Source organism: Cupriavidus sp. WGlv3 (assembly GCF_023952475.1).
In the GTDB taxonomy this organism is placed as follows: Bacteria; Pseudomonadota; Gammaproteobacteria; order Burkholderiales; family Burkholderiaceae; genus Cupriavidus; species Cupriavidus phytorum.
The window spans coordinates 1-49,818 of sequence record NZ_JALHRX010000029.1; the positions used below are offsets into that span (position 1 = coordinate 1).

Annotated in this window: 45 protein-coding genes; 23 read left to right on the forward strand and 22 right to left on the reverse strand. The window is 70.0% G+C overall.

What is annotated here, in order from left to right; genetic code table 11:
* Positions 1-133: 133 nt before the first annotated feature.
* Positions 134-1,042 (reverse strand): methylisocitrate lyase, encoded by a 909-nt coding sequence (gene prpB, locus MKD38_RS27930; RefSeq protein ID WP_252682213.1) that lies wholly within the window; start codon positions 1,040-1,042, stop codon positions 134-136.
* A 280-nt stretch (positions 1,043-1,322) separates the two neighbouring features.
* On the opposite strand from prpB, the gene prpR reads away from it, so the two are divergent.
* Positions 1,323-3,296, forward strand: coding sequence for a propionate catabolism operon regulatory protein PrpR (gene prpR / locus MKD38_RS27935; RefSeq protein ID WP_252682215.1), 1,974 nt, complete (start codon positions 1,323-1,325; stop codon positions 3,294-3,296).
* Positions 3,297-3,304: 8 nt separating this feature from the next.
* Here the strand turns inward: prpR and MKD38_RS27940 are convergent, their stop codons facing one another.
* Complete coding sequence (locus MKD38_RS27940; protein ID WP_252682217.1) at positions 3,305-4,306, reverse strand: cysteine synthase A; 1,002 nt, start codon at positions 4,304-4,306, stop codon at positions 3,305-3,307.
* A 156-nt stretch (positions 4,307-4,462) separates the two neighbouring features.
* Positions 4,463-4,756, reverse strand: a complete 294-nt coding sequence (locus tag MKD38_RS27945; RefSeq protein WP_252682219.1) for a putative quinol monooxygenase — start codon at positions 4,754-4,756, stop codon at positions 4,463-4,465.
* 224 nt (positions 4,757-4,980) lie between these two features.
* Here MKD38_RS27945 and MKD38_RS27950 point away from each other — a divergent pair, with 224 nt between their 5' ends.
* Complete coding sequence (locus MKD38_RS27950; RefSeq protein ID WP_252682221.1) at positions 4,981-6,204, forward strand: HD-GYP domain-containing protein; 1,224 nt, start codon at positions 4,981-4,983, stop codon at positions 6,202-6,204.
* A gap of 28 nt (positions 6,205-6,232) precedes the next feature.
* Here the strand turns inward: MKD38_RS27950 and MKD38_RS27955 are convergent, their stop codons facing one another.
* The gene (locus MKD38_RS27955; protein WP_252682223.1) at positions 6,233-7,141 is read right to left on the reverse strand and encodes a LysR family transcriptional regulator; all 909 of its coding nucleotides are present in this window, start codon (positions 7,139-7,141) and stop codon (positions 6,233-6,235) included.
* Positions 7,142-7,264: 123 nt separating this feature from the next.
* On the opposite strand from MKD38_RS27955, the gene MKD38_RS27960 reads away from it, so the two are divergent.
* Positions 7,265-7,582, forward strand: coding sequence for a DMT family transporter (locus tag MKD38_RS27960; RefSeq protein ID WP_025586332.1), 318 nt, complete (start codon positions 7,265-7,267; stop codon positions 7,580-7,582).
* A gap of 82 nt (positions 7,583-7,664) precedes the next feature.
* Positions 7,665-8,993 (forward strand): mechanosensitive ion channel family protein, encoded by a 1,329-nt coding sequence (locus tag MKD38_RS27965; protein WP_252682225.1) that lies wholly within the window; start codon positions 7,665-7,667, stop codon positions 8,991-8,993.
* Between the two features lie 36 nt (positions 8,994-9,029).
* Here MKD38_RS27965 and purT read toward each other — a convergent pair whose 3' ends face one another.
* The 7 genes from purT to MKD38_RS28000 form a co-directional block, all read right to left on the reverse strand.
* Positions 9,030-10,235, reverse strand: coding sequence for a formate-dependent phosphoribosylglycinamide formyltransferase (purT, locus tag MKD38_RS27970; RefSeq protein WP_252682227.1), 1,206 nt, complete (start codon positions 10,233-10,235; stop codon positions 9,030-9,032).
* Between the two features lie 71 nt (positions 10,236-10,306).
* Positions 10,307-10,786 (reverse strand): hypothetical protein, encoded by a 480-nt coding sequence (locus tag MKD38_RS27975; protein WP_252682229.1) that lies wholly within the window; start codon positions 10,784-10,786, stop codon positions 10,307-10,309.
* A gap of 156 nt (positions 10,787-10,942) precedes the next feature.
* Positions 10,943-12,187: an MFS transporter gene (locus MKD38_RS27980; RefSeq protein WP_252682231.1), complete on the reverse strand. Its 1,245-nt coding sequence runs from the start codon at positions 12,185-12,187 to the stop codon at positions 10,943-10,945.
* A 201-nt stretch (positions 12,188-12,388) separates the two neighbouring features.
* The gene (locus MKD38_RS27985; protein ID WP_252682233.1) at positions 12,389-13,414 is read right to left on the reverse strand and encodes a Bug family tripartite tricarboxylate transporter substrate binding protein; all 1,026 of its coding nucleotides are present in this window, start codon (positions 13,412-13,414) and stop codon (positions 12,389-12,391) included.
* A gap of 89 nt (positions 13,415-13,503) precedes the next feature.
* Positions 13,504-14,268 carry a crotonase/enoyl-CoA hydratase family protein gene (locus tag MKD38_RS27990; RefSeq protein ID WP_252682235.1) on the reverse strand — a complete coding sequence of 255 codons (765 nt, stop codon included), beginning with the start codon at positions 14,266-14,268 and terminating at the stop codon, positions 13,504-13,506.
* Between the two features lie 27 nt (positions 14,269-14,295).
* A complete protein-coding gene (locus MKD38_RS27995) occupies positions 14,296-15,060 on the reverse strand; it encodes an SDR family NAD(P)-dependent oxidoreductase (RefSeq protein WP_252682237.1) in 765 nt (254 codons plus the stop codon).
* Between the two features lie 51 nt (positions 15,061-15,111).
* Positions 15,112-16,290, reverse strand: a complete 1,179-nt coding sequence (locus MKD38_RS28000) for a thiolase family protein (protein ID WP_252682239.1) — start codon at positions 16,288-16,290, stop codon at positions 15,112-15,114.
* A 216-nt stretch (positions 16,291-16,506) separates the two neighbouring features.
* On the opposite strand from MKD38_RS28000, the gene MKD38_RS28005 reads away from it, so the two are divergent.
* Positions 16,507-17,322 carry an IclR family transcriptional regulator gene (locus MKD38_RS28005; protein ID WP_252682241.1) on the forward strand — a complete coding sequence of 272 codons (816 nt, stop codon included), beginning with the start codon at positions 16,507-16,509 and terminating at the stop codon, positions 17,320-17,322.
* A gap of 30 nt (positions 17,323-17,352) precedes the next feature.
* On the opposite strand, the gene MKD38_RS28010 is transcribed toward MKD38_RS28005, so the two are convergent.
* The 3 genes from MKD38_RS28010 to MKD38_RS28020 form a co-directional block, all read right to left on the reverse strand.
* Positions 17,353-18,150, reverse strand: coding sequence for a crotonase/enoyl-CoA hydratase family protein (locus tag MKD38_RS28010; protein ID WP_252682243.1), 798 nt, complete (start codon positions 18,148-18,150; stop codon positions 17,353-17,355).
* A gap of 220 nt (positions 18,151-18,370) precedes the next feature.
* Entirely contained in the window at positions 18,371-19,363 is a 993-nt protein-coding gene (locus tag MKD38_RS28015; RefSeq protein WP_252682245.1) for a Bug family tripartite tricarboxylate transporter substrate binding protein, read from the reverse strand.
* A 37-nt stretch (positions 19,364-19,400) separates the two neighbouring features.
* Positions 19,401-20,828, reverse strand: a complete 1,428-nt coding sequence (locus MKD38_RS28020; RefSeq protein WP_252682247.1) for an amidase — start codon at positions 20,826-20,828, stop codon at positions 19,401-19,403.
* Positions 20,829-21,202: 374 nt separating this feature from the next.
* Between MKD38_RS28020 and MKD38_RS28025 the strand changes: the two genes are divergently transcribed.
* The 6 genes from MKD38_RS28025 to MKD38_RS28050 are packed head-to-tail and all read left to right on the forward strand — an operon-like array spanning position 21,203 to position 27,033.
* Positions 21,203-24,007, forward strand: coding sequence for a monovalent cation/H+ antiporter subunit A (locus tag MKD38_RS28025; RefSeq protein WP_252682248.1), 2,805 nt, complete (start codon positions 21,203-21,205; stop codon positions 24,005-24,007).
* Positions 24,007-24,375, forward strand: a complete 369-nt coding sequence (locus MKD38_RS28030) for a Na+/H+ antiporter subunit C (RefSeq protein ID WP_252682249.1) — start codon at positions 24,007-24,009, stop codon at positions 24,373-24,375. Before MKD38_RS28025 ends, MKD38_RS28030 begins: the two co-directional genes overlap by 1 nt.
* Positions 24,372-25,913, forward strand: coding sequence for a monovalent cation/H+ antiporter subunit D (locus MKD38_RS28035; RefSeq protein ID WP_252682250.1), 1,542 nt, complete (start codon positions 24,372-24,374; stop codon positions 25,911-25,913). The genes MKD38_RS28030 and MKD38_RS28035 overlap by 4 nt, the downstream gene beginning before the upstream one ends.
* Before the next feature lie 3 nt (positions 25,914-25,916).
* Positions 25,917-26,420 (forward strand): Na+/H+ antiporter subunit E, encoded by a 504-nt coding sequence (locus MKD38_RS28040; RefSeq protein WP_252682251.1) that lies wholly within the window; start codon positions 25,917-25,919, stop codon positions 26,418-26,420.
* Positions 26,405-26,677 carry a K+/H+ antiporter subunit F gene (locus tag MKD38_RS28045; protein WP_025586311.1) on the forward strand — a complete coding sequence of 91 codons (273 nt, stop codon included), beginning with the start codon at positions 26,405-26,407 and terminating at the stop codon, positions 26,675-26,677. Before MKD38_RS28040 ends, MKD38_RS28045 begins: the two co-directional genes overlap by 16 nt.
* A gap of 11 nt (positions 26,678-26,688) precedes the next feature.
* The gene (locus MKD38_RS28050) at positions 26,689-27,033 is read left to right on the forward strand and encodes a Na+/H+ antiporter subunit G (RefSeq protein ID WP_252682252.1); all 345 of its coding nucleotides are present in this window, start codon (positions 26,689-26,691) and stop codon (positions 27,031-27,033) included.
* A 31-nt stretch (positions 27,034-27,064) separates the two neighbouring features.
* On the opposite strand, the gene MKD38_RS28055 is transcribed toward MKD38_RS28050, so the two are convergent.
* Complete coding sequence (locus tag MKD38_RS28055; protein ID WP_252682253.1) at positions 27,065-27,934, reverse strand: DUF72 domain-containing protein; 870 nt, start codon at positions 27,932-27,934, stop codon at positions 27,065-27,067.
* A 331-nt stretch (positions 27,935-28,265) separates the two neighbouring features.
* Here MKD38_RS28055 and MKD38_RS28060 point away from each other — a divergent pair, with 331 nt between their 5' ends.
* From MKD38_RS28060 to MKD38_RS28070, 3 genes are all read left to right on the forward strand, one after another.
* A complete protein-coding gene (locus MKD38_RS28060) occupies positions 28,266-29,087 on the forward strand; it encodes a class I SAM-dependent methyltransferase (RefSeq protein WP_252682254.1) in 822 nt (273 codons plus the stop codon).
* Positions 29,088-29,207: 120 nt separating this feature from the next.
* Positions 29,208-30,455 (forward strand): MgtC/SapB family protein, encoded by a 1,248-nt coding sequence (locus MKD38_RS28065; RefSeq protein WP_252682255.1) that lies wholly within the window; start codon positions 29,208-29,210, stop codon positions 30,453-30,455.
* Positions 30,456-30,532: 77 nt separating this feature from the next.
* A complete protein-coding gene (locus MKD38_RS28070; protein ID WP_252682256.1) occupies positions 30,533-32,200 on the forward strand; it encodes a c-type cytochrome in 1,668 nt (555 codons plus the stop codon).
* A gap of 6 nt (positions 32,201-32,206) precedes the next feature.
* Here the strand turns inward: MKD38_RS28070 and MKD38_RS28075 are convergent, their stop codons facing one another.
* Genes MKD38_RS28075 through MKD38_RS28095 form a run of 5 tightly spaced genes read right to left on the reverse strand, consistent with a single transcriptional unit; the run spans position 32,207 to position 37,406 of the window.
* Complete coding sequence (locus MKD38_RS28075) at positions 32,207-33,211, reverse strand: nitroreductase family protein (protein ID WP_252682257.1); 1,005 nt, start codon at positions 33,209-33,211, stop codon at positions 32,207-32,209.
* Between the two features lie 4 nt (positions 33,212-33,215).
* Positions 33,216-34,325: a GNAT family N-acetyltransferase gene (locus MKD38_RS28080; protein ID WP_252682258.1), complete on the reverse strand. Its 1,110-nt coding sequence runs from the start codon at positions 34,323-34,325 to the stop codon at positions 33,216-33,218.
* Positions 34,322-35,569, reverse strand: a complete 1,248-nt coding sequence (locus MKD38_RS28085) for a hypothetical protein (RefSeq protein ID WP_252682259.1) — start codon at positions 35,567-35,569, stop codon at positions 34,322-34,324. The genes MKD38_RS28080 and MKD38_RS28085 overlap by 4 nt, the downstream gene beginning before the upstream one ends.
* A 2-nt stretch (positions 35,570-35,571) precedes the next feature.
* Positions 35,572-36,456, reverse strand: coding sequence for a HesA/MoeB/ThiF family protein (locus tag MKD38_RS28090; RefSeq protein ID WP_252682260.1), 885 nt, complete (start codon positions 36,454-36,456; stop codon positions 35,572-35,574).
* Positions 36,453-37,406 carry a hypothetical protein gene (locus MKD38_RS28095; protein ID WP_252682261.1) on the reverse strand — a complete coding sequence of 318 codons (954 nt, stop codon included), beginning with the start codon at positions 37,404-37,406 and terminating at the stop codon, positions 36,453-36,455. Before MKD38_RS28095 ends, MKD38_RS28090 begins: the two co-directional genes overlap by 4 nt.
* Before the next feature lie 330 nt (positions 37,407-37,736).
* On the opposite strand from MKD38_RS28095, the gene MKD38_RS28100 reads away from it, so the two are divergent.
* A complete protein-coding gene (locus tag MKD38_RS28100) occupies positions 37,737-37,964 on the forward strand; it encodes a hypothetical protein (RefSeq protein ID WP_252682262.1) in 228 nt (75 codons plus the stop codon).
* Between the two features lie 9 nt (positions 37,965-37,973).
* Here MKD38_RS28100 and MKD38_RS28105 read toward each other — a convergent pair whose 3' ends face one another.
* Entirely contained in the window at positions 37,974-39,026 is a 1,053-nt protein-coding gene (locus tag MKD38_RS28105; protein ID WP_252682263.1) for a glycosyltransferase family 4 protein, read from the reverse strand.
* Positions 39,027-39,424: 398 nt separating this feature from the next.
* Between MKD38_RS28105 and MKD38_RS28110 the strand changes: the two genes are divergently transcribed.
* Positions 39,425-40,075, forward strand: coding sequence for a response regulator (locus MKD38_RS28110; RefSeq protein ID WP_252682264.1), 651 nt, complete (start codon positions 39,425-39,427; stop codon positions 40,073-40,075).
* Positions 40,072-43,035 carry a hybrid sensor histidine kinase/response regulator gene (locus MKD38_RS28115; protein ID WP_252682265.1) on the forward strand — a complete coding sequence of 988 codons (2,964 nt, stop codon included), beginning with the start codon at positions 40,072-40,074 and terminating at the stop codon, positions 43,033-43,035. The genes MKD38_RS28110 and MKD38_RS28115 overlap by 4 nt, the downstream gene beginning before the upstream one ends.
* A gap of 21 nt (positions 43,036-43,056) precedes the next feature.
* Here MKD38_RS28115 and MKD38_RS28120 read toward each other — a convergent pair whose 3' ends face one another.
* Positions 43,057-43,527, reverse strand: coding sequence for a hypothetical protein (locus MKD38_RS28120; protein WP_252682266.1), 471 nt, complete (start codon positions 43,525-43,527; stop codon positions 43,057-43,059).
* Positions 43,528-43,803: 276 nt separating this feature from the next.
* On the opposite strand from MKD38_RS28120, the gene MKD38_RS28125 reads away from it, so the two are divergent.
* From MKD38_RS28125 to MKD38_RS28150, 6 genes are all read left to right on the forward strand, one after another.
* On the forward strand, positions 43,804-44,142 hold the full coding sequence (locus tag MKD38_RS28125; protein WP_252682268.1) for a hypothetical protein: 339 nt from the start codon (positions 43,804-43,806) through the stop codon (positions 44,140-44,142).
* A gap of 52 nt (positions 44,143-44,194) precedes the next feature.
* A complete protein-coding gene (locus MKD38_RS28130) occupies positions 44,195-44,689 on the forward strand; it encodes a DUF3302 domain-containing protein (protein ID WP_252682270.1) in 495 nt (164 codons plus the stop codon).
* Positions 44,690-45,868 carry an HlyD family secretion protein gene (locus tag MKD38_RS28135; RefSeq protein ID WP_252682273.1) on the forward strand — a complete coding sequence of 393 codons (1,179 nt, stop codon included), beginning with the start codon at positions 44,690-44,692 and terminating at the stop codon, positions 45,866-45,868.
* Between the two features lie 10 nt (positions 45,869-45,878).
* Positions 45,879-47,267 carry an efflux transporter outer membrane subunit gene (locus tag MKD38_RS28140; protein WP_252682275.1) on the forward strand — a complete coding sequence of 463 codons (1,389 nt, stop codon included), beginning with the start codon at positions 45,879-45,881 and terminating at the stop codon, positions 47,265-47,267.
* A gap of 226 nt (positions 47,268-47,493) precedes the next feature.
* Positions 47,494-48,630, forward strand: a complete 1,137-nt coding sequence (gene gcvT, locus MKD38_RS28145; RefSeq protein ID WP_252682279.1) for a glycine cleavage system aminomethyltransferase GcvT — start codon at positions 47,494-47,496, stop codon at positions 48,628-48,630.
* A gap of 125 nt (positions 48,631-48,755) precedes the next feature.
* A complete protein-coding gene (locus tag MKD38_RS28150; RefSeq protein WP_252682277.1) occupies positions 48,756-49,760 on the forward strand; it encodes a GlxA family transcriptional regulator in 1,005 nt (334 codons plus the stop codon).
* The last annotated feature ends 58 nt before the right edge of the window (positions 49,761-49,818 follow it).

Here is a 49,818-nt window from a genome sequence, read left to right on the forward strand (position 1 = left end):
GCTTGGGAGTGACGAGCGGTTGCGCTTCGGACATCTGGGTCTCCTTGGTGTGATGCCTGGTGTTGCCTGTCTTTGGTCGTGCAAGCGGCCGGGAAGGGATAGCCCCGCCCCGGCCGCGCCTGCGTCTGGTCGCTTACTTGCCCTTGCCTTGTGCGAACAGGGCGTCGAGCTTCTGCTCGAAGTCATGGTAGCCGATGCTCTCGTAGAGCTCGGCGCGGGTCTGCATGGTATCGACCACGTTCTTCTGCGTGCCGTCGCGGCGGATCGCCGCGTACACGTTTTCCGCAGCCTTGTTCATGGCGCGGAAGGCCGACAGCGGGTACAGCACCATCGACACGCCGGCGCCGCCCAGTTCCTCGGTGGTGAACAGCGGCGTGGCGCCGAATTCGGTGATGTTGGCCAGCACCGGCACCTTCACCGCGTCGACGAACTTGCGGTACATGCCAAGGTCGGTCATGGCTTCCGGGAAGATCGCGTCGGCGCCGGCTTCCACGCACGCCACCGCGCGCTCGATCGCCTTGTCCAGGCCTTCGACGGCGAGCGCGTCGGTGCGGGCCATGATGACGAAGTTGTCGTCGGTGCGGGCGTCGACGGCGGCCTTGATGCGGTCGACCATTTCGCCCTGGGTGACGATTTCCTTGTTGGGACGGTGGCCGCAGCGCTTGGCGCCGACCTGGTCCTCGATATGCATGGCCGCGGCGCCGAACTTGATCAGCGATTTGGTGGTGCGGGCCACGTTGAAGGCCGAGGCGCCGAAGCCGGTGTCGACGTCGACCAGCAGCGGCGTGTCGCACACGTCGGTAATGCGGCGGATGTCGGTCAGCACGTCGTCCAGGTTCGAGATGCCCAGGTCCGGCAGGCCCAGCGAGCCGGCCGCGACGCCGCCGCCCGACAGGTAGATGGCGCGGTAGCCGGCGCGCTTGGCCAGCAGCGCATGGTTGGCGTTGATGGCGCCGACCACCTGCAGCGGGTGTTCGTCGGCCAGCGCCTGGCGGAAGCGGGCGCCAGCGGAGCGCGCGAGGTCGGAAGCGGAGTAGGTCATGGCGTATGCGTTGGTGGACAGGACAAGCCAGATACTGCAAGGGCTGTGCCAGGCCTTGCGAATGCGGCCGGAAAGCCCGGAATCCCTTGCCATCGTTAGGCTGGCGGGCAGGGCGGCGGGTTTCGTCGTGGTCTCCATGCCAGGATTTCCGCACTTTTGAAATCCAAACCCTGAGTTTTGGAATTCAAAGTTGAAATCCCGGGCCGCGTAGCGGACAATGTGACAGCACTGTACGCCCGTTCCTCCTGCTTTTCATCCGACTTTCCTTCCGCACCGCATCATGGCTCCGCCCGTTTCCACGCAAGGCCGCCCGCGCATCTGGGCAATCGGCATCAGCCGCCTCGCGCGTGCCTTTGCCGACCTGATTCCTGCCTATGCCGACCGCGCCGAATTCCGCATCGTCGGCAAGGGTTTCGAGGCCGCCGCCAGCGCGGTGTCGCGCGAGGCGCGCGAGGGCCGGCTCGACGTGGTCGTCGCCGGCGGCTCCAACGGCGCCTACCTGCGCCAGCATGTCGACGTGCCGGTGGTGCTGGTCAAGGTCACGGGCTTCGACGTGATGAGCGCGCTGGCCACGGCGCGGCGGATCTCGCCGCGCGTGGCGCTGGTCACGCACGCGGCGACCTATGCCGAGGTCGACGAATTCGTCCGCGCGTTCTCGCTGTCGGTGCCGGCCTACACCTACCTGACCGAGGACGACGCCGTGGCGCGCGTGAAGGCGCTCAAGCAAGAGGGCATCCAGGTGGTGGTGGGCCCCGGCCTGGTGACTGACCTGGCCGACCGCTATGGCCTGACCGGCGTGTTCCTGTACTCCGGCAACTCGGTGCGCATGGCGCTGGAAGACGCGATCGAGGCCGCGCGCCTGCGCCGCATCGAGGCCACCCGGCGCGACTACGTCAACACCATCCTGGCGCACCTGAACGAGGGCGTGGCGGCGGTCGATGCGCAGGGGCGGATCCAGTCGTTCAACCCGGCCATGGAGCGCTTCCTCGGCACCTCCGCCGCCGCCGCGGTGGGGCGCAAGCTGCAGACGCTGGCGCCCAGCCTGGCGCTGGAAGGCGTGATGCAGACCGGCGACAAGGAGCTCGAGGCGATCCACAAGCTGGGCGACAAGATGGTGGTGGTCAACCGCATCCCGATCCTGGGCGAGGCCGGCACCACCGGCGCGGTGCTGACCATCCAGGACGCCAGCGCGATCCAGCGCGTCGACCGCAACCTGCGCTCGCGCAGCCGTGCGCGGCCGGCGGCGGTGCGCTACAGCCTCGACGACCTGGCCGGTACCTCGACGGTGATGACGGCGCTGCGCGAACTGGCGCGGCGCTACGCCGTGGTGGACTCGACCGTGCTGATCGGCGGCGAGAGCGGCACCGGCAAGGAGGTGCTGGCGCAAGGCATGCACGACGCCAGCCCGCGCCGCGCGTTCCCGTTCGTCGCGGTCAACTGCGCCGCCTTCCCCGAGGCGCTGCTGGAAAGCGAGCTGTTCGGCTATGAAGAGGGCGCCTTCACCGGCGCGCGCCGCGGCGGCAAGGCTGGCCTGTTCGAGTCGGCCCACAACGGCACGCTGTTTCTGGACGAGGTCGGCGACATGCCGTCCGCGCTGCAGACGCGCCTGCTGCGCGTGCTGCAGGAAAAGCAGGTGCTGCCGATCGGCGGGCTCGACGCGGTGCCGGTGAACGTGCGCGTGATCGCCGCCACCCATCGCGACCTGGCCGCGATGGTGCGCGACGGCAGCTTCCGCCAGGACTTGTATTACCGCCTCAACATCCTGCGCATCGCCATGCCGCCGCTGCGCGAGCGCGCCGAAGACCTGCCGGAGCTGGCCGAGCTGCTGTACCGCCGCGCGCAGGACCGGCTCGGGCTGGAACGGCCGCAGCGCCTGCCCGCGGCGGCGCGCGCGCGGCTGGCGCGCTACCGCTGGCCCGGCAATATCCGCGAGCTGGAAAACGTGACCGAGCGCATCGCGGTGCTGGTCGCCGGCCGCCGGCTCGACGGCGAGGCCCTGCAGCGCGAACTGCAGGCCGCCGCGCCCGAGCTGTTCGGCGAGGCCGCACTTGCCACTGCGCCCGCGCCCGGAGCCGAAGCCGCACCGGCGGTGCCGGCCGCGCGGGCGCGCCGCTCGCTGGCACGCGTCAAGCAATCCAGCGAGGTCGACCATATCCGGCGCGTGCTGGAAGAGTGCGGCGGCGACCGGACCGCCGCCTGCCATATCCTCGGCATCAGCCCGACCACGCTCTGGCGGCGGCTGAAGGCGGCCTAGCCTGGACGTTACCCTGCGGGGCTGGCCCGGCGGAACGGAATCGGCTGCAGCCCCTTGCCCTGCAGCCACGCTTCATTGAACAGCCGCCCCATATACAGGTCGCCACGGTCGCACAGCAGCGTGACGATGGTGTGCCCCGGCCCCATCTCGCGCGCCAGCGCCACCGCGGCGCCGACGTTGATGCCGGACGAGCCGCCCACGAACAGCCCTTCCTCGCGCAGCAGCCGGTAGACCATGTCGACGCAGGTCTGGTCGTCGATGCGCACGGCATCGTCGATCGGCGTGTCCTGCAGGTTGGCGGTGACGCGGCTGGAACCGATGCCTTCGGTGATCGAGCTGCCTTCGGCCTTGACCTCGCGGTGCTTGACGAAGTGATACAGGCCGCTGCCGTGCGGGTCGGCCAGCACGATGCGCACGCCCGGCTGGTGTTCCTTCAGGCAGCGCGCGATGCCCGCCAGCGAGCCGCCGGTGCCGGTGGCGCAGGTGAAGGCGTCGATATGGCCGGCGGTGGCCTGCCAGATCTCGGGGCCGGTGGTCTCGTAGTGGGCCTGGCGGTTGGCGAGGTTGTCGAACTGGTTGGCCCAGATCGCGTTATCGGTTTCGTCGGCGAGCCGGCCGGCAATCTTCTGGTAGTTGTCGGGATCGGCATACGGCTTGGCCGGTACCGCGCGCACCTCGGCGCCCAGCATGCGCAGCCGCTCCATCTTTTCCGGGGATTGCGTGTCGGGAATCACCACGATGCAGCGGTAGCCGCGCGCCGCGCACAGGTGCGCCAGGCCGATGCCGGTATTGCCGGCGGTGCCTTCGATCACCGTGCCGCCCGGCTTCAGCAGCCCGCGCCGCTCGGCGTCGCGGATGATGTAGAGCGCCGCGCGGTCCTTGACCGAGCCGCCGGGATTGAGAAATTCCGCCTTGCCGTAGATGTCGCAGCCGGTGTCGGCGCTCAGGCCGGCCAGCCGGATCAGCGGCGTGTGGCCGATGGTGCCGGCAAATCCATCCCTGACTTCCATGGTGCACTCCTGCCGCGCCCTTGGCGGGCGTCACCTTGATTGATAGGTCGGTGCGGCGGGAATGACAAGCGGGCGGAGCGCGGCGGCAGGCGCGCTGGAACAGCAGAAAGTGACCGGGATAGCGCCTTGCGCAAAGGCGGCACCGAGCCAGCGGGCTCAGGCGGCGTTGAGCCAGCGGAAGCTGAAATCGCCCTCGACGAAGTCGGAGCGCGCGGCGTGGAAATCGCGCATATACGGGCGGTTCAGGTGCGATTCGAGCGCGCGCTTGGAGTCCCAGACCATGTAGATGACGAACACCCGCGCGTCCTCGGCATCCTGCCCGACGTGGTAGTCCAGGCAGCCGGGCTCGGTCAGCCCGCGCGAGCGCAGCGCGGTGAGCTGGGAGACCAGCGCGTCGCGGCGGTGGGTCTTGGCACGGGCGATGCCGACTAGCGTGTACGTTCCGGACATGGGTGAACGGGGGCGACTGGCTGGGCGTCTGTGAGCACTGGGCCAGCCATTGTAGCGGCGGCCATGGCCGCGCCGGCAATGCCCGACGGCGCCGTCCGGGCATTCGGGCGGCGCTTGACAAGGGTGCGCGGCGCGGTTCCTGCCGTGGCCGGCGCTCAAGTTATGCCCGCCAGTGCCGATAGCCGGAACGACAACAAGAAAACCATCATCCGAGGGGTTGGCGCATGCTGAGACGCATTGGGTCGGAGCAATTGCAGGTCGGGATGTTCGTCGCCAGGCTGGGCGGGCCCTGGATCAACCATCCGTTCTGGCGCGCGCGCTTCCTGGTCGCCAGCGAGGAGCAGGTACGGCAGATCCAGTCGGCGGGCGTGCGCGAAATCTGGATCGATATCCTGAAGGGCCGCAATCTGCCGGCGCCGGAAGAGGCGGTCGACGCAGCCTCGGCCATTGCCACGGCCCAGCCTGCGCCCAGTGCCGGTGGCCCGGCTGACGCGCCGCCAGCCACCACGCTCGAAGCCGAGATCGTGCATGCGCGCGAACTGCTGCAATCCGGCAAGGCCGTGATCGGCTCGATGTTTGCCGACGTGCGCATGGGGCGGGCGCTGGAGGTCAGCGGCGCGCTGCTGCTGGTCGACGCGGCCTCGCGCTCGCTGTCGCGCCATGGGCAGGCGCTGCTGGCGCTGGCGCGGCTCAAGGCGCGCGGCGACGACAACTACCTGCATGCGTTCGCGGTCTGCGCGCTGATGATCGCGGTCGGCCGCACCCTGGGCCTGCCCGACGACGAGGTGCGCGAGCTGGGCCTGGCCGGCCTGGTGCATGACATCGGCAAGCTGACCGTGCCCGGCGCCGCCAACCTCCGCGCCGGCGAGCGCACCCCCGAGCAGGAGGAGGCCTACCGCCGCCATCCCTCGGCGGGCTACCGCATCCTCAACGAAGCGCGGCTTTATTCCAACATCCCGCTCGATGTCTGCGTCCACCACCATGAGCGCGTCGACGGGCGCGGCTTCCCGTTTGGCCTGGTCGGGCGCGAACTGAGCGTGCACGCCCGGATCGGCGCGATCTGCGATACCTATGACGCGCTCACCGCCAGCCACCCCGGGCACCAGCCATGGTCGCCGGCCCGCGCCATGGAATACATGGCGGTGCGCGTCGACACGCTGTTCGACCGGCGCGTGTTCAAGGCCTTCTCACGCACCGTCGGCATCTATCCGCTCGGCACCGTGCTGCGGCTGCGCTCCAACCGGCTGGCAGTGGTGTGCGCGCAGCATGACGCCGATCCGCTGCGGCCCAAGGTGATGGCGTTCTACTCGGTATCGCAGTCGCGGCCGGTGCCGACCGAACTGATCGACCTGCGCCATGGCGACGAGACCGTGGTGGCGTTCGAGAACGCGGCGGAGTGGGGCTTTACGGATGAGCAGTTGCTGGGGATGTATGCGCCGGCGGCGTGAGGCGGTCCCCGCCATTGCGCGGGGAGTGTCATCCCGCCAGCCACCGCCCTTGCCTGAGCCGCTCATGCAGGAAATCCCCCAGCACCCGCACGCGCGCGCTGTGCCGCAGGTCGGGGTGGGTCAGCACCCACAGATCGGTGTCCATGGCGGCATCGGGCGGCGCCAGCCGCACCAGCGCCGGATCGTCGTCGGCCAGCAGGCACAGCAGCATGCCGGCGCCCATGCCATGCCGGACCGCATCCGCCATCGCCACCAGGCTGTCGGCGCTGACCACGCGGCGCGGCTCCGGCACGTGCTCGCGGATCCAGCGTGCCTGTGCCAGGTGCGACAGGGCTTCGTCCGGCACGACCCAGTCATAGGCCGGCCAGTCCGCCAGCGCGGGGCTGTTCGCCGCGGCCGGCAGGCCGAGCTGCCGCAGGTAGCTGCCCGCCGCGTACGGCGCTGTCTGGAGCCGGCCGATGCGGCGGCCCACGAGATATTCCGGCGGCGTGTTGGCCGGGCGGATCGCCACGTCGGCCTCGCGCCGGCTCAGGCTGAGGAAGCTGTTGTTGACGACCAGTTGCAGCTGGATGCGCGGATGCTGCGCGCGGAATTCGGCAAACAGCGGCATCAGCAGAGCGCCCAGCAGCGTGTCGGTGGTGGTGACGCGCAACGGGCCGCTCAACTGGCGGTCGAGGCCGGACAGCTGGCGCTGCGCCGCATCGATCTGTTCGCCGACCCCGGCCAGCCGTTGCGCCAGCGCCTCGCCGGCCGCGGTCATGGCGTAGCCCGTGGCATGGCGCTCGAACAGCAGCGTGCCGAGGGTGTCTTCCAGCCGCGCCAGCCGGCGCAGCACGGTGGAATGGTTGACATGCAGGGCGCGCGCGGCACCGGCCAGCGAGCCGGACTGGCCCACGGCGAGAAAGTATTTCAGGTCGTCCCAGTCTGCTTCCTGCATGTTTGCATAATCCTTTTGCAAGATTGGCCAGTTCTCGTGCGGATCCGCACAGCCTACAGTGGCTTGGCGTGGCCGGCAATGGATGCCGGCGCGCGCGAAGCTCAGGGAGGAAAAAACATGGCGATGGCGTGGACGCTGCTGGTGCTGGCGGGGCTGATCGAGATCGTGATGGCGCTGGCGCTTAAACATACCGATGGCTGGACCCGCCTGGGCCCGACGGCGCTGGGCATCGGCGCCGCGCTGGCCAGCATCTACCTGCTCAGCGCGGCCCTGCGGCACCTGCCGGTGGGGACGGCCTATGCGATCTGGACGGGGATCGGCGCGATCGGCGTGACACTGATCGGCATCCTGTTCCTGGGCGAGAGCGCGTCGCCGCTGCGGCTGGTGCTGATCGGGCTGATCTTCGTCGGCATCGGCGGGCTCAAGCTGCTGCCGGCCTAGCCCGCTTCCGCACGGCATGCGAGGGGGGCAGGGCGCGTTCGGTACACTATCTGGCCTAGTCAAAGGCCCGAGTCGCCCCGCCATGAATTTCGATGCCCTGCTGGAGCTGTTCCAGCAACGTATTCCCACCCACCCGTGGGCGCAGATCGCGCTGTACCTGCTCGCGCTATGCCTGATTGCCGCGCTGGCGCAATGGCTGTTCGGCCATGTGATGTCGCGCATCGCCCACCGGCTGCTGAAGGTGTGGGGCAAGACCCCGTGGAGCACGGCGCTGACGCGCCATCGGGCCTACCGGCGCTTCGGGTATGCGGTGGGCTTTGCCGTGATCACCGTCGGCATCGGCGAAGTGCCGCACATGGGCCGCTATGCGCTGGCGATCGAGCGCCTCGCGCATGCCAGCCTGTGGGTGTGCTTCTTCCTGATGCTGGGCGGCGTGCTGGGGGCCTGGCAGGACGTGTACGCCAGCAGCCGCCGGGCGCAGACGCGTTCGATCAAGGGCTATATCCAGGTGGGCCGGCTGGGGCTGGGACTGGTGTGCGCGGTGCTGGTGCTGTCGATCCTGATCAACCGCTCGCCGCTGTGGATGCTGTCCGGCCTGGGCGCGCTGTCGGCGGTGCTGCTGCTGGTGTTCAAGGACACGCTGCTGTCGCTGGTCGCGAGCACGCAGCTGACCTCCAACGACATGCTGCGCATCGGCGACTGGATCGAAATGCCCCAGTGCAACGCCGACGGCTACGTCAAGGACATCGCGCTGCATACGGTCAAGGTGCAGAACTGGGACAACACCGTGACCACGGTGCCGACCTACAAGCTGTTCTCGGAGAGCTATCGCAACTACCGGCAGATGTTCGAGTCGGGCGCGCGCCGGATCAAGCGCACCTTGCGATTGGATGCCGGCAGCGTGCGCTTCCTGGAGGACCGCGAGGTGCAGGCGCTGATGCGCTTCCGCCTGCTGCATGACTACCTCGAAGAAAAGCAGCGCGAGGTCGACGAGGCCAACCGGTTGCTGATCGCCGCCGGCAACGACCCGGTCAACCGGCGCCGGCTGACCAATATCGGCACCTTCCGCGCCTATGGCATCGCCTACCTGAAGGCGCACCCCGAGATCCACCATGACCTGCTGCTGAACGTGCGCATGATGGAGCCCGATTCGCAGGGCATCCCGGTCGAGATCTACTGCTTCACCGCGCTCACCGCGTGGATGGACTACGAGCGCATCCAGGGCGACGTGTTCGACCACCTGCTGGCAATCCTGCCGGAACTGGGCCTGCGGCTGTACCAGGCGCCGTCGGGCGCCGACCTGAACGGCGTGCGCATCGCGCCGGTGCTTGCGGCCGCGCAGGTGGCGGCGGCGCAGGCGGTCCAGCATGCCCCGGCCAACGGCGCTGCCGCGGGCAGCCATCCGCTGTAGCGGGGCGCGCTTCGGCGCTGCCAGCGTTGCGGCGGCTCAGCCGACCGCGCGCGGGCGCACGCGGCTGGCGGCTTCCTTCGCGCGCGTGCGCGCGGTGTCGACGTCGTCGGCGTAGGCCAGCGCCACGCCCATGCGGCGGCGGGCGAAGCTCTCCGGCTTGCCGAACAGCCGCAGCTCGGTCTGCGGCACCCGCAGGGCCTGGTCGACGCCGTCGAAGACCACCCCCTGGGCCTCGACGCCGCCGTAGATCACGGCGCTGGCGCCGGGGCTGCGCAGCGTGGTGTCGACCGGCAGGCCGAGGATGGCGCGCGCATGCAGCTCGAATTCGTTCTGCCACTGCGTGGCCATGGTGACCATGCCGGTGTCGTGCGGGCGCGGGCTGACCTCGCTGAACCAGACCTGCTCGCCCTTGACGAACAGCTCGACGCCGAACAGGCCCATGCCGCCCAGGTCGGCGGTAACCGCCTGCGCGATGCGCTGGGCGCTGGCGAGCGCAGCCGGATGCATCGGCTGCGGCTGCCAGCTCTCGACATAGTCGCCGCTGACCTGCACGTGGCCGATCGGCGCGCAGAACTGCGTTTCCACCTGGCCGCTGGCACCCACCGCGCGCACCGTCAGCAGCGTGATCTCGTAGTCGAAATCGATAAAGCCCTCGACGATCACGCGGCCGTGGCTGACGCGGCCGCCGGCCATGGCGTAGTCCCACGCCGCCTGCACGCCCTCGGGGCCGTCGATCTTGCTCTGGCCCTTGCCGGAGCTGCTCATCACCGGCTTGACCACGCACGGGTAGCCGATGCCGCCGTCGATCGCGGCCTGCAGCTCCGCGAGCGAATCGCAGAACTGGTAGGGGCTGGTGGGCAGGCCGAGCGACTCGGCGGCGAGCCGGCGGATGCCTTCGCGGTCCATGGTCAGGCGCGCGGCGCGGGCGGTCGGAATTACGCGCACGGTGCCGGCGGCTTCCAGCGTTTCCAGCATCGGTGTGGCGATGGCCTCGATCTCGGGCACCACCAGGTGCGGCTTCTCGGCTTCGATCAGCGCCTTGAGCTGTTCCGGGTCGCTCATGGCGATGGTGCGCGCGTGGTGCGCGACCTGCTGGCCCGGTGCGTGGTCATAGCGGTCGACGGCGATGGTCTCGACGCCGAGGCGCTGCAGCGCGATCAGCACCTCCTTGCCGAGCTCGCCGGAGCCGAGCAGCATCACTTTGGTGGCGGAGGGGGAAAGGGGCGTTCCGAGGGTGGTCATGGCGGCGGGGCGGCGAAGCGCAGGGAAAACCGCGATTGTACGTGCTGCCGAGCGCGCCGGCGCCGCCGGGCCTAGTCTTCGGCGTCGCGCGAGCCGGTGGGGCGTCGCGCCGCCTGGTCCTTGCGGTCGGCCGCCTCGGCCTCGGCCGGGCTCGAGGCGACGCCGTACATGCCGTGGCGCGGCGTGCCCGGGGGCAGGTTGCCGAGATCGGTGGGCTGGTAGGGGTGCGGCCCCGGCGGCGGCTGCGAGGTGTCGCTGGACGGATGCGCGCGGCCGCTCAGCTTCTCGTCGCGGGTCACGCTGTGGCCGCCGTAGTGGTAGTCGGTCAGCGAGCCTTCATGCGCGGGCGCCGAAGGGGCCGGCGCGCCGGAGATATCGGCCACGCGTACCGGGATCGACGGATAGACCTGCTGGGCGCCCGCGATCGCCATCTCGGGCGAGTCGAACTCGCCGTCGAGCCGCTCCGGCGCGCCCTTGCCGGTGCGCATTTCCAGGTGCCAGCGGCCGTCTTCCGGGCCGCACACCAGGATTTCCTGTTCGGTCGAGGTCATGGGGGCCTCCTTGGGTCTGAGCGTTGCGTCTCTGCGCAGACAGGCACGAACCGTTCCAGCGGCACCCCCGCGCCGTAGCGGCCTGTGCGGTTGCCGCGTGACGCCAGATTTACAACCTGCGCCGATTCTTACCGCTGGCGCGGGGCACCGGACGGCTCAGGGCGTCGCCATCAACGGCGGCCGCGGCCGCGTCACCACCGCGAAAGCGATCTGCGCGAGCCCCGCCGCCAGCCCCAGCGCCACCCCGGCCTGCCAGGCCACGGTATAGGAGCCGAGCGCGTCATAGACCAGCCCGCCGCCGAAGGCGCCGACAAAGCTGCCGATCTGGTGGCTGAAGAAGGCCACGCCGCCCAGCATCGCCTGCCAGCGCAGGCCGAAGGTCTCGGCGATCCAGCCCGACACCAGCGGCGCCACCCCCAGCCACAAAAAGCCCATCACCGCGGCGAACACCAGCGTGCTTTGCGGCGTCGGTGCCGACGAGAAATACCAGGTCAGCGCCAGCGAACGCAGCGTATAGATGCCGCCCAGCAGCATCAGCTTGTTGTAGCGGCCGCCGGCCCAGCCGAAGAAGATGCTGCCCAGCACGTTGAAGCCGCCGATCACGCCCAGCGCCTCGGCGCTCAGCATCGGGTCCATGCCGCACACGTCCAGATACGACGGCAGGTGCGTGGTCAGGAACACCAGCTGCATGCCGCAGACAAAGTACGCCAGCGCCATCACCACGAACGGCGCGTGGCGCAGCGCGGTGCCCAGCGCCTGGCGCGCGTTGTCCTGGCCAATCCCCGCCGGTGTCGCCAGCGGCAGCCGGTCGACGCGCCCGGCCGACCACGCCGCCGGCAGCATCACCAGCGCCAGCAGCACGAACGCGGCCAGCCCGGTGCGCCAGCCATACGCCTGCGTCACCATCTGCCCGATCGGCGCCGCCAGCAGCGCGCCCAGCGAACCGGCGCCCGACACCAGCCCCAGCACCGTGCTGCGCAGCGCCGCCGGCACCGGCCGCGCCGCCACCGCCATTGCCAGCGCGCTGCCGGTGCAGGCCATCGACGCGCCGATGGCCACGCCCGCGCCGAGCGTGACGCCGACCAGGCTGTGCGCGGTCGCCAGCAGCACCAGCCCGATCACGTACAGCAGCGAGCCCGCCATCATCAGCGGACGGAAGCCGATGCGCGTGGCCCAGGCGCCGGCGAGCGGCTGCAGCAGGCCCCACGCCAGGTTCTGCACGGCGATGGCGACGGTGAAATCCGACACCGAGATGCCGATGTCGCGCGTCAGCGGCGGCATGAAGATGCCCAGGCTCTGGCGCAGGCCCATGGCCAGGCTGAGCATCACGGACGCGCCGAGCAGGATCGGCAGCGCCGGGCGCAGGCCTGCATAGCGGGAAGGGGCGGGGGAGAGGGGCACGGTTGGTCTCGTCGCGGGGTTATCGTTATCGTTGTGGGCCCCGGGCGCCTTCCATGTCTGCAATGTCTGTGATTTAAGCGGGCACTGAATATACCGCAGGGTAGGGCGAGGGTATGCCGCGGCGCCCCGCCGTGTCAATTTGGCTTTGGGCCGGGCGGCCTTCCGTTTTCGTAAAGGCGGCCCGGCCAGGCCCCGGCGGGATCAATCCAGGCTGACCTTCGACGCGCGGATGGTCTCGCCCCAGCGCTGGATTTCGCCGCGCACCAGCGCGGCGAACTTCGGCTGCGGTTCGCCGCCGGCAACGCCGCCCATGTCGCGCAAGCGCGCGACCACCTCGGGATCGCGCATGGCCCTGCCCAGCGCCTCCTGCAGCGCCGTGGCCACCGCCGGCGGGGTCTTGGCCGGGGCGAAGAAGCCCAGCCAGCCCATCACCACGAAGTCCTTGACGCCGGCTTGCGCCATGGTGGGCACGTCGGGCAGCGCGGGCAGGCGCTCGGCGCTGGTCACCGCCAGCGCGCGCAGCTTGCCGGCGCGGATCTGCGGCAGCGCTTGCGTCAGGTTGTCGAACATGAAGGTGGTTTCGCCCGCCAGCACCGAAGTGGTCGCCGGCGTCGAGCCCTTGTACGGCACGTGGATGACCTCGGTGCCGGTGCGCAGCCGGAACAGTTCCGCGGTCAGGTGGGTGGTCTGGCCGATGCCGGCCGAGGCATAGGAATACTTGCCCGGCGACTGCTTGAGCTGCGCCACCAGCTCGGCCACACTGCGCACTGGCGCCTGCGCGCCGACCACCAGCACGTTGGCGAACGAGATCAGGTCGGTCAGCGGCAGGAAATCCTGCGGCTGGTAGGACAGCTGCTTGTAGGCGCTGTAGTTGATGGCATGCGAGCCGGTATTGCCGACCAGCAGCGTGTAGCCGTCCGGCGCCGCGCGCATGAGGGCCTGCGTGCCGATGATGCCGCCGCTGCCGGGCTTGTTGTCGACCACCACCGGCTGGCCGAGGATCGCCGACAGCTTCTGCGCCACCAGCCGCGTCGGGATATCGGTGGTGCCGCCGGGCGCGCCGGGCACGATGATGGTGATGGGCCGCTCGGGCCAGGCGGCGGCATGCGCGGCCGCGGGGACCATGCAGGGCAGCGCCGCGGCAGTGGCCAGCAGCAGTGCTGCGCTGCGATGGGCCAGCGCTGGGGCCAGCGATGGGAACAACGATGCGGGCAGCTTGGGTGTCATGGGTCTCCTCCACGTATGTTTATGGGCTGCTTGGCAAGGCAAGAACGGCCGGCTTGCGGCCGGCCGTTCTCAGTTCAGGTGCGGGCGTTTCACTTGCCCGTCCACACCGGCTTGCGCTTCTCGGCGAAGGCGGCGGCGCCCTCGCGCGCGTCGGCCGAGGTAAAGACCGGGTCGATCAGCGGCTTCTGCTTCACGAACATTTCCTCGCGGGTCCAGTCGCCGGACTGCGCCACCACCTGCTTGCTGGCGGCGATGGCCAGCGGCCCGTTGGCGCCGACCGCGTCGGCCAGCTGCAGCGCGGCGTCGAGCGCGCCGCCGGCATCGGTCAGGCGGTTGACCAGGCCCAGCTCGTAGGCGCGCTCGGCCGGCAGCATGTCGCCGGTCAGCGCGTATTCCATCGCCACGTGGTAGGGCACGCGGCGCGGCAGGCGGATCAGGCCTCCGGCGGCGGCGGCCAGGCCGCGCTTGACCTCGGGCAGGCCGAACTTGGCCGCGCGCGAGGCCACCACCAGGTCGCACGCCAGCACGAGTTCGAAGCCGCCGGCGAGCGCATAGCCCTCGACCGCGGCAATCAGCACCTTGCGCGGCGGCTGCTCGGTCACGCCGCCGAAGCCGCGGCCGGGAATGCTCGGGCGCTTGCCGGCCAGAAAGCCCTTCAGGTCCATGCCGGAGCAGAAGGTGCCGCCGGCACCGGTCAGCACCGCCAGGCTCAGGTCAGCGCGCGCGTCGAGTTCATCCAGCGCGGCGGCAATCGCGGTGGCGGTCTCGAAGTCCATCGCATTGCGGGCCTCGGGACGGTTGATGGTCAGCACCATCACGTTGCCGCGGATTTCCTTCAGCAGGGTATCGCTCATCAGTTCTCTCCTGTCTGGTCGGCCGGTTCAGCGCGGTGCCATGCGGATGGCGCCGTCCAGGCGGATGGTTTCGCCGTTGAGCATCGGGTTCTCGAGGATATGCAGCGCGGTCGAGGCGTATTCGTCGGGCGCGCCCAGGCGCGCCGGGTGCGGCACCATGGCGCCGAGCGAGGCGCGCACGTTCTCCGGCAGCTTGGCCAGCAGCGGGGTGTCGAACAGCCCCGGGGCGATGGTGCAGACGCGGATCGCGCGTTGCGCCAGGTCGCGCGCGGCCACCAGCGTCATGCCGACGATGCCGGCCTTGGCCGAGGCATAGGGAATCTGGCCGATCTGGCCTTCGTAGGCCGCCACCGACGCGGTCAGCACGCAGGCGCCGCGTTCGCCGTCGACCAGCTCGTTCTTCGCCATGCGCGCGGCACCGAGTCGCAGCGCGTTGAAGGTGCCGATCAGGTTGATGCGCACGATCGACTCGTACTTTTCCAGCGAGCCCGGCGAGCCGTCTTTCTCGACCACGCGCACCGGGCCGCCCAGGCCGGCGCAATGGATCAGCGCGCGCAGCGGGGCGATGGCCTCGGCGGCGTCGTAGACCGCGTTCATCTGGTCGGTGTCGGTCACGTCGGCCTTGACGAAGCGGACCTTGCCGCCGAACTCGTCGACCACGGCGTTGCCGCGCTCTTCCGACAGGTCGGCGATGACCACGTCGACGCCGCGTTCCACCAGGCGCCGCACGCAGGCCAGGCCCAGGCCGGAAGCGCCGCCGGTGACGACGGCGGACATATTGGTCAGTTTCATGGGTGTCTCCTTGATTGGGGATCGGGATGGCGGAATGGGGCAGGGCGCCGCTTACAGGCGCTCGATGATGGTGGCGTTGGCCATGCCGCCGGCTTCGCACATCGACTGCAGGCCATAGCGCTGGCCGCTGTCTTCCAGCGCATGCAGCATGGTGGTCATCAGCCGCACGCCCGAGGCGCCCAGCGGATGGCCCAGCGCGATCGCGCCGCCGCGCGGGTTCAGGCGCGCCGGGTCGGCGCCGAGCGCGCGCTGCCAGGCCAGCGGCACGCAGGCAAAGGCTTCGTTGATTTCGTAGTGGTCGATCTGCTCCAGCTTCAGGCCGCTCTTCTTGATGGCACGCTGGCTGGCGGGAATGGGAGCGGTCAGCATCGCGATCGGGTCGTCGCCGCAGACGTCGAACGCGACGAAGCGCGCGCGCGGCTTCAAACCCAGGCGCTGCGCCATCGCTTCGCTCATCAGCAGCATCGCGGCGGCGCCGTCGCTGATCTGCGAAGCATTGCCCGCGGTCACGTTCCAGCCGATCTGCGGGAAGCGCGCGCTCAGCTCGTCGTTGCGGAACGACGCCTGCAGCGTGCCCAGCTTCTCCACCGAGGTGCCGGGGCGGATGGTCTCGTCGTGCTCGACCACGCCGTTGGGGGTGCTGATGCCGACGATCTCGCGGCGGAACGCGCCGCTTTCGCGCGCGGCGGCGGCCAGTTCGTGCGAGCGGGCCGAGTAGCCGTCCATCTGCTCGCGCGACAGCTCATACTTTGCCGCGACCAGCTCGGCCGCGACGCCCTGCGACACCAGGCCCGGTGCGTAGCGCGCCTCCATCGACGGGCCATACGGGTTCTGGCCGATGCGCGCCGAGCCCATCGGCACCCGGCTCATCGACTCGATGCCGCAGGCGATGACGATGTCATAGGCGCCGGCCATGATGCCCTGCGCGGCAAAGTGCACCGCCTGCTGGCTCGAGCCGCACTTGCGGTCGATGGTGGTAGCCGGCACGTGCTCGGGGAACCCCGCCGCCAGCCACGCCACCCGGCCGGGGCCGGCGGATTGCTCGCCCGCCTGCGTCACGCAGCCGGTGATGACGTCGTCGACCAGGCCCGGGTCCAGCCGGTTGCGCTCGACCAGGGCCTTGAGCACCTGCGCCAGCAGTTCGGTGGCATGGAGTTCGGTAAAGGCCGAGCCCGGCTTGGAGCGGCCCATCGGGCTGCGGATGGCGTCGACGATGACGGCTTGTTGCATGCGAAGTCTCCTGAGAAAGCTGAGCGTTGCGAGTCGTGCGAGGGATATTGAGACGTCTGTATCGAAAAGTGATCGTCCGATACGATGAATTGGGATTCTGGCGTCGGAAAAACGCCATGTAAACGTAAAAAGCGTGGTTTGACTTTCGAAAAGGCGAAGGGCAACATCCGGGTTTTGAGACCCGAGTATCAAAAAACTCCATATCCAGGTCCTGCGATGACTAATGCTCCACATGCCTCCGTGGCCCCACCGTCCGCCGATGCCGAGGGCGAGGCGCGCCTTGTCAGCGCGCTGGCGCGCGGCGTCTCGATCCTCAACTGCTTCTCGCCAACGGTGCAGGAACTGAGCAGCCGGGAACTGATGGAGCGCACCGGCCTGGCCAAACCGACCCTGTTCCGGCTGCTCGACACGCTGTGCGGGCTGGGCCTGCTGCATTACTCGGAACGGCTGTCGCGCTATGTGCCCGGCGTCGGCCTGATCAACCTGGCGGCGCCGGCGCTGGCGCGCATGACCATCCGCCAGCTGGCGCGTCCGGCGATGCAGGACCTGGCCGACCATATTGCCGGGCAGGTCGAGCTGATCGTCGGCAGCGGCCATGCGCTGACCTATGTCGAGATCGCGCAGGGCGTCGGCAGCCATGTGTTCCGGCCCGAGGTCGGCACGCGCGTATCGGCCTCGCGCACCGGCTCGGGGCGTGCCTACCTGCTGCGGCTGGACCAGCCCGAGCGCGAGGCCTACCTGGCCCAGCTGCGCGCCACCGATCCCGCGCGCGCCGACTGGCTGCAGGCGCGCCTGGACGATGCCGCGCGCGACCTGCAGGAGCACGGCTTCTGCCGCGGCCATCGCGACCTGCACCGCGAGGTGGAATCGGTGGCCGTGCCGCTGCGCACGCGCCGCGACGGCGAGGCGTGGATCTTCGCCGCGTCGGTGCCGGTGTTCAGCCAGCAGAGCAAGCAGCTGGAGGAAGATATCGGCCCGCGCCTGGTCAGCCTGGTGCGCAATGTCGAAGGCGCGCTGGGCGTGGCGGGATAGGGCCACGCCGGCGAGATTGCGGCGGCCGCTTCAGTTGCCGGTAAAGACCGGCGTGCGCTTGTCCAGGAAGGCCTGCACCGCTTCGCGGTGGTCGGCGGTCTGGTGCGACAGCGCCTGGAAGCCGGCCGACAGTTCCAGCAGCGTATCCAGCCGGGTATGCATGGCTTCGCGCATCAGGCGCTTGGCCAGCCGCACCGCGTGCGGCGGATTGGCGGCGATGCGGCCGGCCAGTTCATAGGCGGTGGGCAGCAGCGCGTCGGGTGCCACCACGCGCGACACCAGGTTCCATTCGAGAGCCAGCCTGGCGTCGATCGGCTGGCCGGTAAAGGTCATCTCGGCCGCCCGTGACAGGCCGATCACGCGCGGCAGCAGCCATGCGCCGCCATCGCCGGGAATGATGCCCAGCTTGACGAAGGACTCGGCAAACTGCGCGCGTTCCGAGGCAATGCGGATGTCGCACATGCAGGCCAGGTCCAGCCCCGCGCCCATGGCCGCGCCGTTGACCGCGGCGATTACCGGCACCTCGAGGTTGAACAGTGCCAGCGGCAGCCGCTGGATGCCGCGGCGGTAGTCCTGGCGGATCTCCATGCCGGGCACCGTGCCGGACGCCTGGCGCTCCATGTCCTTGATATTGCCGCCCGACGAGAACGCCGTGCCGGCGCCGGTGATCACCACCGCGCGCACGCTGCCGTCGCCGTGGATGCGGTCGATCGCGTCCAGGAATTCCGCCACCGCGGTATTGCCGGTAAGCGGGTTGCGCCGCTCGGGCTCGTTCATGGTCAGGGTGACGATGTGGTCCTGCTGTTCGTAGAGAAGGAACTGGCTCATGTGGGGGGCTCCGGGTAGCAATGCGGGGGTCTGTCCTGGCGCCAAGGCTAAGCGACGGTGGCCGGCAGCGTCCAATATTCATTTGTTGCAGGGTGATATCCGCTGGATATTGGGGGCGTGGCCCGGCCGCCGCTCGTCGAGAAGATCAAAGCCTTTATCCAGGGCACCGCGGACGCGGTGCGGCCCAAGCCCTGAGCACGGGCAAGGGCCGCGCCGGGGCTCAGTCCTCGGCCTGGAAGCCGGTCGCCTCGACGATCGGCTTCCACGCGGCGCGCTCGACCTGGATGCGGCGGCGGGCCTCCTGCCCGGGGCGCGCCACCACTTCCAGCCCCAGCGCCTCCAGCTTCGCCGCGGTGGCGGGGTTGGCCGACGCGGCCAGGAACATCTTCTCCACCTGCGCCAGCACGTCCGGCTGGGTGCCGGCGGGCACGAACACGCCGTACCAGCTGGTGGCGTGTTCATACTGGCTGAAGCCCTGTTCCTTCATGGTGGGCACCTCGGGCAGCGCCTTGGCGCGGCGCGCGCCGCTGACGCCGAGGAAGCGCAGCTTGCCGCCCTTGTACAGCGGCATCATGCTGGCCACCGCGTCCCAGCCGATCGACACATTGCCGCTGACCACGTCGACCAGCATCGGCGATGCCCCGCGATACGCCGCCGGCGTGATGGCGATGCCTTCGGCCTTGCCCAGCGCCACCGTGCCCAGGTGGCCGGCGCTGCCGATGGTGGCCAGGCCCAGGCTGGCGTTGCCCGGGTTGCGCCTGGCCCAGCCGACGTACTCCTTCATGTTCTGGTACGGCTGCTGCACGCCGGTCACGACCGCGGTCGGCACGTCGGTCAGCACCGCCGCGGGCACCAGGTCCTTGTCGGCGTCGTACGACAGCTTCTTGTAGGTCAGCGGGAAGATGGTGAACAGCGGCGATGGGCCGATGAACACGGTCTTGCCGTCCGGCCTGGCGCGCTTCACGTAGTCGAGCGCGAGCCGCGCCGACGCGCCCGGGCGGTTCTCGACCACCACGGTGCCGTGGCCGTCCTGGCGCAGCTGCTCGGCATACAGGCGCGCCAGGCTGTCGGCGGCGCCGCCAGGAGCATAGCCGACGATGATATGCATCGGCTCGGGGTCGGCCGCGCTGGCTGGCGCGGCAAGGGCAAGGGCGGTGGCAGCGGCAGCGGCCAGCGCCAGCACGCGGCGCTTCGGTCGGAAGGATTGGGTCATGGCAGTCGGCAGGTCATGGGGTAAGGCGGTCAGGTTCTCAGGGCAGGGCGGGCCACTGGCCGGTGAAGTCGTGCACGGATTCGAACAGGGCCGCGGCGCGCAGCAGCGCGGCATCGCCGCGGATCCGTCCCACCAGCTGCAGGCCGACCGGCAGGCCGTCCTGGCCAAAGCCGCACGGCAGGCTGATGGCGGGATGCCCGGTCAGGTTGAACGGCATGGTCCACGGGAACCAGCTTGCGCGCACATCGGGGCAGGCCTGCCCGTCGATCTCGATCTGGCCGAACAGGTCCTGCTCCAGCGGCAGCGCGGTGCGCGTGAGCGTGGGCATGGCGAGCCAGTCGGCATCCGCCAGCAGCGCCTGCACCCGCAGAAACAGCTGCGAACGCGCGAACATGGCCTGCTGGTATTCCACCGCGGTGAACGCGGCGGCGGACTCGACCTGGCGCACGAAGGTCGGGCTCAGCGCGTCGCGGTGCTGCGCCACGATCGGCGCAAAGCGCGTGCGCCACACCGTATGGTTGATGGTGCGCCAGACCGGCTCGATGTCGAAGCCATCGCCGCTGAACGGCTCCAGTTCCGCGCCGAGCCCGCGCAGCTGCGCCAGGCTGGCTTCGAACGCGCGCGCCACATCGGCGGCCACCGGCCGCCCCGGCGGCGCCAGGCAATAGCGGATGCGGCGGCCGCGCAAGTCGCCGTGCGGGCGTGCGGCGTCGACATAGTCGGGCACCGGCACGCCGATCGACCACGGATCGCACGCGTGCTCGCCGGCCATGGCCTGCAGCATCAGGCCGGTGTCCGCCACCGTGCGCGTGGTGGGGGTCACGTAGGTCTGGTTGCCGAACAGGTCCTGGGCCTGGCTGTGCGGCACCACGCCCTGGCTTTGCTTGATCCCGACCACGCCATTGCACGCGGCCGGGATGCGGGTCGAGCCGCCGCCGTCGGTCGCTACCGCCAGCGGGGCGATGCCGCTCGCCACCGCCACCGCGGCGCCGCCGCTGGAGCCGCCGCTGGTGCGCCCGGCATGCCAGGCATTGCGGGTGCGGCCGAACAGCGGCGCATCGGTCAGGCACTTGGAGCCGAACTCCGGCGTGGTGGTCTTGCCCACCAGGATCGCGCCCTGCGCGCGCAGCCGTGCTACCGCCACGGCGTCTTCGGCGGGCACGTGGTCGCGCATCGGCACCGCGCCAAAGGTGGTGCGCACGCCCGCGGTGTTGACGATGTCCTTCACCGTGAAGGGAATGCCGTGCAGCGCGCCCAGCGGCGCGCCGGACATCAGCTGCGCTTCGGCCGCGCGCGCCGCGGCCATGGCCTCGTCCGCGCACAGCGTGATCAGGCAGTTCAGCGCGGGCTGCAGCCGGGCCGCGCGCTCCAGCACGGCCGCGGTCAGCTCGACCGGCGAAATCTCCTTGCGCCGGATGCGCTGCTGCAGTTCGGCTGCGCTGGCAAGGCAAAGCGCGTCGCTCATGGGTGGTGGCTCCGGAAGGTTGGGGGCGTGGGGCGCGGTGGTTCCGCCATCTTACAACTTGCTGTGCGGGGCTTCCCGCATGGCAGCCCGGATGACCTGGCGCGGGTGCGGCCTGCCCATCGCGACACGCCTTCGGTTCCCTGCGCGATACGATGATTTTTTTTGCAAATCGCGCCAATTGACTGGCACAGCCGGCGCAATGCCGGCAGAATCCGGACAGTAGCGGCCGCAATCGCCCACCGAGATCTGCCACACCATGACCACCGCCCCGACACTCCGACTCCGACACTGCGCCCCATCTGCAACCCGGCTGACCCTGCGCCGCAAGGCCGGCTGGCATCTGCCGGCCCCGGGCAACGACTGAAGGGGCGGGCATGGCGCTGCCGCTGCTGCTTGCGCTGCCGCTGCTGGCCGCGGCACTGACGTGGTTGATCGGCACGCGTGTCCCGCGGCTGCTGGCGCCGGTCATCATCGGCCTGCCGCTGGCCGCGCTGATGCTGCTGCTGAGCCTGCGCGGCGAGGTCTTCGCGCAGCCGGGGCACGCACTGGGCTGGCGCGTGGCGTGGCTGCCCGCGCTCGGGCTGGACCTGTCGCTGCGCCTCGACGGGCTGGCGTTCCTGTTCGCGCTGCTGGTGCTGGGCGTGGGCCTGCTGGTGATCCTGTATGCGCGCTACTACCTGGCGCGCAATGAATCGGCGGTGCGCTTCTTCTGCCTGCTGCTGCTGTTCATGGCGGCGATGCTGGGCGTGGTGCTGGCGGGCAACCTGCTGTTGCTGGTGGTGTTCTGGGAGCTGACCAGCATCCTGTCGTTCCTGCTGATCGGCTTCTGGTCGTGGCGCGCCGATGCGCGCCAGGGCGCGCGCATGGCGTTGGCGGTGACCGGCGGCGGCGGGCTGGCGCTGTTGGCGGGGGTGCTGCTGCTGGGCCATATCTGCGGCAGTTTCGAGCTGTCAGTGGTGCTGGCGCAGGCCGGCAAGGTCCAGCACCACCCGCTGTACCTGCCGATGCTGGTGCTGGTGCTGCTGGCGGTGTTCACCAAGTCGGCGCAGTTTCCGTTCAGCTTCTGGCTGCCGCACGCGATGGCCGCGCCCACGCCGGTCTCGGCCTACCTGCACTCGGCCACCATGGTCAAGGCCGGCGTGTTCCTGCTGGCGCGGCTCTATCCGGTGCTGGACGGCACCAACAGCTGGTTCTACCTGGTCAGCATGACGGGGCTGGCCACGCTGATCGTCGGCGCCGGGCTGGCGCTGCTGCAGCGCGACCTGAAGGGCCTGCTGGCGTATTCCACCATCAGCCACCTGGGGCTGATCACGCTGCTGTTCGGCCTCGACACCCAGCTCAGCACGGTGGCGGCGATCTTCCACATCATCAACCACGCGGTGTTCAAGGCGTCATTGTTCATGGCCGCCGGCATCATCGACCATGAAACCGGCACGCGCGACCTGGACCGCCTGCGCGGCCTGGCCCGCTATATGCCCCATACCGCGGTGCTGGCGATCGTGGCGTCGCTGTCGATGGCGGGGGTGCCGCTGTTCAACGGCTTCCTCAGCAAGGAAATGTTCTTCGGCGAGACCCTGGCGCAGGGGCTGCTGGGCGAGTTCAACTGGGTGATCCCGGCCGCGGCGACCATGGCCGGCGCGCTGACCATGGCGTACTCGCTGCGCTTCATCTACGGCGTGTTCTTCGGCGGGGGCCGGCCCGACCTGCCCAACTATCCGCCGCACGAGCCGCCGCGCTTCATGAAGGTGCCGGTGGAATTCCTGGTGGTGATCTGCCTGGTGGTCGGGCTGGTGCCGGCCTACACCGTCGGCGACCTGCTCGCGGCCGCGTCGCTGGCGACGCTGCGCGCGCCGCTGCCCGAATACAGCCTGAACCTGTGGCACGGGGTCAACCTGCCGCTGGTGATGAGCCTGGTGTCGATGGCCGGCGGCGCGACCCTGTTCTTCCTGCGCCGCGACGCGCTGCGGCGCTGGCAACAGGCGATCGAGCACCTGAGCGCGCGGCGCTCGTTCGAACACGGCATGCGCGCGCTGGAACGCTTTGCCGCGGCGGTCACGCGCTGGCTCGAAGACGGCTCGCTGCCGACCTATATCGCCTGGATGCTGCTGCCGATGCTGGCGCTGCCGGCGTATTTCCTGGCCGACCTGGCAGCGCTGTCCGGCAGCGTGCCGGCCGGCGCCATCGATCCGATCGGCGCGGCCACGCTGGTCTTGCTGGCGCTGTGCGCGATCGCCGTGGTGGCGACGCACCGGCAGCGGCTGCTGGCGCTGGTGCTGCTGAGCGGCTGCGGGCTGATGGTGTCGCTGGCGTTCCTGCGCTTCTCGGCGCCGGACCTGGCGCTGACCCAGATCTCGGTCGAGGTGGTGACCATCCTGCTGCTGGTGCTGGCGCTGTTCTACCTGCCGCGCGAAACTCACGACCGCCCGCGCGCCGGCCGCCGCATGCGCGACGCCGTGCTGGCGCTGGGCGGCGGCACGCTGCTGGCGGTGGCCGCCTACGCGGTGATGACGCGGCCGTATGACCCGGTGTCGACGTTCTACCTCGAGCAGGCGGTGCCGGGGGGCGGCGGGCACAACGTGGTCAACGTGCTGCTGGTCGACTTCCGCGGCTTCGACACGCTCGGCGAGATCTGCGTGCTGCTGGTCGCCGGGTTGGCGGTGCAGGCCCTGCTCAAGGGCATGCGCCTGCCGACGCCGTCGGCGGCGCCGGACGGCCTGCCGTGGACCAGCCAGGCGCATCCGCTGCTGCTGGCGATGCTGGCGCGGCTGATGCTGCCGCTGACGCTGCTGGTGGCGGCCTTTATCCTGCTGCGCGGGCACAACCAGCCGGGCGGGGGCTTTATCGCGGCGCTGATCACCTCGGTGGCGCTGCTGCTGCAATACGTCGCCAACGGCGTGCGCTGGACCGAAGCACGCATCGCGCCGGACTACCGCGCCATCGCCGGCGCCGGCATCCTGCTGGCGGGGCTGACCGGCCTCGGCAGCCTGGCCTTCGGCTATCCGTTCCTGACCACCGCCTTCGGCCACTTCCACCTGCCGGGCATCGGCGAGGTGGAGCTGGCCACGGCGATGATCTTCGACCTGGGAGTGTTCTGCACCGTGACCGGAACCACGCTGGTGATCGTGTCTCATCTGGGCGTCCGCAACCTGCCGCCGGCACAGGCCACGGAGGACGACTGATGGCCGCGCTCTACGCCATCGCCATTGGCATCCTGACCGCCGCCGGCATCTACCTGCTGCTGCGCGAGCGCGTGTTCACGGTGGTGCTGGGGCTGACGCTGCTGTCGTATGCGGTCAGCCTGTTCCTGCTGGGCATGGGGCGACTGTCGATCGGCCGGCCGCCGGTGATCGCGCCGGGAGCCAGCTATGCCGATCCGCTGCCGCAGGCGCTGGTGCTGACCGCCATCGTCATTGCCTTCGGCATGACCGCGTTCGCGGTGGTGCTGGCGCTGCGCTCGCTCGGGCTGACCGGCAGCGACCATGTCGACGCCGCCGGCCAGCCGGGGGCGCACGACGGCCATGCTGCCGACAAGGAGGCGCGGCCATGAACCATGCCGTGCTGCTGCCCATCCTGATCCCGATGTTCGCCGGCGCGCTGCTGACGGCGATGCCGGCCCAGCGGCTGCACGCGCAGCGCGTGGCCAGCGCGGTGGCGACGCTGCTGCTGGTGCCGGTGGCGGTGCTGCTGCTGCGCCATGCCGCCGGCGGCGATATCGCGGTCTATGCCATGGGCAACTGGAGCGCGCCGTTCGGCATCGTGCTGCAGCTTGACCGCACCGGCGCGCTGATGCTGGCGCTGACCGCGCTGCTGGCGGTGGCCGCGCTGGCCGCGGCGGGCGAGGGCACGGCGCGCCAGGGGCGGCACTTCCACGCGCTGTTCCAGTTCCAGCTGATGGGCCTGAACGGTGCGTTCCTGGCGGGCGACCTGTTCAACCTGTTCGTCTTCTTCGAGATCCTGCTGATCGCTTCCTATGCGCTGCTGGTGCATGGAGCGGGGCGCGCGCGCATCGGCGCCGGCCTGCACTACGTGATCCTGAACCTGGTGGCGTCGTCGTTCTTCCTGGTGGCGATCGGCGTGCTGTACGGGCTCTCGGGCACGCTCAACATGGCGCACCTGGGGCTGCGCCTGGCCGGGCTGCCGGGCCAGGACCTGCCGCTGGCGGTGGCCGCGGGCGCGATGCTGATGCTGGTGTTCGCGCTCAAGGCGGCGCTGTTCCCGCTGTACTTCTGGCTGCCGCGCGCCTATGGCAGCGCAACCGGGCCGGTGGCGGCGCTGTTCGCCATCATGACCAAGGTCGGCATCTATGCCATGCTGCGTTGCGACGCGCTGATCTTCGGCGGCGCGCAGGGGCTGCTGGGACCGTTCCTGCACGACTGGGTGTTCGCGCTGGCGCTGGCCACGCTGGCGGTCGGCGCGCTGGGCGCGCTGGCCGCGACGGCGCTGCGCGCCACGACCAGCTACCTGGTGGTGGCATCGGTCGGGCTGCTGGCGGCGTGCGTGTCGATGCAAAGCCAGGCCGGCTGGGCCGCGGCGCTGTACTACCTGCTCAGCACCACGCTGTGCACGGCCGCGCTGTTCCTGCTGGCCGATGCGCTCGAGCCCGAAGCCGCGCGCACCGACGGCGCGCCGGTCATTGCCTCGCGCCTGGCGGGGCTGCTGTACCTGGTGGGCATGGTCGCGGCGGTGGGCCTGCCGCCGCTGTCGGGCTTCCTCGGCAAGGCCATGATCCTGCGCGCCACGCCGGCGCCGTGGATACCGGTGCTGTGGCCGGCGGTGCTTGGCTCGAGCCTGCTGCTGCTGATCGCCGTGTCGCGCACCGGCACGCGGCTGCTGTGGCGCCTGCCGCATGAGGCGCAGCGCGTCGCCGAAGGCGCCGAATACCTGGATGAAGACCATCCCGGCGCGGCGCGCCTGCGGGTGCGGCCGGACGCGCGCAAGCTGGCCTGCTGCATGCTGCTGCTGGCCGGCAACCTGGCGCTGACGGTGGGCGCGCGTCCGGTCAGCGATTACGTGGCGGATGCCGCCGCGCAACTGCTGGACCGCGCCGCCTACCTGCGGGCGGTACTGCCCGGCGAGCGGGGGTAGGCCATGTTGCGTCGTCTGCTGCCCCATCCCTGGCTGAGCCTGATCCTGATGCTGATGTGGCTGATGCTGGCGCAGAGCATGGCGCCGGGCCACTGGCTGCTGGGCGCGGCGCTGGGCTGGGCCATCGGCCGGCTGGCCGACCGCTGGCTGGTGCTGGGCGCGTTCCGCCTGTCGCGCCCGGACCTGATCCTGCGCCTGAGCTGCCATGTGCTGATCGATATCGTCAAGGCCAACCTGGAAGTGGCGGTGATGGTGCTGGGACGCACCGCGCGGCTGCGCCCGGCATTTATCGTAGTGCCGCTCGATGTCGAGCATGAACTCGCCACCACCGCGCTGATCAGCATCGTCTCGCTCAGCCCCGGCACGCTGTGCGCCGAACTGAGCGACGACCGCCGCGCCTTGCTGGTCCATGTGCTGGACCTGGAGGAAGAAGCCGCGCTGGTCGCGCTGATCAAGTCGCGCTATGAAACCCCGCTCAAGGAGATCTTCCAATGCTTGCCATCGTGATTCCGGTCTGCCTGGCGATCCTGGGCCTGGCCTTCCTGCTGACGCTGGGCCGGCTGCTGCGCGGGCCCAGCCTGCCCGACCGCATCGTCGCGCTCGACACGCTCAACATCAACGCCATCGCGCTGATCGTGGTGCTGGGCATCAGCCTGGACTCGGCGGTGTTCTTCGAGGCCGCGCTGCTGATCGCGGTGATGGGCTTCGTTGCCACCGTGGCGCTGTCGAAGTACCTGCAGCGCGGCGATATCATCGAATACTAGGAGGCCGGCCCATGCTGCATCCCGTTGCCGAATTCATGGTCTGCGCGCTGCTGCTGGTGGGCAGCGTATTCATGCTGGTGGGGGCCATCGGCCTGTTCCGGCTGCCGGATTTCTTCATGCGCCTGCATGGGCCGACCAAGTCGACCACGCTGGGGGTGGGCGGCGTGGTACTGGCCTCGGTGGCGTATTTCAGCTTCCGCGGCGACGCCACCCTGCATGAGCTGCTGGTGACCGCGTTCCTGTTCCTGACCGCGCCGATCAGCGCCCATATGCTGGCCAAGGCCGCGCTGCAGCGGCAACTGCCGGTAGACCCGCGCACGCGCGGCAGCGGCTGGATGCCGCGCATCCGGGATTGAGCGGCGCCCGGCGGCAGCGCGGTATTGCAGCCTATTTCTCCTCGATGCGCGCACGCAGCCGTTGCGCATCGAACGGGGCCTTGACCTTCTTGTCGTTATCGAAATAGCAGTAGATATCCCGATGCGCGGCGGCGCGGGGGCGTTTCGGCGAGATCCGCTGCGCATCGGTCGGCTCGCCGCCATTGGCCCACTTGACCAGCCGCGCGGCCCAGCGGTCCAGCGCCGCGTCGGAATAGGCGCCGCCATACAGCGTCTCGGTGCCATGCAGGCGCAGGTACAGGAAATTGCTGGTGACGTCCTCGGCATAGGGCCAGTCTGCGACGGCATCCGAGATGACCAGCGCAACCCGGTGCCGGCGCAGCAGGGCCGGGAACTCGGGCGTGCAGAAGCTGGCGTGGCGGATTTCCACCGCATGCCGGATCGGGCGCCGACGCCGGGTCTCGCACCACGGCTCTTTGACGTTGCGGTTGTGCTGCCGCGCCAGTTCGCGCGCGCTGTGCGTGTCGTGCGGGATCAGGGACAGGAAGCGTTCCATGCGCTCGGGATCGAAGCCGAAGTTGGGCGGAAACTGCCACAGCACCGGCCCCAGCTTTTCCTCCAGCGCCAGCACGCCGGAGGCAAAGAAGTTGGCCATCGCCGGCCGCGCCGAGTCGTCGCGAAAGCGCAGCATGTGGGTCAGGTAGCGCGGGCCCTTGACGCTGAACACAAACCCCAGCGGCGTGGCCTCATGCCAGGCGCGATAGCTTTTCGGCGTCTGCAGCGCATAGTGCGAGCCGTTGATCTCGATGGTCTCGACCGCGCGCGACGCGTATTCGAGCTCGCGCCGCTGCGCCAGCCCCTCGGGATAGAACACGCCGCGCCAGCCGGCATAGCGCCAGCCTGAGATGCCGATCCGGATCATCGTGATGCCCTGGTCTGTACTTTTTGCAAGCGACGGCGCCACGGTTCATGCCGTTGACCCCGAAGTTCCGTCGCGGGAGCCTGCCGAAGCCATTGTCGCAAGATTCGCGCCTTGCGCAGACATGCGCATTTACCGCATTTCAATACGGTCACGGCGTCTCTTGACGCCGTTTTTATGTCGAAGTCCCTATCGTGGCGAGGCGTTCCGATGCGGACGCGCTCCTCAAACCGCCACCTTCGCGGGCCCGGTTTACATTCGCCGCGATGTGTCCTACACCCAGTCAGGCGAACCGGGCGACTTTGCGCCGGGCAGGCAAGGGGAGGACGGCGCCATGGGCATGCAGCAGCAGGACAAGGTCTTTGCCGGGGCGATTGCCGAGGTCTACGAGGCCCTGATGGTGCCGATGATCTTTGCGCCCTATGCCGCCGACCTGGGGCGGCGCATCGCCGCGCTGCGGCCGCGCCGGGTGCTGGAGCTGGCCGCCGGCACCGGGGCGCTGACGCGGGAGCTGGCCGAGCGCCTGCCGGCGGACACCCTGGTGGTCGCCACCGACCTCAATGCACCGATGCTGGCGCGCGCGCAGGCCGCGGGCACCGCGCGCCCGGTGCAATGGCGCGAGGCCGACGCGATGCGGCTGCCGTTCGACGACGCCAGCTTCGACCTGGTCGCGTGCCAGTTCGGCGCGATGTTCTTCCCCGACAAGGGCAGGGCCTTCGCCGAGGCCCGCCGCGTGCTGGTGCCGGGCGGCACGCTGGTATTCAACGTGTGGGACCGGATCGCATTCAACGCCTTTGCCCGCGATATCACCGCGGCGCTTGCCACGCTGTTCCCCGAGGCGCCGCCCGATTTCATGGTGCGCATCCCGCACGGTTACCACAGCCAGGCCGCCATCGAGCAGGACCTGCGCAGCGGCGGGTTCACGGCCGGCGCGGTGTTCGAGACCGTCACCGAAACCAGCCACGCGGCCGCCGCGCGCATCCCCGCCACGGCGTTCTGCCAGGGCACGCCGCTGCGCACCGAGCTGGAAGCGCGCGGGCCGGACGCCCTCGCGCGCGCGACCGGACACTGCGAGCGGGCGCTGGCCCGGGCCTACGGCAACGGGCCGCTGGCCGGCCCGATGCAGGCGCACGTGGTCATGGTCGCCGCGCCCTGAAGCCACGTCCGGGCCCTTCACGGCGGCCCACCCGGGGGTGCGCAAATCGCCGCCTGCACCGATACTGTCGTCACAGGCATCCGCCAGGCTTCACGGCGACCGCAACCTCGGGCACATGGCATGGACCCCTTGATCATTTCCGCATCGGTGGCATTGGGCATCGGACTGGCGATCGGGCTGGAGCGCGAGCGCAGCCAGGCGGCCGACGGCGGCAGCGAAGCGCCGGCCGGGCTGCGCACCTTCGCGCTGGCCAGCCTGGCGGGCATGGCCAGCGCGGTGCTGTCGGCGGCGCTGGTGCTGCCGGTGATGCTGCTGGGCGCGGCGCTGCTGACGGCGGTGAGCTACCACCGCTCGGCCGGCCGCGACAGCGGCCTGACCACGGAATTCGCGCTGCTGCTGACCTTGCTGCTGGGCGCGCTGGCGGCGAGCCATCCGGCGCTGGCGGCGGCGCTGGCCACGGTGGTGGTGCTGTTGCTGCACGGCAAGTCCTTCCTGCACCACCTTGCCCGGCGCGAGGTTACGCGCGAGGAAATGAGCCAGGCGCTGATCCTGGCCACCGCCGCGCTGATCGTCTGGCCGCTGCTGCCGGACCGCTACATGGGCCCGCTCGACGCCTGGAACCCGCACGCGATCTGGCTGGTGGTGCTGCTGGTGCTGCTGGCCGGCGCGGTCGGGCACATCTGCGCGCGCGTGTTCGGCGAGCGCCTGGGCCTGCCGATCTCGGGCCTGTTCGGCGGCTTCGTTTCCAGCACCGCCACCATTGCCGCGATGGCGGTGCTGTCGCGCCAGAGCGAGGCGCGCGTGCACGGTCCGGTGGCGGCGGCCTTGCTGTCGAGTGTCGCCACCTACGTGCAGATGCTGGTGCTGCTGGGCGCCACCAGCCTGTCCGCGCTGGCGGCGCTGGCGCTGCCGCTGGCCGCGGGGCTGGCGGTGATCGCGGTGTTTGGCGGCATCTGGCTGTGGCGCTCGTGGCACGAGGCCCGCGGCGGCACCGGCGGCGTGCCCGGCGGCGGCATCTTCGACTGGCGCGGCGCGGCGGTGTTCGCGCTGCTGTTCGCGGTGCTGCAACTGGTGGGTGCGGCCACGCAGGCATGGGCCGGCAACGAAGGGTTGCTGGCGCTTTCCGTGGGCGCCGGCTTTGCCGACGCGCATGCCGCGGCCACCTCGATCGGGGCCATGGTCGGCGCCGGCAAGCTCGAGCCGCCGGCCGCGGTATGGCCGGTGCTGGGCGCGTTGACGGCCAATACCGTCAGCAAGATCGTCGCGTCGACGGCGGGCGGCGCGCGCTTTGCCGTGCCGGTCGCGCTCGGGCTGGTGCTGTCGACCGGCGCGGCCTGGGCGGCGGCGTGGCTGCTGCGGCTGGCTTGAAGCCGGGGCGCATGGTCCGCTACCATCTGCGGGGGTCGCCGGGAGGTCCCGGCGCGCAGGGTCGGACCAACAGGATCATGCTGCTTGCACGCTTGCTTTCCCTGGGCCCGCTGCTGGGCCTGCTGCTGTGCCTGGTGTCGGGATGCGATTTCCTGCGCGGCTATGCGGAAGGTGAATCCGCCGCGATGCGGGACTTCCGCGCCGGCAGCGCCCATGCCGATGCCGATGCCGCCATCGGCGCGATGCGCTTCGTCTTCGACGACTTCGGCGGTCTCAGCACCGACACGCTGGAAACCAATGCGCTGCCGTGGAAGCTGGCCACCGCGGCGCTGCTGGTCGCGGGCAACCCCGATGCACCGGTCACGCCGGAGCGCCTGCGCCGGGCGCTGCGCGAATTCGGCTTTGTCTATCCCGACGCGGTCCTCAACTGGCCTGGGGCACAGCAACCCCGCTTCGACAAGCCGCTGGGCGTGGTCAGCGGCATGATCGGCCGCGAGGTGCCCACGATCCGGCTGGAGGTGTCCAACCTGGGCTGTGCCGCCTGCCATGCCGGCGTCACCTACGGCGCCGACGGGCATCCCGAGCGCAACGTCTGGCTCGGGCTGCCGAATACCTCGCTCAACCTCGATGCCTTCGTCGTCGCGGTCTATCAGGCGGTCAAGCGCGTCCGCGCCGATCCGCAGGCGCTGCTGGCGGCCGTCACGCAGCTCTATCCCGACACCAGCGCGCAGGAGCTGCATACGCTGCGCAAGTTCGTCTGGCCGCGGCTGGTCAGGCGCGTGGCCGAACTGGAGGCGAACGGCGATGCGCCGCTGCCGTTCAGCAACGGGGCGCCCGGCAGCACCAATGGCGTCGCCGCGCTCAAGTTCCAGTTCCACCTGCTGGCCGCGGGCACGGCCGCCAGCGGCGCCACCTCGATCCCGGAACTGGGCCAGCGCAACCTGCGCACCTCGCTGCTGTATGACGGCGTCTATGCCGGCAAGGGCACGGCGCGCTTCGGCCCGGCCTCGCCCGAGGCGGCCGGCGATGCCGCGCGCCTCGCGCCGATCGTCGCCTTCTTTACCGTGCCAACCATGGGCATGCCGCCCGAGCGCGCCGGCCGCGCGATTGCGCCGGTGGCGGACGTCATGCGCTTCCTGGCGGGCTACACGCCGCCGCCGTTCCCGGGGCCGATCGACCTGGTCCGCGCAGCGCGCGGCCGTGCCCTCTATGCCGCAACCTGCGCGCAATGCCACGGCCGCTACAGCGGCGATGCGCAACGCCCGCGCCTGCTGAGCTTCCCCAACCGGCTGGTTGCGCAGGCCGACCTCGGCACCGACCCGACGCGCTGGCAAGCCGTCGATGCGGACCTGTTAAGTGCGATCGCGCGTTCCGAGCTGGGCAGGCATATCGACGCCGCCAACACCGGCGGCTATGTCGCGCCGATCCTGTCCGGCCTGTGGGCGACGGCGCCCTACCTGCATAACGGCTCGGTGCCGACGCTGTGGCACCTGATGCATCCGCAGGCGCGGCCCGCGCGCTTCTGGGTGGGCGGGCATGCGCTCGACTACCGCAAGCTGGGCATTGCCGGGCAGCCCGATGCGCAAGGTGACTGGGCCTATCCCGCGGGCTACCAGCCGTGGTCCGCGCCGATGCGCTACGACACCGCGACGCCCGGGCGCAGCCACCGCGGCCATGAGCGGGAGTTTTCGACACTGGCGGAAGACGACAAGGACGCGCTGCTGGAATTCCTGAAACTGCTCTAGGCCGCGTCAGTCATCCACCAGCAGTTCGTGCGCGGGCAGCCGCGCGCTCTGCGCCACGCCCGCCGGCGCGGGCCCGCAGCGCATCACGTTGACCAGCCGGTTGCCGCGCGGCAACCGCTGGCTTTCCGCCAGCACCGCCGCGTGGCCGGGCGAATCCGCCAGCGCCGACATCGGCACGCCGGCCAGGCCGTGCGCAGTCATGGCCAGCCAGAACCGGTACCAGTGCCGGCCGATGTCGAAGTTCGACACCTCGGGGCCGGCATGGATCAGCACGATCCCGGCCGCGCTGCGGATCTTGGCGCTCTCGGCGGCCAGCATGCCGGTCAGCGACAGCGCGGACAGCCATCGCACCACGCCGGGCCGCAGCACAATCGACGCGCCCCAGGCCTCCCAGCGCGACAACCCCATGCACGGCGCCGACAGCCCATCGCGCGGCCACTGCGGATGGTCCGGCGACAAGCGCAGCCAGCGGTAGAGCTCTGCGGCGAAGCCCGGCATCTCGAATGCCGCCGCCGCGGCCTCGTCGTACCATCGCGCGATCTCGGCGCTGCTGTGCGCGCTGGCGGGCATGACGTGGACGGCGTGCGCGGCAACGCATTGCGCCAGCGCGATGCGCTGCGACGAACTCGCGCCACGGAATTTGCCCCGATAGGCACGGCGCTGCTCGACCTGCACGGCAAGCGCGTCGGCCTGCGCAGCGGTCGTCATGGTCGCCGTGGCCGCGATGCGCAAGGCTGGCGTCGTGCAGGGATAGGGCAGGGCGCGCACCTCGGGCCGCGCCAGGCCCAAACCGATGGCCGACAGCGCCAGCGCCATGCCTTCCCACGCCATCCCCAGCGCGATCTGGTTGTCGCGTCCGGTGGGATCGCCCACCGCCAGCCAGCGGGCGGGATCCTCCAGCAGTTCCACCCGGTCGCCCGCAAAGCGCCAGCGTGCCGGCTGGATATTGTGCGCGCTGGGTGCGCGGCCGGCCTGTGCCACCAGGATGAGTTGCTGGGCGCGGGTAAGCATGTCGCTAGATCGCCTTCCTGAACAGGTTCAGCCGATGCAGCGGGCTGGCGCCGATTTTTTCCATCTGCCTGAGGCTGGCGCCGTTCGCGTCCGAGATCCAGCTGACCCCCAGATGCGTGTAGCCGGCCGCGCGCATCGCGGCCAGCAGGTGATGCAGCATCACGCCATTGACGCCAAGCCCGTGGAAATCCCGCCGCACCGAGAAAAAGATGATGGCCGCGCGCTTGCGGCCGGCGCGGAAGCGGAGCAGGTGCCACAGCGTCGCCAGCTTCAGCCGGAAGCCGGTGGCGCGCAGGAACGGGTTCAGGTCCGGCACGCACAACAGCACCCCGGCGGGCTCGCCGTTGCAGCTGGCGACATACGACAGCCGCTGGTCGATGATCCACATCATGCCGGCGCAGGGATACAGGAATTCCTCTTCGGTCAGCGGCACGAACATCGGGTTGTCGGCAAAGCCGTCGTTCAGCACCGCGCAGGCCTGGCGCAGGCGTTGCTCGAAGCCGCGCCGGCGGATCGGGGTGAACTGCCAGGCCGGGTCGCTCAGCAGCGCGCGCTGCTTGTCACCGATCAGTTGCCCCGGATCGCAGCCGCGCACGTCGAGCTCGAAGGTGCGCATCGGAAAGAACGGCTCGAAGCCGCATGCGGCGAGCAGCCTGGCGATATGCGGCGGCGTGTATTCCTGGTAGGTGTAGGGTGCATGCTCGAAGCCATCGGTGACGATGCCGATCATCTGCGTGATGGTCAGGTTGAAGCTGCCGGCCAGTTCGTCGCAGCCCTGCCGCCGGGCCCAGCCCGCTGCCGCATCCAGCAGGGCCTGCGCCACCGCCACGTCGTCGATGCAGTCGAACAGGCCGAAATAGCCGCGTTGCTGCCCGCAGCGCTGGTTGGCGGCATCGTGGACATGCGCCAGGATCCGGCCCACGATGCGCCCGTCGCGATGCGCGGTGAACCAGGTGCGCCGTGCAAATTGCCGGAACAGCGGGTTCTTCGCCGCATCCAGCGCGCGCGCCAGGTCTCCCTTCATCGGCGTGACGAAATGTGTCGCGTGGCCATAGCAGGCAAACGGCGCCTCGAAGAACGCATCGAAATCGCCTTCGCGCAGGGTCAGCGTCATGCGGCCTCCCGCTGGCCGAGATGGCGCGCCAGCCGCAGGATCACCGCGGCGCGCAGCTCGCCGATGGCCGCGTTGGCGCCCTGCGGCAGGTTCAGCAGCACCACCTGCGCGGGCTGGCGCGTGACCAGCAGCGCATGCGTCATCTCGTGGCGCGCGAGCAGGTCTGCCAGCTGCTCCGCGGCCTCGATCCGATGGCCGGTTTCGTTTGCGGCCGGATCGTCGGCGCCGATCGCGGCCCATGCTCTCGCTTCGCCGATCGACACCGGCTCGCGCCGCCTGCCGGCGATCTCGAACAGCGCGTCCAGCGCATAGCCGGTCAGCTCGGCTTCACCCAGCACCACGTGGTCGGCGGTCTGCGGCAGGCGCCTGAGCGAATGCAGGAAGCCCTCCGGCGTATCGAGCCGGGCGTGCAGCAGCCAGCGCAGGAAGGCACTGCCTTCGCCCGCCAGCGACACCGCGCGGATGCGCACGAAGATCGAGGTCAGCAGTACCCAGGCCATGGCCACCGGCATGCCACGCAGGCCGGCCTCGGCAAAGCCCGGCCCGGCGCCGTGCGTGGCCAGCGCCATCACGCCGGCCAGCACCGCCGCGAACACCAGCGCGGTGGCCATACGCGCCAGCAGCCCGCGCACGACCCGCTGCGATTCCGACAGGTGCAGGAACACATAGACGAATGCCAGCGCCCCCAGCGCGCCAAGGCGCACCGGCACCTGGCCCAGCTCTTCGCGGAAATCGGTGGCGGCAAGCGGCAGCGCCAGCACCACCACCACGACCACGGCGCGCGCCAGGCGCGCCTCGTTGGCCGACAGGTCGGCGTCGCGCAGCCACAGCAGCAACCAGCCATTGCTGGCCGTGACCACGGCCAGGCAGGCCAGGAAGGTCAGCAGCAGCGGGGTATTGCCGGCCAGGTCCGTGAACAGGTTGAGGGTGAAGAACAGCGCCGACACGCCCAGCGCCAGCCCCTTCAGCCACAGCGGATGGTGCCGCCGCAACAGCTGCTCGGCGAAAAGCGTCATCGCCATCGGCAGCAGCGTGGCCGCGGCGAACACCAGCTGCGCCAGCCACGTGCCTCCGAACAGCCAGGCAAAGCCCCGCACCGCCAGCAGCGCGGTCAGTATGCCGAACAGGAACAGGCCCGTGCCGGCGCCGGCGTCGCGCCGGGTCCACAGGAAATGCAGGTAGAGCCCGCAGCCGGCCGCGCCGAGCCAGGTCACGGCTACATCGCTTGCCAGCGCGTCAATCAACGTCAGCCCCCATCTTGCATCAGCCTCGCCATGAAGCGCCGCACCAGCGCGCGCATGGCCCATGCCGACAGCGGGTTGCGCGGCCGCTCGATGCGCATGCTCCAGGGATTGAAGAAATAGCCGCGGCAGTCGGCCAGCCGCGGCCGCCCCAGCACCAGCTTGATCGCTTCGAACGCCATCAGGTTGCCGGTGGTGATCACCATCGGCGCGAACGACATGCGCTTGCGCTTGCCGCTCAGCAGGTCCCGGGCGAGGTCCAGCCGGACATGGCGCACCGAGCTGGAATGGACCATCACGTATTCCAGCTCCTTGCCCAGGCAGGCTTGCCGGAGTTCCGGCGTGAGCGCCTGCCAGTCCATGCCGGATGTGGCATAGCCCAGCCGTTCCTCTGGCCGGGGATCGTGCGGGCGTACCACCGTGACCGAGGGCAGCGGAGAGGTATAGGCGTCGATCACGGTGGCGCCGTGCTCGCGGGCCTTGCGGTAGAGCGCAAGGCCCGCGGCGATGTCGTCCATGCCGTTGACCACGACCTTGTAGCGACGCAGCAGGTCATCGAGGTTGTCGGTCCACTCGGCGCCGAAGGTCTCGATGGCAAGCTCCGGGTTGATGCGGCGGATCTGCGCCACGGTGGCCTCGACCTTGTCCACGCCGACCGTGTCCAGGCTGGCGAAGACCTGCCGGTTCAGGTTCGACACGTCGAAGGCGTCGAAGTCCGCCAGCGCAAAGCGGCCGATGCCGACGCGTGCCAGCGCCTGCAGGCAGGCCCCGCCCATGCCGCCGACACCGCAGACCAGCACCTGCGCCTGGCGCAGCTGCTGCTGCTCCGCCTCCGTGACGAAGCCGAGATTGCGGGTGGTGAACTCCTCGTACGAGAACAGCGCCGTCATGGGCGCTTCCTCGCGCGCAGGTCGCCCATCGGCTCGCGCGGGTTCAGCCAGTGGAACAGCGGCAGGACGATGCGGCCCACCGCGAGAAAGGCCACCTGGTACAGGATGGCGGGCAGGGAGTCGCGCGGCACCTCGCGCAGCAGGTACTTGCGCGCGCTGGCCAGGTCCAGGCAGGCAATCTGCAGGAAGTCGTCGCCGCGCCGGTAGTCGAGTTCACGCCGGCACAGTTCGTTGGCGCGCGCGTCGCGATGCTTTGGCGCTGCGTCGAAGGTCTTCTTCAGGTTGTCCGAGCCGCCGGTATAGGCATCGGTGATGACGAAGCGGGCCTCGTCGAAGCCCGCCGCCCGGTCGACGCCGAACACATGGCGGTGCGAGCGCATGATCTCGCGCGCCACGCTCAGGTGCTCGAAACTGCGGCGCGACGGCGCGAAGGGATTGGGGTAGGCGGAGACAAAGACCTCGGCCACCTTGCCGATGATCGCCGGCACCTGGGTCACGTTGCTGATCCAGACCGGGCGCAGGCCGCGGCGGAAGAACAGCAGGATGCAGGTGAGCCCGTACAGCACCCAGGACAGTCCCTGCGCGCGATACCCCGGATCGACCATCACCAGCCCGAGGTGGATCGCCTCCACCGGCCGGCCCCGCAGCTCGATCGGCATCACCGAGAGCGCATTGAAAGCGATGGCACGGCCGCTGGCGCGGTCATACAGCAGGGTGATCACGGCCCGCCGCAGCCGTTCCGGATCCCCGGAGAGCACGCCGTAATCCAGGTCCTTGCCAATGCCACGCTGCACGATGCCGCGCATCTCGGCCAGCATGGCGTCGAGCCGGGCGGGCTCCATCCACATGCCGGGCCGCTCGACCACCCGGATCCGCACCGTGCGGCCGGCGTTCAGGCTCAGGTCGAGGTAGCGCAGCCGTGGTTGGATACGCCCGAGGAGTTTGAGCATGCAGGTTTGGCGCGGTGCCTTGTTCTTGTATGGCCGGACGGCGGAGAGCGTGATGTGGAGGATATAACACCGCGTCGCTGGTGTCACGGCGGGGAGGCAACGGGGAGGCGGGGGGTGTCGGCCTGCAAATTCTGCAACGCTGCCCCGCGGCTTGCTTGATACGACTGCAGTACAGGCCATCATCGGCGCGGGCGCGCGGCCCTGCTCGTGGAACGAAAGTTGCGTGGTTCTGGCTTCCCGCTGCCGGCGGCCCGCTGCTGAAATCAGGGTCGGCTCGCACGGGGAAGCAAGTCCTCAGACCGACCGACGTGTCACGACAAGGAGTTGGCAATGAAATCAGGTTCGAGCGGGAAGACCGCAGGCAAGACCTCAGGCAAGACCGCTGGCAAGGCCGGCGCCGACAGGAAGAACCCGGGCGCGCGCATGGACCGCGAGCCCAGCGAGATCAAGAGCCGCAGCGCCGATCCGGGACAAAGCAGCTATGGCGGCTTTCGCAACGAGGATCCGCGCCGGCAGCACCAGGCCGAAACCGGCAAGCCGAAAAAGCCCGCGCGCTAGTGCAGCGCGCTAATGCCGCATGAAGCCGGAGATGGCTTCGGCATAGCGGCGCACCACGGTCTGGCGCTGGTGGTCGGCCAGGAACAGGCGCAGGCCTGGCTCGCTGCGGCGCGACTCGCCGGCGCAAACGGCCAGCATGGTTTCGCATAACGTATCCACGCCGGGATCCACCACCCAGCCGAAGCCGTCGACCGCCTCCGGCAGCCCGCCGCGGCGCGTGACGATGACCTCGCAGCCGGCCGCCAGGCCTTCCAGGGCGACGATGCCGAAGGGCTCGTAGCCGGTCGACGGCACCACCAGGCAGGCATGCTGCGCCAGCATCGTCGCCACCACCGCGGGCCGCTGCGCGCCGGCAAAGGTCACGGCCTCCGCGCACTCCAGCGTTGCCGCCAGGGCCACCAGCACCGCGTACTGCGGCCCGTCGCCGATCACCGTCAGGCGGACCTCGGGCCGCATGGCGCGCAACCTGGCGAAGCTGCGCAGCAACAGGTCAACCCCTTTCTCCGTCACCAGCCGCCCGACAAAGGCGAAGCTGCCCGCCGGGCGCGGCGCGGCAGCGGGCTTGAACACGTCCTCGCGATAGCCGTTGTGAATCACCAGCGGCTGGCCTGGCAGCCATCCGGCCAGGTACCGGCTGACGCAGATGTTGTGGTAGAAGCGCGACATCCAGCGCTTGACGTTGCCCGCCGTGAAACGCCGCGTCTCGCCATAGTGGCTGTACGGGCCATGATGCGTCAGCACGATGCGGCGCCGCAGCACGGTGGCCAGCAGCACGTCGTAGAACGTCAGGCCGACGAACACCACCAGCGGGTGCCGCAGCATGGCGCGCGCCAGTTCTGCCATGCCCGCCACGCGCGTGACCGGATAGGGAAACGCCGGCGCGTCGCCCGCGGCCGCCGGCGTGCGCGTCGCCAGCTCGATCCGATAGCCCAGCTCGGTCAGTCCCAGCGCCAGGTCTTCGGCAAAGCGCTCCATGCCGCCCACCGAGGGATGGAACGGGGCGCTGAATATCAGCAGATCGGGCAGCGGCGGCGCGATGTCCGGGGGCTCGGGCTGGCTCATCCTCGTTGCGCTCCATGGCTTGCACAGCACAGGCCCCCGCAGAGGGGACGGCGACGCTCAAGCATGCCGTCAGGCGATGCGGCGTTCGGTGCGCTGGCGCACGGAGGGCGGGTCAGGCGGGGAGGAGATCGGTATCGGCAACGACGGTGGCTTGTGGCCGGCAGACAGGAGGCGCAGCGCGAGACCTCTGCCATGCCGGGCGCCGCCGCGGGCGGTGGGACGATCCGTCAACTGCCCGTCCCTTATTGCTAAATGGGCTGGCTGGCAAGTTGGTAGAATCCCTGATCCCATGCAGCCGGACAGCGCCGTATCGCGACGCTGCGCCCCGGGGGCGGCCCCGTGATTCGCACGGAAGTGTCCTCTGCGGATTGCCCCGGCCGTATCGAGACATAACGCGCATGCCCCCACGTACCTTCTCTGTCGTGATCGCCGACGATCACCCGGTCATCCAGCTCGCCGTCAAGAGCACCCTGAGCACGGTCCCGGACCTGCACGTCTGCGCGACGTGCTCGTCGGGCAAGGAACTGTTCGCCGCGCTGGCCACGCATCGCCCCGACCTGGTCGTCACCGACTTCACCATGGGCCGTTCCGAGGGCAATGACGATGGGCTGCGCCTGATGCAGCGGCTCAGGCAGTCCAGCCCCGCCACGCCGGTCGTGGTCTTTACGATGCTGACCAATGGCGGCCTGCTCACCCGCATCAGGGAGGCGGGCGTCGCCGCGATCGTCGGCAAGAACGAGGATCCGGCCGTGCTGCGGCAGATCTGCCTCGACGCGCTGGCCGGCCACCGCCAGCGCCTGTCGCCGGCGATCGCCGGCCTGATGGCGAGCGCCGGCGCGCGCGCCGATGGCGCTGCGAGCCCGCTGTCTCCCAGGGAGATCGAGGTGGTGCGCATGTTCGCGGCGGGCAGCACCGTCACGGCCATCGCTGCCTACCTGCATCGGTCGCTGGCAACCGTCGCGACGCAGAAGCGCTCGGCCATGCGCAAGCTGAATATCACCAGCAATGCCGACCTGGTTGCCTACGCGCGCGACCACGGCCTGGCATGACGCCCGGCCCGTTCGAGCCGCCCGCGCCGGCGCCACCGCCGGCTGACCTGCACGCCATCGAACGCAACCTGCAGCGCGAACGTCGGGTCTTTACGATGGTGGTGCTGCTGCTGGCGCTGGTCGTGGTGGCCAGCGCCGCGGCAACCGTGCTGGTCCGGCTGAACGGCTCGTTGCGCGCGCAGGAGCAGGTGGCCAGGCTGTATGAGCAAGGCGTGGTCGATGCATTGCTGGCACGCCGCAGCACGCTGGCCGCGACCAACCTGATCCTGGAACTGCACGCCAGCGGCACCTTTCCGGCCGCGCCGGGGCGGCCGGCCGGCCATCTGTGCCGGCGGGTCTCGCCGCCGTTGCCCGCGGACGAGGTGCTGCAGCGCAGTTGCGACCAGGCGGTCCGCACGCTAACGGCCGCCAGCCAGAAGCCGTCGATCGAGATGATCTCGCTGGCCAGCGGCGCCATGTATCGCTACGAGGCGGCGGACCCGGCGCCAGCGGCCACGCGCGCGGCGCCGCCGCGGATGCCGCCCCCGGCGATCATCGCCGCGGTACTGGAGAGCTTTCGCGGCCGCGACCTTGACCTGCTGCAGGCGGCCAGGGAGAAGCGCGTGATCTGGAAGGGCATCGCGGCCGGCGCGGACGGGCATGAGCCGGAGATCCTCGGCGCATCGCTGGTCGCGCGGGGCGATGCGCTCTACGCCATCGTGCTGACGCGCATGCCGCTGCGCGCGCTGCTGCGGCCGGCAGGGCCCAACCTGCCGATCCCCGAACCTATCGTCTTCGACAGTGCGGGCATGCCGCTGGTGGCGGCGCCTGCCCGCGCCGGCATGCAGCGCCTGGACCTGCGGCTGGCGCAGCAGCCGGACGGGTTGTTCCACTGGGTCCCGGACTATGGCTGGGCCTTGCGCCGCCCGCCGCTGGTGGCCGACTTCGGGCATCTGATCTTTGCGCTGCCGATCGGCCACCAGCTTGGGGAAATGGCGGGTGAGCTGGGCGTGATCGGCCTGATCGCCGCCGCGCTGATCGGCTTGCTGTTTGCGATGTACCGCTACTGGAACTATCGCTTCCTTACCGGCACCTATGCCGAATCGGCGCGCGCGCAGCGGCTGCTGCACGAGGCGAAACTCGCCAGCGATGCGGCCGCCAGGGCCAGGGTGGCGTTCTTTGCGTCGATCAGCCATGAGATACGCACGCCGCTTGCCTCGCTGCTGGGCAATCTGGAGCTGGTCACGATGGGTGCGCTGGAACCGGCGCAGCGGGCACGCGTCAGTGCCATGCAGGTGTCGGCCGAGGGCCTGCTGCAGATCGTCAACGACGTGCTCGACTTTTCCCGTATCGATGTCGGTGCCTTCAGCCTTGCCGAGGAACCGGTATCCGTTACGGCGTTTTTCAGCCGGATCGCGCTCGCGCACGCACCGCTGGCGGGGCAGTGCAAGCTCGGCTTCCTGGCGGTGTACGGCAGCGAGCTGCCCGCAAGCGTCGAACTCGACCCGGTGCGCGTGACCCAGATCGTCGGCAACCTGCTCGGCAATGCGTTCAAGTTCACGCCAGCGGGCAAGGTCGTGTTGCGCGCGCGGTGGGTCGACGGGCACCTGGAGATCGTCGTTTCCGACACCGGTATCGGCATACCCGAGGCGTGCCAGGGGCGGCTGTTCCAGCCGTTCTCCCAGGTCGGCGACAACCGCCTCGGCCAGGCGCGCGGAACCGGGCTTGGCCTGTCGGTCTGCCTGCGGCTGGTGGAGCGGATGCAGGGCCATATCGCGCTGGACAGCATCGTGGGCGTCGGCACGCGGGTGACGGTGCGCCTGCCGCTGCGGGTGGTCGATGCGGCGCCGTCGCCGCGGCTGCGGCTGCCGCGCAACCGGACGCTGGTGCTGGCGCGCGAGGCCGAATGCCTCGAAGGCCTGCTGAACCATTTCGACTGGGGCGCATGCCAGCCATCGGCGCGCACGGACACCGATGCGCCGGTGGACGCCGACAGCCATGACTGCCTGCTGGTGGCCGATGGCTTCGATCCCGTCGAAGTCATGGCCTGGTGGCGCAGGCCTGCCGCGATCGTCTGGCTGAAGCAGTCGGGGCCGCCCGTCGCCACCACGCGGCCAGACGGCGGCAGCGAGGTGTCCGCCTATAGCCTGACCGGCATCCATGCCGCCGTCGTGGCGGTGGTGACCAGGGTGGAGGCGTTGCCGCAACCGGCCGCCAGCCAGTCCGGCTTCGATGGAGCGGCGCGCGTGCCGGCGCCTCTGGCCGGACGCGGGGTGCTGGTCGCCGAAGACAATCTGCTCAACCGCAACCTGCTGCGCGACCAGCTGCTCGCCCTCGGCGCCAGCGTGATCGCGGCGGGCAATGGCAACGAGGCCATGGCCATGCTGCGACAACATGGCGATGGCGTGGACGCGGTCCTGACCGACATCGACATGCCGGTGATGAATGGCTTCGACCTGCTCGGCGAAATCAGGCGTGCCGGCATGCGGATCCCGGTGTACGCCGTGAGCGCCAGCGCGCAGCCGGACGATGTGGCGCGCGGGATGGCGGGCGGGTTCAGCGGCTACCTGACCAAGCCGGTGTCTCTCGCCGCGCTCGTCTCGGTCCTCGTCCGCATCGACGATACGGCCGGGGCGATGCAACGGGAAGCCGCACAGTCTGACACGCTGGCGGATGAGGCGCTGCCCGAACTGCCGGCGGTGCCCGGCGAATACGCCGAAGCCTTCCTTGCGCAGACCGGCGCGGACCTGGCGCAATACGATGCCGTCCGGGCCGCGCGCGACGTGCATCGGCTGGAACGGCTGCTGCATCGGATCTCGGGCACCCTGGCCGTGCTCGGCGGCTCGCAGCTGGCCGAGCTGTGCGCAGACCTGCGCGACTATGCAGTGGACAAAGGGGACTGGGACGACGAGATCGAATGCCAGTCCGGCTACATCGCGCAGCGCCTGCGGCAGATGTGCGAGGCGCTGGTGACCGGTTAGGCGCAGTCCGCGTAGACGCTGCTAGAGGACGGCGCACGCTTCGGCGCTGCCGGCCAGCGTCAGGCTGACCGGCGCGTCGCTGCGCAACAGCACGCACAGGTAGGCGCCGGTGAGGTCCTGCGGGCGCGGGTCTTCCTGCCACAGCGGTGGCGGCGGCACCGTGGCGGCGTGTCGCTTGCCCTCGGCGGACGCGGCGCCGGGCGCGCCGGCGGCGGCATCGGTCCAGCTGATCTCGATCGCCTTGTCGGGCCGCCCGCCAGGGAAGCAGAACGACGGCGACGACTGCGAGTGGCGCGACACCGGCCCGGTTTCGCAACGGCCGGCGCGCACGCCGGTCACGTCATGGCCGGTACGGTTGACGGCGACGATCCGCGTCCATGGCCACGGTTCCTGGAACGGGTTCAGGGTCTCGGCAGTGGGGATCGCGCATCCGCTCAGGGTGCTAGCGGCGGCGGCAATGACGCCGGCGCACGTCAGGGAAACAGCATTCATGGTGGCAACGGGTTCACGCGGACCCGGACGACACCCGGGTGTGTGCAAAGGCCGTCAGCGTATGCGCGGCCCGGGCGCGCGGGCTATCACAGGACTTCGAATCCGCGCGCCAGGGCCGGGCTGGGGCGAACCTGTCGAGCGTGCCCGTGCCGACTTTCTAATTCCTTTGATAGCCGCAGACGAGGCGCTGCCATAAGGTGTGCGCTCTGCCGGGATGCGGCCGGCGCGCCGGTGCGCATCGACGGCCGCGCAAGGACTTCGGAGGAAACTGCAAACATGATCGAAAACTGCCGATCGGCCGCCACGGCGACAGCCATTGCACTGCTGGTGATGGCGGCCGTGCCGGCGCACGCCCAGCACCCGCCCACGCCCGCGCGGCCAGCGGCCCTGGACCCGCCCGCGTGCACGGGCGCCGGGCTTGCCGCGACGGCGGCGGCATGCCGCGCTGCGGACGATCCCGGCCGCAGCAAGTACAACCTGCTGTACGCCGACGATGCGCCGGAAGCCGTGGACACGGTGCCGCCGGCAGAATTCGCTCAATCGGACCAGCCGGCGCGACGCACGTCGCAGGACGCGCCCCGCGCCGGGTTGCGCGGCGCAGCAGCGGGTTCCTGAGCGCATGCACGCGGCAGCGCCGCGCCCCCGTGTTCCATCCCATCGTTACGCCATGAAACTGCGACCACACCTGCTGGCGGGCATCGCCCTGCTGGCGTCGACTGAACCCGCCTTCGCCTCGCTGCTCAGCGGCAAGGCACTCGAGACCGCCGCCAATGCCATCTCCTGGGTGGTGCTGGTATTCGTGCCGGCAGGCGCGATCTACCTGTTCTGGATGCTCCATATCTGGCCGGAGCGGATCGCGCAGCGCAAGCGCCATCCGCAGCAGGAGGCGATCCACGCGCTGTGCCTGCTCTCGCTGTTCTTCGGCGGGCTGCTGTGGCCGCTGGCCTGGCTCTGGGCGCATACCAAGCCGGTGTTCTACCGGGCCGCGTATGGCACCGACAAGGCACCGGAAGACAATGAAGCCACCGCGCAGGGCAGCGTGGCATCCGCTTCCTGCAAGAGCCAGGACCGCGCACGCGGCCCGGGCCGTGCCGCCAACGCGCCGGCGGCCGCGGCGCAGCCGGTCGCCAGCGCCATGCGCGAGCGCAAGGAGCCGATCTGAATGGACGCTCTGCTGCTTGCAGCCTACGCGCTGGTTGTATGGCTGATCTTCTTCAAGTTCAGATGGCTGCCGTGGAACGCGACCGCGATGGTGACCGTGCTCACGATCCCGGTGGTCGCGCTGACGCTGATGGTCCTGACGCTCAACGTGGTCGCGCCGTCTACCCATGACGTGCGCGTCGTCGGCAAGGTCCTGCAGGTGGTGCCACAGGTGCGCGGCCGCATCGTCGAGCTCCCGGCCGAGGGCAACCGGCGCTACAGGAAGGGCGATGTGCTGCTGCGCATCGATCCGACTCCGTATCAGGCCTCGGTCCGTCAGCTCGAGCGCCGCTTGATGGCCGACGACGCCGCGCTGGCCGAGGCGCAGGCGGCGGCGCGCCAGCTCGGCGAATCCGTGCGTGGCGCGGCCGGCAGGGTGAGCACGGTGAAGGCCAGGCTGACACTGGCGCGCCAGCGGCTCATGGAACAGGATGCGCTGCTCGCGGCCGGCGCGGGCGCGAAGTTCGATCGCGATGAGGCGCTGTCGCGCCAGCGCGAACTGGAAGGCGAACTGGCCAGCGCGCAGGCCGCCGAGGACGAGGCCACGCAGAAGCTCTCCGCCAGGAGCCAGGGCGAGTTCGCGGCCATTGCCACGGCGCGCGCCCGGCGCGCGGAAACCGAAGTCCTGCTGGAGCAGGCCAGGTGGGAGCTGGACCAGACGGTGTACCGCGCCCCCGCCGATGGCAAGGTCGTGAACCTGCAGGTGCGCGTCGGCACCATGCTGGTCCCGTTCCCGTTTGCGCCGGCCTTCAGCTTTGTCGAGGACCAGCAGGAGGTGCTCGCCTTCTACCGGCAGAACGAGCTCTACCAGGTCAAGGAAGGCGATCTCGCGGAGATCTTTCTTCCCACGCATCCGGGCCAGATCATCAAGGCACGGGTCGACTCGATCGTCTGGGCGCAATCGCAGGGGCAGGTGGCACAGGGCGGCATGATCCCGAGCACGGGCACCACCGACGCCGTGCCCAACCGGTTCGCGGTCAAGCTCGCGCTGCGTGAGGAGTCAACGCAACAGATGCTCCCGGTGGGCGCCGTCGGCGCCGGCGCGATCTATACCGAACACCTGAAGATGTTCCATATCGTCCGGATGGTGTTCCTGCGCGTCAGCTCCAAGCTCAACTACCTGGTACTCAAACTTCACTAGAGGGATGCCTGTGTCGTCATACGCCAAGAAGAGGGTTCCGGCCGCGCTGTCGATGGCGGTCGCCATGCTCGGCGGCTGCGCCCTGCAGGCGCCGCCCGAAGGCGCCGACCTGATGCGAGAGGCCGTGCCGGTGCTCGAAGGCAAGCCCGCCTGGGTCAACCATGCCGAGGCGGGCACCCCTGCCGACGGCTGGCTTGCCAGCTTCGACGATGCCGAACTGCAGCGGCTGGTGCGCGAGGCCATCGCGCACAACGGCGACCTCCGGCTCGCCGAGGAACGGGTCCGGCAGGCGCAGGCGCTGGTCGCCATCGAGCGCAGCGGCCTGCTGCCGGATGCGGCCGTCAAGGGCAGGGCGGGTAATTCCGAGACCCAGATCCTTTCCATCGGCGCAAGCTGGGAGATCGACCTGTGGGGACGCATCCGCGCGCAGGCGCGGGCCGGGCAAGCCCGCTACGCCGCCGCCCGGGACGACCAGCTGTGGGCACGGCGCGTGGTCGCCGCGGCCACGGCCCGGGCGTGGTTCACGCTGATCCAGCACGCGCAACGCGAAGCGCGGCTGCGGCAAGGCGTCACCATCCACGACCAGCTGCTGCGCATCGCCGGCCAGCGGGTTGCCATCGGCGCAGCGCCGGACACCGAGCTGGTGCAGGCGCGCAATGCGCGCCGGTTGCAGGTCGATGCGCTGGAATCGGCAAGGCTGGCCAGCGGCCAGGCCGCACAGGCGCTGGAATTGCTGCTGGGACGCTATCCGGCCGGCGAGATCGGCAGCATGGCGTCCGGGCGCGAGCTGCCGCCCGTGCCCCCGGCGCCGCAAGCCGGGTTGCCGGCGGACCTGCTCGACCGCCGCCCAGACCTGAGCGCGGCCGCACACCAGGTTGCCGCGGCCTTCGACATGCGGCAGTCGGCGCAAGCGGCGCGTCTGCCGCGCATTGCCATCAGCGCGGCCATTACCGATATCCGCAGCGACGTATTCCTGCTCAACCAGGCCGGCAGCCCGGTCAAGGGACTGAACGGCTCGTTGTTCGCGCCGATCTTTGCCGGCGGCGAACTCAAGGCCCGGGCCGACTACTACACCGCCGAACAAAAGGCCGCCCTGATCGCCTACGGCAACCAGGCGCTGGGCGCGCTGGGCGAGGTTGAAGCGGGACTGCAGGCCGAATCCAGCCATGCCGAACGCACCCGGCAACTGCAGGACCGGGTAGCCGAAAGCCGCGAACTGGTCCGGCGCGAGCAAGCCCGTGCCGGGATAGGCGCGTCCGACAGGCGCGGCGTGCTGAAGCAGCGCCAGTCATTGCTGGCGGCCGAGATCGACTGCATCGACGCGCACGGCCGGCATCTCCAGCAGCGGATTGCGCTGTTGCTGGCGCTGGGCGGGGACTGGAGCGCGGCGGCGGGCTGACTTGCCGTTTTTGCGGCCGGTCGCCGCCTGAGCGCCGCTGAGCGCCTGGCGCAGGCGTCCCATGCGCATGCCGCCTTTGTTCTATCCGCTGGCCGGGCGATCTGATGTACTGGCACGCAACGTCGCCGCTGCCGCAAGCCGGTGCGCGCAACCGGCCAGCGTGGTGCGACGGACCAGGCCGATGGCCGCGCTCCCGATTGTCCGATTGCCCACCGAGCCCAACGCGATGACGAAAAGTCCCCCGGCGTGGCCGTCCACGCCACTGTATGCGCAGCACCTGCTGCTGCGCGCCCGCATGGGCGACGTCGATGGCTGGAAGCTGCCGGTTGCCTATGGATCCCAGATCGAAGAGCACCATGCCGTGCGCAGGGACGCTGGCATGTTCGACCTGTCGCATCTGTGCGTGGCGGACCTGCAGGGCCCGGATGCGCGAATGCTGCTTGGCAGGCTCCTGTCGAATGATGTCGGCAAGCTCAAGACGCCGGGCAAGGCGCTGTATAGCTGCATGCTCGACACTTCAGGTGGAGTGATCGACGACCTGGTGGTCTACTACCTCGGGCCGCAGCATTACCGCGCCGTCCTGAACGCGCGCACGGCCGTTGGCGACATCGCCTGGATCCGTGCAAGGATCCATGAGGCCAGGGCCGACGTGACCGTGGTGCCGAGGCGAGCGGATTGCGTCCCGGCAGGAGTCGAGCCGCTGGCGGTGATCTCCGTGCAGGGCCCGAGGGCCCGCGAAAAAGTCATCCGGGCAATGCCGGCGGCCCGCCACGCAGAAACGCTGAAGCCGTTCAATTCCACCCTCGTGCATGAGCCGGAAGCCGGCGAGCTGATGGTGGCGAGGACCGGGAAGACCGGCGAGGATGGTTTCGAACTGATGGTGCCGGCAAGGCATGCCGGCACCATCTGGGACCGGTTGCGCCCGGCCGGCATCGTTGCCGCGGGCCAGGATGCCTGGGATACGCTGCGGCTCGAGGCGGGCGTGCATCGGTACGGGCAGGACATGGACATCGATACCTCGCCGCTCGATGCCGGCCTGGGCTGGAGCGTGGATCTCGATTCCGGCCGGGATTTCGTCGGCAGGGCGGCCGTACGCGCGCGTGGGCAGACGCGGCAGTTCGTCGGACTCGCGCTGGAAGGCAGCGGCGCGGTCCCGCCGGCGCACAGCACCGTGACCAGCGAGGAGGGCGAGGTGATCGGCAAGGTCACCAGCGCCACCTATAGTCCGACGCTGCGCTTCGCCATCGCGCTGGCGCGCGTGGCGCCCGGGGTCAGGATCGGCGCGCACGTGAAGGTGGAGGTCTACCGGAACCGGATCGCGGCGACAGTCGTACGCACGCCGTTCGTGCGGGGCGCAAGCTGATGATGCAACCTGGCGGCTAGCAGCATTGCGCGCCAGGCCGGACGAGGTTCGCGGATTGGATAGAATCGGCGTTCGACCCACGCCGCAAGGCGCTTCTGCTGCCCCTTGCCGCGACGCCGCGCGCCATGAATATCAAGACTACCGTAGACATCGTCATCTATCCCGGATTCAAGGCCGTCGAAGCGGTCGGCGCCATCAATGTCTTCGATTACGCCAACACCCGCCTGCGGCAGCTCGGCTGCGAGCCGAAATATGACCTCCGCCTGGTCGGGCCGCAGACTGGCGCGATCCGCTCCGACACGCTGGTATCGCTCGAAGCCACGCACGCGCTTGCTGGCCTGGCGCCCGCCGACGTGGTGGTGGTCGTCGGCGCGCGCGACATCGTCAACGTGCTGGGCGCCTGCGGCGACATCGTCAGCTGGTGCAGGACCCAGGCCACCCGGCTGCGGACCATCGTGGGCCTGTGCTCGGGCAGCTTCTTCCTTGCCGAGGCGGGCCTGCTTGCCGGCCGGCGCGCGGCCACGCACTGGAGCGTGGCCGAGCTGATGCGGCAGCGATATCCCGGGATCCGGGTCGAGGCCGATGCCATCTTCGTGCGCGATGCGCACATCTGGACTTCTGCCGGCGTGACCGCGGTGTTCGACCTGGTGCTGGCCATGGTCGAGGAGGACCTCGGGCGCGACATTGCGCTGTCGGTGGCGCGGGATCTGGTGGTCTACCTGAAGCGGCCGGGCGGCCAATCGCAGTTCAGTGAACACCTGCTCAGCCAGATGACGGGGCATCCGCGTGTGCGCGATATCCAGGACTATATCCACCGCACGCCCAAGGCGGACCTCTCGGTGCAGGGGCTGGCGCAGCGCTTTGCGATGAGCGAGCGCAATTTTTCCCGGGTATTCCTGAAGGAAACGGGGCATACGCCGTCGGCCTATGTGGAGCAGACCCGGCTCGATGCGGCGCGGCGGCTGCTCGAAGACAGCGCGCAGCCGCTGAAGTGGATCGCCCTCGAGAGCGGCTTTGGCTCGGAGGCCAAGCTCAGGCAGGCGTTCCAGCGCCGGCTCCATGTCACGCCGGGCGCCTATCGCGAGCGTTTTGCCAGCACCGGCGTCGATGACGCCGCCGGCGCAGGCTGAGACGCAGCGTCGCAACCCAGCGTTGCCGTCAGGCCGGGCTCAGTACAACACCACCGAG

Coding starts and splice junctions, on each gene's coding strand:
- MKD38_RS28095 (WP_252682261.1), bottom strand. CDS start 37,406: ATGCTCAAACTCCTCGGGCGTATCCAACCACGGCTGCGCTACCTCGAC.
- MKD38_RS27940 (WP_252682217.1), bottom strand. CDS start 4,306: ATGGAAGTCAGGGATGGATTTGCCGGCACCATCGGCCACACGCCGCTG.
- MKD38_RS28060 (WP_252682254.1), top strand. CDS start 28,266: ATGGGCATGCAGCAGCAGGACAAGGTCTTTGCCGGGGCGATTGCCGAG.
- MKD38_RS28035 (WP_252682250.1), top strand. CDS start 24,372: ATGAACCATGCCGTGCTGCTGCCCATCCTGATCCCGATGTTCGCCGGC.
- MKD38_RS27955 (WP_252682223.1), bottom strand. CDS start 7,141: ATGCAGGAAGCAGACTGGGACGACCTGAAATACTTTCTCGCCGTGGGC.
- MKD38_RS28020 (WP_252682247.1), bottom strand. CDS start 20,828: ATGAGCGACGCGCTTTGCCTTGCCAGCGCAGCCGAACTGCAGCAGCGC.
- purT (WP_252682227.1), bottom strand. CDS start 10,235: ATGACCACCCTCGGAACGCCCCTTTCCCCCTCCGCCACCAAAGTGATG.
- MKD38_RS28050 (WP_252682252.1), top strand. CDS start 26,689: ATGCTGCATCCCGTTGCCGAATTCATGGTCTGCGCGCTGCTGCTGGTG.
- MKD38_RS28080 (WP_252682258.1), bottom strand. CDS start 34,325: ATGACGCTGACCCTGCGCGAAGGCGATTTCGATGCGTTCTTCGAGGCG.
- MKD38_RS28100 (WP_252682262.1), top strand. CDS start 37,737: ATGAAATCAGGTTCGAGCGGGAAGACCGCAGGCAAGACCTCAGGCAAG.
- MKD38_RS28075 (WP_252682257.1), bottom strand. CDS start 33,211: ATGCTTACCCGCGCCCAGCAACTCATCCTGGTGGCACAGGCCGGCCGC.
- MKD38_RS27950 (WP_252682221.1), top strand. CDS start 4,981: ATGCTGAGACGCATTGGGTCGGAGCAATTGCAGGTCGGGATGTTCGTC.
- MKD38_RS28045 (WP_025586311.1), top strand. CDS start 26,405: ATGCTTGCCATCGTGATTCCGGTCTGCCTGGCGATCCTGGGCCTGGCC.
- MKD38_RS27995 (WP_252682237.1), bottom strand. CDS start 15,060: ATGAAACTGACCAATATGTCCGCCGTCGTCACCGGCGGCGCTTCCGGC.
- MKD38_RS28000 (WP_252682239.1), bottom strand. CDS start 16,290: ATGCAACAAGCCGTCATCGTCGACGCCATCCGCAGCCCGATGGGCCGC.
- MKD38_RS28065 (WP_252682255.1), top strand. CDS start 29,208: ATGGACCCCTTGATCATTTCCGCATCGGTGGCATTGGGCATCGGACTG.
- MKD38_RS28115 (WP_252682265.1), top strand. CDS start 40,072: ATGACGCCCGGCCCGTTCGAGCCGCCCGCGCCGGCGCCACCGCCGGCT.
- MKD38_RS27990 (WP_252682235.1), bottom strand. CDS start 14,268: ATGAGCGATACCCTGCTGAAGGAAATCCGCGGCAACGTGATGGTGCTG.
- MKD38_RS27965 (WP_252682225.1), top strand. CDS start 7,665: ATGAATTTCGATGCCCTGCTGGAGCTGTTCCAGCAACGTATTCCCACC.
- MKD38_RS28120 (WP_252682266.1), bottom strand. CDS start 43,527: ATGAATGCTGTTTCCCTGACGTGCGCCGGCGTCATTGCCGCCGCCGCT.
- MKD38_RS28005 (WP_252682241.1), top strand. CDS start 16,507: ATGACTAATGCTCCACATGCCTCCGTGGCCCCACCGTCCGCCGATGCC.
- MKD38_RS28150 (WP_252682277.1), top strand. CDS start 48,756: ATGAATATCAAGACTACCGTAGACATCGTCATCTATCCCGGATTCAAG.
- MKD38_RS28090 (WP_252682260.1), bottom strand. CDS start 36,456: ATGACGGCGCTGTTCTCGTACGAGGAGTTCACCACCCGCAATCTCGGC.
- MKD38_RS28135 (WP_252682273.1), top strand. CDS start 44,690: ATGGACGCTCTGCTGCTTGCAGCCTACGCGCTGGTTGTATGGCTGATC.
- MKD38_RS28055 (WP_252682253.1), bottom strand. CDS start 27,934: ATGATCCGGATCGGCATCTCAGGCTGGCGCTATGCCGGCTGGCGCGGC.
- MKD38_RS28030 (WP_252682249.1), top strand. CDS start 24,007: ATGGCCGCGCTCTACGCCATCGCCATTGGCATCCTGACCGCCGCCGGC.
- MKD38_RS28125 (WP_252682268.1), top strand. CDS start 43,804: ATGATCGAAAACTGCCGATCGGCCGCCACGGCGACAGCCATTGCACTG.
- MKD38_RS28130 (WP_252682270.1), top strand. CDS start 44,195: ATGAAACTGCGACCACACCTGCTGGCGGGCATCGCCCTGCTGGCGTCG.
- prpB (WP_252682213.1), bottom strand. CDS start 1,042: ATGACCTACTCCGCTTCCGACCTCGCGCGCTCCGCTGGCGCCCGCTTC.
- prpR (WP_252682215.1), top strand. CDS start 1,323: ATGGCTCCGCCCGTTTCCACGCAAGGCCGCCCGCGCATCTGGGCAATC.
- gcvT (WP_252682279.1), top strand. CDS start 47,494: ATGACGAAAAGTCCCCCGGCGTGGCCGTCCACGCCACTGTATGCGCAG.
- MKD38_RS27960 (WP_025586332.1), top strand. CDS start 7,265: ATGGCGTGGACGCTGCTGGTGCTGGCGGGGCTGATCGAGATCGTGATG.
- MKD38_RS28070 (WP_252682256.1), top strand. CDS start 30,533: ATGCTGCTTGCACGCTTGCTTTCCCTGGGCCCGCTGCTGGGCCTGCTG.
- MKD38_RS28040 (WP_252682251.1), top strand. CDS start 25,917: ATGTTGCGTCGTCTGCTGCCCCATCCCTGGCTGAGCCTGATCCTGATG.
- MKD38_RS28105 (WP_252682263.1), bottom strand. CDS start 39,026: ATGAGCCAGCCCGAGCCCCCGGACATCGCGCCGCCGCTGCCCGATCTG.
- MKD38_RS27975 (WP_252682229.1), bottom strand. CDS start 10,786: ATGACCTCGACCGAACAGGAAATCCTGGTGTGCGGCCCGGAAGACGGC.
- MKD38_RS28110 (WP_252682264.1), top strand. CDS start 39,425: ATGCCCCCACGTACCTTCTCTGTCGTGATCGCCGACGATCACCCGGTC.
- MKD38_RS28025 (WP_252682248.1), top strand. CDS start 21,203: ATGGCGCTGCCGCTGCTGCTTGCGCTGCCGCTGCTGGCCGCGGCACTG.
- MKD38_RS28010 (WP_252682243.1), bottom strand. CDS start 18,150: ATGAGCCAGTTCCTTCTCTACGAACAGCAGGACCACATCGTCACCCTG.
- MKD38_RS27985 (WP_252682233.1), bottom strand. CDS start 13,414: ATGACACCCAAGCTGCCCGCATCGTTGTTCCCATCGCTGGCCCCAGCG.
- MKD38_RS27945 (WP_252682219.1), bottom strand. CDS start 4,756: ATGTCCGGAACGTACACGCTAGTCGGCATCGCCCGTGCCAAGACCCAC.
- MKD38_RS28015 (WP_252682245.1), bottom strand. CDS start 19,363: ATGACCCAATCCTTCCGACCGAAGCGCCGCGTGCTGGCGCTGGCCGCT.